Annotated in this window: 41 protein-coding genes and 1 tRNA gene (1 of these 42 only partly in view); 12 read left to right on the plus strand and 30 right to left on the minus strand. The window is 38.8% G+C overall.

Going from position 1 to position 57,671, the window contains the following annotated elements; genetic code table 11:
- The 4 genes from pyrC to AC2SLL_RS01945 all read left to right on the plus strand — a co-directional run.
- Window positions 1-296: the end of a dihydroorotase gene (pyrC, locus tag AC2SLL_RS01930; RefSeq protein WP_486529992.1), read on the plus strand. 814 nt of this gene lie to the left of the window's left edge; the window shows 296 of its 1,110 coding nt (coding positions 815-1,110); its start codon lies off the left edge, out of view; the stop codon is at window positions 294-296.
- Between the two features lie 323 nt (window positions 297-619).
- On the plus strand, window positions 620-1,258 hold the full coding sequence (gene rnt / locus AC2SLL_RS01935; RefSeq protein ID WP_486530174.1) for a ribonuclease T: 639 nt from the start codon (window positions 620-622) through the stop codon (window positions 1,256-1,258).
- A 269-nt stretch (window positions 1,259-1,527) separates the two neighbouring features.
- On the plus strand, window positions 1,528-1,734 hold the full coding sequence (locus tag AC2SLL_RS01940) for a hypothetical protein (RefSeq protein WP_486529993.1): 207 nt from the start codon (window positions 1,528-1,530) through the stop codon (window positions 1,732-1,734).
- 101 nt (window positions 1,735-1,835) lie between these two features.
- A tRNA-Glu gene (locus AC2SLL_RS01945) sits at window positions 1,836-1,911 on the plus strand.
- Window positions 1,912-2,212: 301 nt separating this feature from the next.
- Here the strand turns inward: AC2SLL_RS01945 and ispD are convergent.
- The 11 genes from ispD to AC2SLL_RS02000 all read right to left on the minus strand — a co-directional run bounded on the left by ispD (window position 2,213) and on the right by AC2SLL_RS02000 (window position 17,242).
- Entirely contained in the window at window positions 2,213-2,998 is a 786-nt protein-coding gene (ispD, locus tag AC2SLL_RS01950; protein ID WP_486529994.1) for a 2-C-methyl-D-erythritol 4-phosphate cytidylyltransferase, read from the minus strand.
- A 389-nt stretch (window positions 2,999-3,387) separates the two neighbouring features.
- The gene (locus tag AC2SLL_RS01955) at window positions 3,388-3,741 is read right to left on the minus strand and encodes an FtsB family cell division protein (protein WP_486529995.1); all 354 of its coding nucleotides are present in this window, start codon (window positions 3,739-3,741) and stop codon (window positions 3,388-3,390) included.
- 359 nt (window positions 3,742-4,100) lie between these two features.
- Window positions 4,101-5,417, minus strand: a complete 1,317-nt coding sequence (eno, locus tag AC2SLL_RS01960) for a phosphopyruvate hydratase (RefSeq protein WP_486529996.1) — start codon at window positions 5,415-5,417, stop codon at window positions 4,101-4,103.
- Window positions 5,418-5,702: 285 nt separating this feature from the next.
- Window positions 5,703-8,012 carry a heavy metal translocating P-type ATPase gene (locus tag AC2SLL_RS01965; protein WP_486529997.1) on the minus strand — a complete coding sequence of 770 codons (2,310 nt, stop codon included), beginning with the start codon at window positions 8,010-8,012 and terminating at the stop codon, window positions 5,703-5,705.
- A 346-nt stretch (window positions 8,013-8,358) separates the two neighbouring features.
- Window positions 8,359-8,583: a heavy-metal-associated domain-containing protein gene (locus AC2SLL_RS01970; RefSeq protein ID WP_486529998.1), complete on the minus strand. Its 225-nt coding sequence runs from the start codon at window positions 8,581-8,583 to the stop codon at window positions 8,359-8,361.
- 132 nt (window positions 8,584-8,715) lie between these two features.
- Window positions 8,716-8,967, minus strand: coding sequence for a heavy-metal-associated domain-containing protein (locus AC2SLL_RS01975; RefSeq protein WP_486529999.1), 252 nt, complete (start codon window positions 8,965-8,967; stop codon window positions 8,716-8,718).
- 141 nt (window positions 8,968-9,108) lie between these two features.
- Window positions 9,109-9,969 carry a 3-deoxy-8-phosphooctulonate synthase gene (gene kdsA / locus AC2SLL_RS01980; RefSeq protein WP_486530000.1) on the minus strand — a complete coding sequence of 287 codons (861 nt, stop codon included), beginning with the start codon at window positions 9,967-9,969 and terminating at the stop codon, window positions 9,109-9,111.
- 295 nt (window positions 9,970-10,264) lie between these two features.
- Window positions 10,265-11,896: a CTP synthase gene (pyrG, locus tag AC2SLL_RS01985; RefSeq protein ID WP_486530001.1), complete on the minus strand. Its 1,632-nt coding sequence runs from the start codon at window positions 11,894-11,896 to the stop codon at window positions 10,265-10,267.
- A 190-nt stretch (window positions 11,897-12,086) separates the two neighbouring features.
- Window positions 12,087-13,145: a porin gene (locus tag AC2SLL_RS01990; protein ID WP_486530002.1), complete on the minus strand. Its 1,059-nt coding sequence runs from the start codon at window positions 13,143-13,145 to the stop codon at window positions 12,087-12,089.
- A gap of 444 nt (window positions 13,146-13,589) precedes the next feature.
- Window positions 13,590-14,633, minus strand: coding sequence for a porin (locus AC2SLL_RS01995; protein ID WP_486530003.1), 1,044 nt, complete (start codon window positions 14,631-14,633; stop codon window positions 13,590-13,592).
- A 422-nt stretch (window positions 14,634-15,055) separates the two neighbouring features.
- Complete coding sequence (locus AC2SLL_RS02000) at window positions 15,056-17,242, minus strand: malate synthase G (protein WP_486530004.1); 2,187 nt, start codon at window positions 17,240-17,242, stop codon at window positions 15,056-15,058.
- 588 nt (window positions 17,243-17,830) lie between these two features.
- Here AC2SLL_RS02000 and AC2SLL_RS02005 point away from each other — a divergent pair.
- The gene (locus tag AC2SLL_RS02005) at window positions 17,831-18,586 is read left to right on the plus strand and encodes a MiaE family protein (RefSeq protein WP_486530175.1); all 756 of its coding nucleotides are present in this window, start codon (window positions 17,831-17,833) and stop codon (window positions 18,584-18,586) included.
- A gap of 160 nt (window positions 18,587-18,746) precedes the next feature.
- Here AC2SLL_RS02005 and AC2SLL_RS02010 read toward each other — a convergent pair whose 3' ends face one another.
- From AC2SLL_RS02010 to mtgA, 4 genes are all read right to left on the minus strand, one after another.
- Complete coding sequence (locus tag AC2SLL_RS02010) at window positions 18,747-19,103, minus strand: hypothetical protein (protein ID WP_486530005.1); 357 nt, start codon at window positions 19,101-19,103, stop codon at window positions 18,747-18,749.
- A gap of 195 nt (window positions 19,104-19,298) precedes the next feature.
- Window positions 19,299-19,523, minus strand: a complete 225-nt coding sequence (locus AC2SLL_RS02015; protein ID WP_486530006.1) for a hypothetical protein — start codon at window positions 19,521-19,523, stop codon at window positions 19,299-19,301.
- A 418-nt stretch (window positions 19,524-19,941) separates the two neighbouring features.
- Entirely contained in the window at window positions 19,942-22,131 is a 2,190-nt protein-coding gene (ppk1, locus tag AC2SLL_RS02020; RefSeq protein ID WP_486530007.1) for a polyphosphate kinase 1, read from the minus strand.
- A gap of 471 nt (window positions 22,132-22,602) precedes the next feature.
- The gene (mtgA, locus tag AC2SLL_RS02025; RefSeq protein WP_486530008.1) at window positions 22,603-23,280 is read right to left on the minus strand and encodes a monofunctional biosynthetic peptidoglycan transglycosylase; all 678 of its coding nucleotides are present in this window, start codon (window positions 23,278-23,280) and stop codon (window positions 22,603-22,605) included.
- A 366-nt stretch (window positions 23,281-23,646) separates the two neighbouring features.
- Here mtgA and AC2SLL_RS02030 point away from each other — a divergent pair, with 366 nt between their 5' ends.
- From AC2SLL_RS02030 to AC2SLL_RS02055, 6 genes are all read left to right on the plus strand, one after another.
- Window positions 23,647-23,970 carry a glutaredoxin family protein gene (locus AC2SLL_RS02030; RefSeq protein ID WP_486530009.1) on the plus strand — a complete coding sequence of 108 codons (324 nt, stop codon included), beginning with the start codon at window positions 23,647-23,649 and terminating at the stop codon, window positions 23,968-23,970.
- Window positions 23,971-24,258: 288 nt separating this feature from the next.
- Entirely contained in the window at window positions 24,259-26,037 is a 1,779-nt protein-coding gene (locus AC2SLL_RS02035; protein WP_486530010.1) for an L-lactate permease, read from the plus strand.
- Window positions 26,038-26,604: 567 nt separating this feature from the next.
- Entirely contained in the window at window positions 26,605-27,816 is a 1,212-nt protein-coding gene (locus tag AC2SLL_RS02040; RefSeq protein ID WP_486530011.1) for an alpha-hydroxy acid oxidase, read from the plus strand.
- Window positions 27,817-28,404: 588 nt separating this feature from the next.
- Entirely contained in the window at window positions 28,405-29,151 is a 747-nt protein-coding gene (locus AC2SLL_RS02045) for a rhomboid family intramembrane serine protease (RefSeq protein WP_486530012.1), read from the plus strand.
- 129 nt (window positions 29,152-29,280) lie between these two features.
- A complete protein-coding gene (locus AC2SLL_RS02050) occupies window positions 29,281-30,120 on the plus strand; it encodes a MipA/OmpV family protein (protein ID WP_486530013.1) in 840 nt (279 codons plus the stop codon).
- Window positions 30,121-30,388: 268 nt separating this feature from the next.
- Window positions 30,389-31,168, plus strand: coding sequence for a hypothetical protein (locus AC2SLL_RS02055; RefSeq protein WP_486530014.1), 780 nt, complete (start codon window positions 30,389-30,391; stop codon window positions 31,166-31,168).
- Window positions 31,169-31,412: 244 nt separating this feature from the next.
- Here AC2SLL_RS02055 and AC2SLL_RS02060 read toward each other — a convergent pair whose 3' ends face one another.
- The 5 genes from AC2SLL_RS02060 to gyrA form a co-directional block, all read right to left on the minus strand.
- Entirely contained in the window at window positions 31,413-33,041 is a 1,629-nt protein-coding gene (locus tag AC2SLL_RS02060) for a BCCT family transporter (protein ID WP_486530015.1), read from the minus strand.
- A 345-nt stretch (window positions 33,042-33,386) separates the two neighbouring features.
- Window positions 33,387-35,975, minus strand: coding sequence for an ATP-dependent chaperone ClpB (clpB, locus tag AC2SLL_RS02065; RefSeq protein WP_486530016.1), 2,589 nt, complete (start codon window positions 35,973-35,975; stop codon window positions 33,387-33,389).
- 647 nt (window positions 35,976-36,622) lie between these two features.
- Window positions 36,623-36,844, minus strand: coding sequence for a hypothetical protein (locus tag AC2SLL_RS02070; protein WP_486530017.1), 222 nt, complete (start codon window positions 36,842-36,844; stop codon window positions 36,623-36,625).
- Entirely contained in the window at window positions 36,834-37,532 is a 699-nt protein-coding gene (locus AC2SLL_RS02075) for a glutathione S-transferase (RefSeq protein ID WP_486530018.1), read from the minus strand. Before AC2SLL_RS02075 ends, AC2SLL_RS02070 begins: the two co-directional genes overlap by 11 nt.
- Window positions 37,533-37,676: 144 nt before the next feature.
- On the minus strand, window positions 37,677-40,451 hold the full coding sequence (gene gyrA / locus AC2SLL_RS02080) for a DNA gyrase subunit A (RefSeq protein ID WP_486530019.1): 2,775 nt from the start codon (window positions 40,449-40,451) through the stop codon (window positions 37,677-37,679).
- A 356-nt stretch (window positions 40,452-40,807) separates the two neighbouring features.
- On the opposite strand from gyrA, the gene AC2SLL_RS02085 reads away from it, so the two are divergent.
- Window positions 40,808-41,620: a methyltransferase domain-containing protein gene (locus tag AC2SLL_RS02085; protein WP_486530020.1), complete on the plus strand. Its 813-nt coding sequence runs from the start codon at window positions 40,808-40,810 to the stop codon at window positions 41,618-41,620.
- A 323-nt stretch (window positions 41,621-41,943) separates the two neighbouring features.
- Here the strand turns inward: AC2SLL_RS02085 and AC2SLL_RS02090 are convergent, their stop codons facing one another.
- The 10 genes from AC2SLL_RS02090 to AC2SLL_RS02135 form a co-directional block, all read right to left on the minus strand.
- Window positions 41,944-43,158 carry an ABC transporter ATP-binding protein gene (locus tag AC2SLL_RS02090; protein ID WP_486530021.1) on the minus strand — a complete coding sequence of 405 codons (1,215 nt, stop codon included), beginning with the start codon at window positions 43,156-43,158 and terminating at the stop codon, window positions 41,944-41,946.
- 274 nt (window positions 43,159-43,432) lie between these two features.
- On the minus strand, window positions 43,433-44,920 hold the full coding sequence (locus AC2SLL_RS02095; RefSeq protein ID WP_486530022.1) for an ABC transporter permease: 1,488 nt from the start codon (window positions 44,918-44,920) through the stop codon (window positions 43,433-43,435).
- Between the two features lie 231 nt (window positions 44,921-45,151).
- Window positions 45,152-46,315: an extracellular solute-binding protein gene (locus tag AC2SLL_RS02100; protein WP_486530023.1), complete on the minus strand. Its 1,164-nt coding sequence runs from the start codon at window positions 46,313-46,315 to the stop codon at window positions 45,152-45,154.
- A 257-nt stretch (window positions 46,316-46,572) separates the two neighbouring features.
- Window positions 46,573-47,886, minus strand: a complete 1,314-nt coding sequence (locus AC2SLL_RS02105) for an ABC transporter substrate-binding protein (protein WP_486530024.1) — start codon at window positions 47,884-47,886, stop codon at window positions 46,573-46,575.
- Window positions 47,887-48,048: 162 nt separating this feature from the next.
- Entirely contained in the window at window positions 48,049-48,801 is a 753-nt protein-coding gene (locus AC2SLL_RS02110; protein WP_486530025.1) for a 16S rRNA (uracil(1498)-N(3))-methyltransferase, read from the minus strand.
- The gene (locus AC2SLL_RS02115) at window positions 48,801-50,555 is read right to left on the minus strand and encodes a 3-deoxy-D-manno-octulosonic acid transferase (RefSeq protein WP_486530026.1); all 1,755 of its coding nucleotides are present in this window, start codon (window positions 50,553-50,555) and stop codon (window positions 48,801-48,803) included. Before AC2SLL_RS02115 ends, AC2SLL_RS02110 begins: the two co-directional genes overlap by 1 nt.
- Before the next feature lie 196 nt (window positions 50,556-50,751).
- On the minus strand, window positions 50,752-52,533 hold the full coding sequence (locus tag AC2SLL_RS02120) for a tetratricopeptide repeat protein (RefSeq protein WP_486530027.1): 1,782 nt from the start codon (window positions 52,531-52,533) through the stop codon (window positions 50,752-50,754).
- A 128-nt stretch (window positions 52,534-52,661) separates the two neighbouring features.
- Window positions 52,662-54,545, minus strand: coding sequence for a phospholipase D-like domain-containing protein (locus tag AC2SLL_RS02125; protein WP_486530028.1), 1,884 nt, complete (start codon window positions 54,543-54,545; stop codon window positions 52,662-52,664).
- Window positions 54,546-55,001: 456 nt separating this feature from the next.
- The gene (locus tag AC2SLL_RS02130; RefSeq protein WP_486530029.1) at window positions 55,002-55,778 is read right to left on the minus strand and encodes an SDR family NAD(P)-dependent oxidoreductase; all 777 of its coding nucleotides are present in this window, start codon (window positions 55,776-55,778) and stop codon (window positions 55,002-55,004) included.
- Between the two features lie 132 nt (window positions 55,779-55,910).
- On the minus strand, window positions 55,911-57,590 hold the full coding sequence (locus AC2SLL_RS02135) for an AMP-binding protein (RefSeq protein ID WP_486530030.1): 1,680 nt from the start codon (window positions 57,588-57,590) through the stop codon (window positions 55,911-55,913).
- Window positions 57,591-57,671: the final 81 nt, after the last annotated feature.

A 57,671-nucleotide genomic window follows, 5' to 3' on the forward strand; every position in this document is an offset into this window, starting at 1 on the left:
CACCCCATGCTACTCATGCCAAGGAAAATGCTTGTGGATGTGCAGGATGTTATTCTGCGTCTATTGCACTACCGCTCTATGCCACAGCGTTCGATAGTGTTGGTAAAATAGATAAGCTTGAAGGTTTCGCGAGTCGTTTTGGCGCACAATTTTATGGTTTACCCTTGAATGAAACGTTCATTACTCTCGTTAATCAACCTATAGACGTTCCGAAAAGCTATCCATACTTTGATGGAAGCTCTTTAACACCATTGTTAGCAGGTGAGAGCTTAGCGTGGTCCATTAAACACGCTTAACGAATAGTATTACCCTTCGTGATCGAACTATTTAATATAGCAAACCACTCGGTCATTTTGTTGAACTATAAAATATATACACCATAATTTGCGATTATTATTTTATGACTGAAGATCAAGCAAGCAACGAACACTCTAAGTTGGTAACAAATTCTACTAACACTTTGAATGACCCAAGACGCTGCACTAATGCATCCTCTCGAGCGAGTTCAGTTGAAGAAGATTCACTGCCACTGGATGTCGAACGCGAAATTCTGGATAGTAAATCTAGTAATTCAACTAATGTTGAAACCAACAATAACAGCTTGCGACTTGCAGATAGAATGCGTAAGTTTTTGCCTGTTGTAGTAGATGTCGAGACGGCCGGTTTTAATGCCGCTACAGATGCACTGCTAGAGATAGCATGTATCCCCATTATTATGGATGAAAATGGAAAATTTATTCAAGGGGAAGCTTTGAATGCCCATATTGAACCTTTTGAAGGGGCTAATCTGGAGCAAAGAGCACTTGATTTTACCGGCATTGATCCAAGTAACCCAATGCGTAAAGCCATTGCTGAGCAGGAAAAGCCAGCGTTACGACGTATCTTTAAAGAGCTCAAAACGGTAAGAAAAGAACATGGATGTCGCCAATGCATTTTAGTGGGTCATAATGCCCACTTCGATTTGGCATTTCTAAATGCTGCTATTGAGCGCACAAATAGTAAAAACCATACCGCATTTCACAAATTTTCAGTCCTCGATACGGTAAGCTTTTCTGCATTAGCTTTTGGGCAAACAGTCCTAGCTCGAGCATGTAAGGCTGCTGGTATTGAGTTTGATGGCAGTGAAGCCCATTCAGCGCTTTATGATACAAAGAAAACAGCAGAATTATTTTGTTTTATCCTTAATAATTACCCTATGCTGACCAACTCTTTACAGCCAGAGCAAACTGATGTATTGTTAAGCAATACTAGCGACTAATATCTTATTTTAATCTTTAATCGACATTAAAACTAAACACTAAAACTAGGCATTAAATTTAATCATATAACCCTTAGCATGGATGTCCCCACCGCCTATAAATATAAGACTTTGATAGTGTTATCTATATTCGTTTAAATGGATACGTTTTTCTAAGATTTATTCTTATAAAGTTCATTCTTTTAATGTCCAAGCCTATAAAGCCATTATATTAAACATGTGTAATACGGCTTTGTATTTTAGGAAATAAATTAGAAAAGGGAGGTTCTATGCAAACACAATACGCTATTTGGGCAACTATTGGTGGATATATACTGCTTGTTTTGACACTTAGTAGTATAACGACTCTTTGGATTCGTCATCACTTAAAAAAACCCAAACAATACCCACAATGTGAGCTAAAAAACTCTATATATACTCTTAGCCTATTCAAAGAGTTAGAGTTCCGACATTGTTTATATTTAAATAAGCAGTAGTCTTATAAAATATTTTATAAAACTTCTTGACAGACCTACTACTTACCTTTAGAATACGCACCACTTCGGCATTAATGGTGAAAGCAGTCGAGGTAGTCTGTGTCCCGTTCGTCTAGAGGCCTAGGACACTGCCCTTTCACGGCGGTAACAGGGGTTCGAATCCCCTACGGGATACCACATATTCTGTGTTATCTGAGTAACGATATAGCAGTTCTATATCGTTATCATATGTTTTTAAAATATATAGAAACCCGAGTTCTTTATTGAACTTGGGTTTTTTATTGCTTATTAAGTCATATATCACATTAAGTCTAGAAGTTTAAGCTATTGCTAACGAGAGACTTAAAAACCTTTATAGAAGAGAAGAATTAATAGCAAACAAATTTAATAAGTTAAATAGAATATAAAAAGGCTGCAAATCCTGCAAATAGTTATCTACTCAGTATACTGACGCTGATTTATTTTTTAGGATAGGGTATTATTTCGATGCCATAATCATTTTAATAAGGGCTAAATCTTCAGCGTATGTTAGCTTGATATTCTGTTGGCTACCTTTCACTATTTTGATGGCATAACCCATTGCTTCAAATGCGTTGGCTTCATCAGTAATAGTTAAGCCTCTTGCAGCCACTTGAGATAAGACTTTGTTTAAAACACCTAACCTGAAAACTTGTGGGGTTTGAGCCTGCCATAAATTACTACGATCAACCGTATTGATTATCGTTGGTAGCTCACTAGATTCACTTTCAGGCTTATCAGAATCTACCCGCTTAAGCGTATCAGAAACTGGTACACCTAAAATCGCACCATACTGTGTCCGGCTGGCCGCCTCTATTACGGCATCAATATGCTCTTTAACTACGCAAGGTCTAGCAGCATCATGAATTAATACTAAATCATCGGGTTGCCCCCCACCAGCAACTATAGCATCCACTCCAGATTGAACCGATTCCCACCGCTCAGTACCTCCCACAGCATACTGAGTTGGCAAACTAAACATTAACTTTGGGGCAACCTTATCCCCGTCAGCAATCACAATAACCACGTTGTTAATATGAGCGCTTAGAGATAAGGCATGTACACTATGCTGAAGAACTGTCTTACCATTAATAGTAGTGTACTGCTTCGCTATCTTAGAACCAAAACGACTGCCCTTGCCCGCAGCAACAATCAGGGCATGAATAGATGGCTGACTTTTAATGGATAAATCATTGGTATCAGTATAAGCATTCTTGAGCTGAGAGTCTTTTGATTTATAGGACATCTTAAGCAATCACTTATTAGTTAGGTTTTAGTCAGGCGATAAACACACTTATTGAAGGTCATTAAAAGAAGTAGTTAGGAGGTATAGTTAGAAAGGTCATTTAGGGAGCATGTATATAGTCATAGTATAAGAGTATAGCTATAGTCGGCAAACTTATAAATCACTACGCTACTGTGTAAACCTTGTTTAGCCTAAAATTATTGTATTTTCACTCGGTTACCTTATATCGAGATTACATTTCTTTGACTATTTGAAGCTTGGTTGAGGCAAAGTAGCATGAAATAAAAGTTTAGCATCTCATATCCCAAGGGAATAAAAGCTACCAAGTAGCTGTTAAACAAATATTCTTCAAAATCTATACTACTATTTATGGCACACTTATCTATTATCTATGGCACACTCTCGACAACATCTTCAAGATTAATAGGTGTGCTATTCAGCGAAGTGTGCGTAACAGGCGCAGTGGAAAGCTGTACAAAGGTCTCATTAGGTTTTATCAAACCTAAATCTAAACGAGCATGCTCTTCAACTGCTTCTAGTCCAGTTTTTAAATCATGTACATCTGCACGTAAAATTTTATTATAGTCTACTTGTTGCTCATTTTTTTGACGTTGAGCCTGTATTTCAGCATCTAATCTCTCAAGGCTAGAGCGCCCATTATTACCAAGCCAATACTGATATTGTAGGCCCAGTAAAACTGATACGGCAATCAAAAACAACATGAACTGACTAAAATATTTCATAAGATTACTTGTTAAGGTTCGCTTCACTCTAATGATATAGTTAAAGAAGTCTAAAATGGTTACAAGGCAACCGAGTGCAAGTACTACTGGAGTAGGCTTAACGAGGTTAACGCCGTAACCGTTTAGTAGTTCGCTGACTATACTAGAGTACTAAGTGATGTTATATATACCTTTACCCAAAATTAAACTTGCAGCACCTAATATTTGTAGTATTTCTACCCATTTTTGTGGCTAATCTAATGTTTGGGTATGGTATTAATTCAGTGATACTGAAATTAAATAACTCATAAATTGCCCTTAATTGAGCTAAGAAGTTATCGCGTACAAGCTTCAACGTCATTTATACTAATAGTAATGAATTAACCGCGTAAACCGATAAACTCTTCACTACCACGATAGCTCGCACGAACCTGCTGTTCGATACGAAGCAACTGATTATATTTAGCCACACGGTCAGAACGACAAAGTGAACCCGTCTTAATTTGACCTGCAGCTGTTCCAACCGCTAAATCAGCAATGGTGCTATCTTCTGTCTCACCAGAGCGGTGTGAGATAACTGTCGCATAGCCGTTTTTCTTAGCAAGATAAATGGCATCTAACGTTTCAGATAAAGTGCCAATCTGATTAAACTTAATCAAAATTGCATTTGCAATTTTCTTATCGATACCTTCTTGCAGAATAGCAGGGTTAGTCACAAATAAATCATCACCTACTAGCTGAACTTTATCGCCTATTTTACCGGTTAGATACGCCCATCCATCCCAGTCTGACTCATCTAAGCCATCTTCAATTGAGATAATTGGATACTGTTCGGTTAGTTTAACCAGATAGTCAGAGAAGCCTTGGCTATCAAACGACTTGTTACCTTCGCCAGCTAAAATGTATTGACCATTTTTGTAGAACTCACTAGCCGCGCAGTCTAAGGCTAAATGGATGTCTTTACCAGCTTGATAGCCAGTCTGCTCAATAGCTTGCAAAATAACGGTAATGGCTTCTTCATTACTGCGCAGGTTGGGTGCAAAACCACCTTCATCACCAACGGCGGTATTAAAGCCTTGAGACTTTAATACTGATTTTAAGCTATGGAAAATTTCAACACCTGCACGTAGCGCTTCAGAAAAGCTACTAAAACCGGTAGGCTCAATCATAAACTCTTGAATATCAACAGTATTGTCAGCATGCTCGCCGCCGTTTAAGATATTCATCATAGGCACAGGCATCGTCAATGAGGTTTGGTTGCGAAGCTTAGCAATATATTGATGTAATAAGGTATCTTGTGATATAGCGGCTGCCTTTGCAGTTGCTAAAGAAACAGCCAACATGGCATTGGCGCCTAATTTATCTTTGTTTTGGGTACCATCTAATTGGATTAACGCATCATCAATCGCTTGTTGATCGGTAGCATCTTTTTCAATTAAAGCAGATCTGATTTGACTATTAACATTAGCAACTGCTTTCTTTACTCCTTTACCCATATAACGTGACTTATCGCCATCACGTAATTCTAAAGCCTCACGAGAACCCGTAGAAGCACCACTAGGAGCTGCGGCACGACCCATTGAACCATCAGCCAGAAGAACATCCGCTTCAATAGTTGGGTTACCCCGAGAGTCTAGAATCTCGCGGGCACGAATATCTTTAATTTCAGTTGCGTTATTGGTTTCTTCTGCGTACATAGCGTCTACAAGCCTCTTTGTATAAATAATTATGTAAAATAAAGTTTAAGTGTTAAGCCGACTGTGTAATATCAATCACACACCTTTGTGCTAAATTAGCAATTATAATAAGCAAGTACCATAAAAACTGAGTCTCAGGAACGGATATAAGTATGTCAGTATTTTTAACATACCTTTTTGAATTGAATAAATGGGATAATCATAGCACAAAATTGCAAACTCTTGGATTGCTAAGCCGGTCAACAAGCAATTGTTACTGAACCCTAAGGGTTAAAACCTAAGTTATTATACTTTATATCGCGTTAAACGTAACGCATTCATTAATACTGAAATTGAACTTAATGCCATTGCCGCTGCTGCAATCATTGGGTTTAAAAAACCAAATGCTGCTAGAGGAATGCCGAGGCAATTATAAATAAAGGCGAAAAAAAGGTTTTGTTTAATGTTACGAACGGTAGCTTGGGCAATATCAATCCCCGAATTTACCTGCATGATTGAATGGCCCATTAATCGAGCAGAGGCGCTATGCTTGGCCACCTCCGTACCATCTAACATGGCGAAGCTTGCATACGCAGTTGCCATAGCAGGTGCATCATTAACCCCATCACCCACCATAGCAACTTTATGACCTACTGCTTGATGCGCTTCAATCCACTGCGCTTTATCACGCGGTTTCAAATGACCCTGTGCAGTCGAAAGATTTAATTCATCAGCCACATGAGCAACAACAGAAGATTTGTCACCACTGAGAAGTACGACTTCTAAGCCCTTTTTTTTCAATGCTTCCATTACCTGTGGACTTTCTTCTTTCAACTCATCTGCAAGCGCAAACATACCCAAGGGTAACCCATCAACGCTTACTGCAATAGTGCTAGCAACTTGCCATACCTTTGACAACTGCTTCGGTAGAGTCAAACCGACAAATTCGGCAGTACCAACTTTGACCTCTCCAAAGCCAACAATATTAGCTTTTACCCCCATACCTGCGACGACATCAACATCATTTGCCTGCAGCAGTTTAACACCTTTAGCTTGTGATGCATTCACAATTGCTGTAGCTAGAGGGTGGCTTACATGAGCTTCAACGCTAGCTGCTAGTTGTAATACATCATCACTCTTAATGGACTTATTAACCATCATCTTATCCACGATATGTGGTTTACCCTTGGTTAAAGTGCCAGTTTTGTCAAAAACCACAGTATCAACACTACCAGCAACTTCTAAGCTTTGAGCATCTTTAAACCACACTCCATGACGAGCGGCCACCCCCATACCACCCATAATGGCGGCTGGTGTCGCTAAACCGAGTGCGCAAGGACAAGCAATAACCAATACCGAAACTGCATGTAATATGGCTCTATCAATACTACCTGTTAACCACCACGTTAAGCCAAAGGTCATTAAAGCAATAGTTACGACCACTGGCACAAACACTGCGGCTACTTTATCGGCCAGTCTAGCTAAGTCCGCTTTACTCCCTTGAGCCTCACTTAAGGCTTTAACCATATCGCTTAGCTGGGTTTCACTACCAGTTGCAGTCACACGATAATTAAGGCTTCCATTCTCTACCATAGCACCTGCTAAAACCGCCTTACCAGGGTTTTTGCTAACGGCAACCGACTCCCCAGTTAAATGACTTTCATCACACCAGCCTTCCCCTGAAATGACAACGCCATCAGTAGCAATCCGTGACCCTTGTTTGGCACGTAAAATATCGCCTTTTTTGACCTCAGCTAAGTCTACAGTCTCAACCCTATTTTGCTCATGTTTAACGTTACTTGGGTCAGATGTGTCATTATTAGTCCCGATCCTTTCAACAATGGTCGGAGTTAATTCAAGCAACATATTAATGCTGTTCAAACTGTGCTTCTTGGTGCGATGCTCTAAAAACTTGCCCAGCTTAACAAACGCAATAATCATTACTCCCGCTTCAAAATATACTGGAGTATGTAAGCCTTGCTGCCTAACAATATCTGATAGGCTCAGCGCAAAAGTCCTAGAATCTGCTAAATTTACACCTAAACTTTGCAGCCAGATAAAAGTTGAGTAGGCCCAAATAGTAAACGTACCGATTACTACCAGTACATCCATATTGGCTAGCCCGCCTTTTATAGAAGCCCATGCACTACGATAAAAAGGGCCAGCCAAACCAAACTGTACTAAGGTTGCCAAAACAAACTGTAACCAAACAGGTGGCATCCAGTTCATACCTTGACCTACTAGCATGCCTATCATGCCAATCAATAAAGGTATTAAACATATCCAAATTAGAATTAAACGCCAATCTCTAGCCATCGGCTGTGATTTTGGCATATCATTCTTAAGTATGGGTAGGACTTTAAAACCTGTTTTATCTACCCACTCACTAATCTGGTCTACATTAGTTTTTACCGGATCATAAGATACATTTAATGTTTCGCCTGCAAAGCTCACACTTGCCGACTCAATAGCCGGCTTTTTGTTCAATACTTTTTCGATTCGAGTTGCGCAGGCTTGACAAGACATACCTTCAACTTGGAATTGCGTTTTCTCCAATTTAACCGGGGGGTTAGCCTCAGTATTTATACTACGATGAGTAGACTCTAGATTGGACATAGGATTACCAATTTTTACGATAAAATGAAAAAAATAGCAGTGATAAAAATGTTATGGGGATACGAGGCGGGATTTTCCATAGGACAATTAATGTCATTCGACACCTATTTAACTAAATAAACCAAAATTCTGGTTAATAAATAAGCCAATCAACAAGAAAACCAGCATAGAGCTGGCTTTTATAGGTCAACCTTAAAGTATACACCCTAAGGCAAAGATGCGAATAAGAATTGCTAAGACGACTAACTAAAACCCATCATGCAACCAAAACATACCTCTATTATTGAAAATTAAAATGAGTACCTAGCCTAGCCGCACATATTATTGGATCAGTTGCATGAAATACTTAGCTGTTTTGTACACTCGTATCAAATCCAGCATCTTTAATTGCTTGCGTAATAGTTTCTAAACTAACTCTAGCTTTGTCAAAAGTTACCGTTGCAAGATTATCATCAAGATTTACATCGATACTTTGTACCCCCTCTAAGGGAGTGACTGCACTGTGTACACTTTTGACACAGCCAGCGCAAGTCATACCAGATATGTCAATTATACGAGTTTCAAAAGCCATAGTTATCTCCTCGTTATATATGTAGTCTATAATATGAATATACTTGTCATTTTGTTTGCACTTTGATTAACCATCTAGAAGCTAGATTGCAACTGAATGAAATATAAAAAGAAATATTAGCCCTAACAAACTTTACAGGTTATTTGGGTTTTGAGGTGCATCTTCCGGAAATGGCTGAGTAATATAATCGACTGTATTCAAAGCCGCCTTGATGGCATAAAATGATGTTTTTGTGTCATCATAATGCACCACACCAAAATGGCTTGCTGAATTTAACTCTATCGAAGTCACACCATCGATATTTTTTAAAGCTGTTGTTAAGCTATCCAGACCGTTAGTATCATTTATATTATTTATGCAAAATTTAGCAATTTGAATTGACATACTCCCGCCCCTTGACTTTGTTTATTACTCAACCATTTAAATTAAGTTGATACAGTATGCCTGATTTACACCCTATTTAATTTTACACCCTATTTAATACTGCTTCTAATATGCAGACAAGCCCTTGATATAGATACAAAGCTAATGTGTGTCAAGGGCTTTGAACCCTTTAACTAATTCATCAATTTGTTTTAACTGTGATAGAAATGGTTCGAGTTGAGATAATCTTAATGCACATGGTCCATCGCATTTTGCCTTATCAGGATCTGGGTGCGCTTCTAAAAACAGTCCAGCGATGCCCGTTGCCATACCTGATCGAGCCAAAGTACTTATTTGCTCACGGCGCCCACCAGCACTATCACTACGTGCACCTGGTTGCTGCAAACTATGAGTAACGTCAAAAAACACAGGTACATCCATACTTTTCATGGTATCAAACCCAAGCATATCTACTATTAGGTTATTGTAACCAAAAGATGTCCCGCGCTCACACAAAATAAGCTTATCGTTACCAGCTTCTAAACACTTATTGATAATATGACGCATCTCATGCGGGGCCAGAAATTGTGCTTTTTTTATATTTATAATAGCGCCAGTTTTAGCCATTGCATTTACTAAGTCAGTTTGACGACTTAAGAAAGCAGGTAGCTGAATAATATCGGCAACCTCTGCGACAGGTTCAGCTTGATAAGGTTCATGTACGTCAGTAATAATGGGGACATTAAACTTCTCTTTTATTTGTCCAAGCCAATCTACACCCTTCTCAAGTCCAGGGCCACGGTATGAGTTTAAACTTGAGCGGTTTGCCTTATCAAAACTGGCTTTAAATACATAGCCAATACCTAAACGATCGCAAATATCGATATAGCTTTTCGCAATATCAAACGCCATCTCTTTTGATTCAAGAACGTTCATTCCACCAAATAATACGAATGGTTTATCATTACCAATTTGGATACCCTTTAATTCGATATGAGACTGCGCTTTAGTTAATTCGGTCATAAATCACTCTTTTTTATGAGTTTAAATATAGGGAAAACACGATATTCTTTAAGTTTTACAGTAGTAATATATTATTAGATATGGATCTTAACATCTAAGCTAATAAACAGAAACCTAACTTATAGAATAATATAGTTGAATAAGTTATAAATAAGGATTTAAATGCATCTGAGCTATACCCCTATATTATATAGGTATAAATATAAAATAAAAAAGAGATTGGAAATAATCCCAACCTCCTTCTAATTTATACATCTTAATTTAGGTATTGATGTATTAAAGTTATTTTAGCTACTCAGACTTTTGAATTATCAATCGCTGCCTTAACAAAGCTTGAAAATAGCGGATGCCCCTCACGAGGCGAACTGGTAAACTCTGGATGGAACTGAACTGCAATAAACCATGGATGCTCTGGAATTTCAACGGCTTCTACTAAGTGTTGTTTAGCAGAGTACCCTGATATTAGCATGCCACCTGACTCTAAATCGTCAATAAAACGATTATTGACTTCATAGCGATGACGATGACGCTCAGAAATGGTTTTTGATCCGTAGATGTGATTTAGCTTAGAGCCTTCAACTAATTCGGCTTTTTGACTCCCTAAGCGCATGGTCCCCCCTAAATCTGACTCATCGCTGCGTATTTGCAATTCGCCACGCTCATCTAACCATTCAGTAATTAAACCAACGATTGGATGAGCAACTTTGCGATTAAATTCCGTTGAATCAGCCTCTAAACCAATAACATTTTTTGCAAACTCAATAACGGCCAACTGCATACCCAAACAAATACCAAGGTACGGTACTTTGTTAAGACGAGCATAGGTAATCGCCTTCATTTTTCCAAGCTTACCACGTTCGCCAAACCCACCAGGAACAAGAATACCGTCCGCTTTTTTGAGTTGCTCAAGCAAAGTATCATCACTCTCTAACACCTCAGCATCGACATAATCAATTTTAACGTCAGTTTTATGAGCAATACCGGCATGAAGTAATGCCTCATTGATGGATTTATAGGCATCAGGCAACTCAACATATTTGCCAACTATTGCAATGGTCACTTCGCCTTCGCTATTTAATAAAGACTCAACAACTTCATCCCAGTCAGATAGATCAGCCTCAGGCACTTGTATAGCAAACCGTTCACAAATAATGTCATCCAAATCTTGTTCATAAAGTGCGCGTGGTATCTGATAGATGGTATCAGCATCCTGACACATAATGACCGCACGCTCTTCTACGTTAGTAAACAAGGCAATTTTACGACGGTTATCTTGACTAATAGTATGCTCAGATCGCAAAATTAATACATCTGGCTGCAAGCCAATGGAACGTAATTCTTTAACAGAATGCTGGGTTGGTTTTGTCTTAGTTTCACCAGCACTGGAGATATAGGGTACCAGAGTTAAATGCATTAGCATGGCTTTATTCCGCCCAAGTTCTACCTGCATCTGACGAACCGCTTCCATAAACGGGAGTGACTCGATATCACCAACCGTACCACCAATTTCAATAATAGCAATATCGTAGCCTATACCACTGGCACGGATTCGATGCTTAATTTCATCAGTAATATGCGGAATTACCTGAACGGTACCCCCTAAGTAATCACCACGCCGCTCTTTATTGAGAACTGTTTGATAGATACGACCACTGGTAAAGTTATTAGTTTTGCTCATTTTAGAATGACGTAAAAACCGCTCGTAATAGCCTAAATCTAAATCTGTTTCTGCCCCATCTTCGGTAACAAAGACTTCACCATGCTGGAAAGGACTCATGGTACCAGGATCAACATTAATATATGGATCCATTTTGGTCATGGTTATTTTAAGACCACGTGCTTCTAAAATAGCTGCAAGCGATGCAGCAGTAATACCTTTACCTAATGAGGACACAACCCCACCGGTCACAAATATAAATTTAGTCATAATTTTTTATCTTAATGTGGCAGTCGCCAGTTGGTAAAAATAGATTTTACTAAATTTAGGGCAAAATTTATAGGGTTTAGTGATAATAAGTAAAAGTTTGATAGCTTGTTAAAGATTTTAAAACTTTACTTCACACAAAAAAACCCACTCCGAAGAGTGGGTTTTTTGGAATCAAATTCTAATGTTTAATTTAGAATTTGTATTCTAGACCACCACCGATAGCGAATACATCAGCATCACCTGTTATATTATCGCCAAACGGTACATCATCAGCACTGTTCACACCAGCATACGCATGCATGATCATGTTTTTCTGATAGTAGTATTTACCACCCACAACGATTTGATCAGAATCTGCATCTTTAACACCATCTAAATTTGATGTGTTGTTGTACTGAGTATAGATAGAAGCAGGTTTTGTGAAGTTCTGTAGACCCATTTCAGCGCTTACTACAAAACCTTTTTCTTTTTCGTCTCGATCATCGATGTCAGCTTCTTGATATAAACCACCAAGTGTTAATGGCATGTTAGTACCAGATACTTTAGATAGGTCTACTGAAACGGTACCACGAATAATGTCACCATCGACATTCAAGTCATTATCATAAGCTAAGCCAGCAGTAAAGCCAGTACCTTGATCAAACATTAAAGCAGCACCAAAACCATTATTACGGTCATCGCTGTCTTCAACAAAGCTTTCATCTGCACCATACATAGCATAAAACTCGAGTGGAAGACCTTCATATTTTGGTGCTGTCCACAAAATAGAGTTTTTAATACGACCACTATCAGACATATTTAATGCAGATAATTCTTCGTTCTCTTCAAGTTTGTTGCCACCTAGGTTGTCCCAATAACCAGCGTTAACCACCACGTTATTAATTTTATCTAATGTAGATTGGTTATGACCCGCACGGAACTCACCGAAACTTTTGTTTTTCACACCAAGATAAGTATCACGGTTTTTAAATGCTGTACCAGAGTCATTATCGATGTCAATGCCATATTCTAACTGATAAATAACATCAGTATTAGCCGTCATGGGCTCAGAGCCTTTAAAACCAATACGTGAAGAGTTAGAGTTAATTTGAACTGAATTCGTATCTGATTCATAGTTGCTATTGTTGCTTTCAAACTCACCATTAACGTAATCAGCAGTCATAAACGCTTTACCATACACAGTTGGTGCAGCGTTAGCAGCAGATACAGATAGAGCAGCAATGGCTGATGCTAAAAGTAGTTTTTTCATGGGGTATATCTCCACTTTACAATTTTAGTTATGGGCTGCCCTAGCAAGCTAACGCCCATTTTTAATTATCTAAATATCAAGAACTTCATTACGAAACACTTAATTAATTTAGATACCAGATTTGATGTTAGTTTGACAACAAATTATTACAGAGTTGTGAAAAGATAGAAACTTTATAAATAAAAGCCCTATGCTTAATTAATAGCCTGTTATTTTGTAACATCATTTTTCTAACTCGCTCATCTTAATTGATTATGATATAAATATCAACTTACAAATATCTAAGAATACTTTTTAATTCATTTCTTTACACCAACATAAATTAACTATCAAAGGTCTACTGGCTCTTTGCATAATAGCCAAACTACTTTAAAACCACGCTGATAACCATAAAAAAACTCACTCTATTAGAGTGAGTTTTTTACACTAAATCTATTGTTTAAACTAAAATAAATATTCTAAACCACCACCAATTGTCGTCGTTTCATTAAGACCATCAATATCTTCGTTACCAGCATAAGCATGCATAATCATATTTGGCTGGTATTTATAAGTACCGCCTACAATTATCTGATTTCCATCAATGCCTTTTTGACCTTTAAAGTCTGTAGTACCAATATACTGAGCATATACAGTTGCAGGTTTTGCAAAGTTAGATAAACCCATTGTTGCACTAACAGAAAAAGCCTTTTCGTCTTCGTCAGTATGGTCATAATCCGCGACTTGATATAAGCCACCAAGTTTAAGAGGCATACCTGCCATTTGGCTCATGTCATAAGTTGCAGTACCACGAATGATTTCAGCACCTGAGAATTCAGTTAATGGCTCATTAGTGAGTGGGTCTACTCCCGTCGCAACTTCAGTATTAATGTTTAAATCCTTATCATATGCTAGACCTGCTGTAAACCCTGTTCCTTGGTCATACATAGCTGCTAAACCATAACCGTTATTACGGTCGCCACTATCATCTACAAAACTTTCATCTGCACCATACATAGCAAAAAACTGTACTGGTACATTATTATACTTAGGGGATAACCAAAGTACAGAGTTTCTAATACGGCGGCTATCTGCCATCATGGTAAAACCTCTATCCCAATAGCCCTTACCAATCAGGGCATTGTTAATGTGTTGTAACGTTGAATGCTGATGACCGAAGCGTAGCTGACCAAAACTGTCATTTTTTACACCCAGATAGGTATCACGATTTTTAAATGCAACGCCAGAACCACCGTCATCATTATCAATATCAACTTGATACTCTAATTGATAAATGACATCTGTATTCTCAGTCATAGCTTCAGAACCTTTAAAGCCTAGGCGAGAGTAATTAGAATTAATCTGTACAGAGTCAGAGTCTTGATCTGCATTATTTTCAGCGTCAACATAATCCATAGTAACAAAGGCTTTACCGTATACAGTTGGGGCAGCGTGTGCAGCTGAAACTGATAAAGCAGCAATTGTAGATGCTAAAAGTAATTTCTTCATTGTGTAAATCTCCATTTTACAATTTGAATGGTGGCTAATTTGGTAACTAGCAGCCTGACTTTAATTTCTTCTAAGAAACATACTAAAAATGTTTCTGCCAGAGGAACTGGGTTGAATATTAGTATGGAATTAATCTACAAATGCTCGGAATTATTCCATTGAAACCAAAAACCTATCAATAGCTTTACTCTTACATATTATATTAATAGAGTACCAAAACTATACGAAACGTAGTCATTAGAACCATACTCTAGAATTAGAATAACAAATTTGAAATATTTTGCAACAAATAATTATGATATTTTAACAAACATATGTTGACAAATAATTAATATTCAAAAAAAATCCTGCTAAATTAAATATTTAGCAGGATTTATCATACAATAGGAAAGTTATTATCTAGTTAAGCGAATAACTTATTGTTAGTGTTGTGACTTTAACTTCAAACGGGCTTCATGAAGTAAAGGTTCAGTATAACCACTTGGCTGTTGACGACCTTTAAAGATTAGATCTTTAGCCGCTTGGAAGGCAATAGAGTTGTCAAAGTTACCCGCCATTGGAATATAGTTTGAATCGCCTTTATTTTGCTCATCAACCACTTTAGCCATTTTTTCCAAGGCTTGTATAACTTGCTCTTCAGTTACCACACCGTGATGCAACCAGTTGGCAATATGTTGACTTGAGATACGCAGTGTCGCCCTATCTTCCATAAGTCCTACGTTATTGATATCTGGCACTTTAGAACAGCCTACCCCTTGATCAACCCAGCGGACTACATAACCTAAGATACCTTGCGCATTGTTCTCAAGCTCTTGACGCTTCTCTTCCTCCGTCCAGTTAGTGTCTTTGGCTAACGGTATCGTTAGAATATCATCAAGGCTTGCACGTTCGCGGCTTTTAAAGCTTTCTTGTACCTCTTGTACATTCACTTGATGATAATGAATGCTGTGTAAGGTTGCGCCAGTTGGTGAAGGTACCCATGCTGTGGTCGCACCTGCCTTCGGATGATTGGCTTTCGTCTCTACCATCTCTTTCATTTCATCAGGTTTTGCCCACATACCTTTACCAATTTGAGCACGACCAATAAGACCCGTTTCAATACCAATATCTACGTTCCATTGCTCGTAAGCAGGTTGCCATGCTTGAGACTTCATATCGCCTTTGCGTACAAATGGCCCAGCATTCATACTGGTATGAATTTCGTCACCCGTACGATCTAAGAAGCCCGTATTAATAAAGATAACACGCTCTTTGGCCTGACGAATAGATTCTTTCAGGTTAATAGTAGTACGACGCTCTTCATCCATAATACCAATTTTAAGCGTGTTTCTTGGTAAGCTCAGCGCATCTTCCACGGCTGCAAATAGATCATCTGCAAACTTGACTTCTTCAGGGCCATGCATCTTAGGCTTCACGATATACATAGAACCCGTACGTGAGTTTGAGCGTTCATTATTACCCTTGATATCGTTAAGGGTCAATAAAGGTGTGATAAGCGCATCCATTATGCCTTCAAAGATTTGCTCTTCACCATTGCCTAAGTCCACTAAAATAGCTGGATTCTGCATTAAATGACCCACGTTACGGGTTAATAGCAAGGCACGACCTGGCAATACAAGTTTACCGCCATCAGGCTTAGTATATTCACGATCTGGGTTCAGCTGACGGGTTAATTTTTTGTCGCCTTTATAAAAAGTCTCAGTTAGGTCGCCATTCATTAGACCGAACCAGTTACGATAGGCTTCTACTTTTTCTTCTGCATCTACAGCAGCTACCGAATCTTCATTATCCTGAATGGCGGTAATCGCTGATTCCATTAACACATCTTTGATATGGGCAGGATCATCTTGACCTACTGGATGACTGGCATCAATTTGAATTTCAACATGCAGGTTATTGTTCTTAAGCAAGATACCTGTTGGGCTTGACGCTTTACCTACATAACCTGCAAATTGTGAGTTATTTTTCAAAGATGTTGTACTATCACCTTGTGCCAATTTAAGGACACCATCTTCAACACTAAAACCGGTTACATCGGTATAACTACCCTGCTCTAAACCAAAATGCTCGTCTAAAAACCCTTTGGCATAGGCCACTACTTCAGCACCACGTTTAGGATTATAACTGCTACCTTTATCCTTACCATCAGCGGTATCAATCATATCCGTACCATAAAGGGCATCATACAAACTACCCCAACGGGCATTAGCTGCATTTAAGGCATAGCGTGCATTACGCACAGGTACTACCAGTTGAGGGCCTGGCGTAGAGGCAATTTCAGCATCCACATTCTCAGTAGATACTTCAAAGTCATCACCTTCTGGTAATAAATAGCCAATTTCCTGCAAAAATTGCTTATATTTTGGATAATCAATTTCACCATTCTTAGCAGGATTATCTAAATGCCATTGGTCAATCTTAGCTTGAAGTTCATCACGTTTAGCCAATAACTCTTTATTACGTGGCGTAAATTTCTTAACGATATCAGCAAAATTAGTCCAGTACGTTTCTGAATCCACACTAACACATGGCAATACTTCATTCTCGATGAAGGTATATAATTGGTTATCAATGGCTAATATGCCTTTTTGAATACGGTTGTTGTTCATACTATATGACCTTTGGTTAGTGAATAAATTTGTTAATAAACAAATTGAATGATGACTGTTATATTGACAAGAGATGTCCGTAGTAATAGTGGTAAAACTTATGACTTTTCAGTCTTATCAAAGATTGGTATGGTAGTTCTAAATAGTTATTTTAATAGTACTATCAATGAATTAAATATACAAGAATATGGTATTTTTTAAGAAAATGTTAGTCGTTTATTCAATTGATGTTTACTGTTTTTGACCGACTTGATAGCGGTTAGATTAAATTGGTAAATATAAATACTAAACACATAAAATAGGTATATATAAAATATTCATAGAGATATAAACCTAAATTCGCTATCAAGCAATAAGTCCAAAACAGTAAATTCAGATTTGTTAGAATAAACTCCAACTATAACTATTATTTATTCTCGTTTTTCATCCTCAATTTACTATTAGTCAGGGCTCTAAATGTCAAAACCATCCCCCCCAATCGGTCAACCGTTAGAATCTACTCAATTACCAGATGGCATATTCAATAAGCCTCATGTGCCTAAAAATATTGAGCATAGTACACCTGATAATCTAAGGCCCATAAATACGATGAGTCAATCAACTCAAACAGACATTTCTCACATTTACGATTTTTTGGGTGTGCAAACTCCTACAGCTTGGGTAGATAAGGCTCTGGAAAACATTCCTACGCTTATCCAAGACCATGCTAACTGTGAGAAAAAAGCAGCAGGTACTGCTATGAACTTAGTATTTAAATATGAGTTCGATCGTAATTTACAATTAAAATTAGCACAACTTATAAGAGAAGAGATGCTGCACTATGAACAGGTCATCGGCATTATGGAAGAACGGGGTCAACCTTGGAAGCACCTACCAGCTGGTCGCTATGCAAAGGGCTTGTTAAAGCATAAGCGTACCTATGAGCCCGCTGCTATGATTGACGTTCTGATTATTGGCGCCTTTATTGAAGCTCGATCATGTGAGAGATTTTATGTATTAAGCGAAGTCATTGAGGACGAACGCCTAGCAAAATATTATCGATATCTGTTGAAATCGGAGAGTCGTCATTTTGAGGATTACATCTCACTGGCTAAATCACTGACAGTAAATAATGCATCCAGAAATATACCTACTAGTTCTGCCAATAATGGTAATCAAGGTACTGGCCATAAAGCTTTAATAAATTATCACAACTTAAAGCAAACTACTAACGGAAGTATAAACACCTCTGCTGAAACGTTAAATGTCGATGAACGTATTAAATTTTTTCGGACAGTTGAAGCAGAGCTTATAACTAGCCCTGATAATGAATTCAGATTTCATAGTGGCGTACCAGTAAATTAAGTCTTAGCTTTATAGATATGTGAACGTTATAAATGATAGAATATTTTAAAGCCAGTGCTGTAACGCCTTTTAGATAGATACTATTCAGATAGATGCTATTCAGATAGATACTATCTTTAAAAAATAAGACAGTAACATTCTTGACCATTTATTCATGGAATTATTTATCAACCTGGGTGTTGTCAGTAGATAGCGCATTGGTCTGAGCGTTTTTAATTGAACTGTATTTGTTTTTATCATTAATTTTCGCACTTGCGATGTTTTCTACCTGTGATGAAGATTCATTTACACCCTCATCGAAGGCATTACCTTGTTGGTCTCGTCGGTCAGGCTGGCGTGCTGGATTATCGCCATCATTGACATGTTCACTATTGATAATACCCGCATCCACGGTTTTATTACCTTTAACATTTGAGTCAGTATTCAGATGCGTGCTGTCGTTATCTAATAAATTATCGGAGTGACTCATAGAGCTATCTTTTAAGGTTTTAGTAAGGTGGGGATCTTTGGTATCCATAATAATATCCTTTTGAATTAATCTACTAAAATAACTATTAAGTGTTGTCTGTATAATTTTTCCTATCCAGAGAATTATTCGAATAGGCTTATTGCTATATATTCATGGCTATATATACGTGATTGAGTGTTAAAATTTGTAAGAGTCATTGCCCTTACAAATTAGTTGAATAACAAGTTTATATGACATATGACATTACTTATCGGTACGCAGTGATTCATCTATAAATTGTGTTTTCTCTTCTTTAGATAAAGACTCAGGCTTAACCTTCGAATCACTATCATTTAAATCTTTATTCAAATTATTCTCAATTTTACTAGGTTCAATATCATTAATTGCTTTCTTAATATCTGACTCTATATCTGAGTCGCTTGATTGGTTTTCAGTGGCATCTTGTTTATTATCTATATCATTGTTCATTTTAATTCGCTCCTTTATTATTACAGACTCTATTATTTCCGCCTCAATTATTTGAGGAAAATGAATTGATGACCTTTAAGGTATGAAATCTCATTTTTAATTAAAACATCAAAGCATTAAATATTCTCGATGAGCATCTATAGATAATCTATAACCCTTAACCAGCTTTAGTATAGTCAATAAACGTCAAAGAGTAGGTCAAAGAGTAGATAGGTAGACAATCTTATATCGAATAATGAATTAACTTGATTTGCATTACCTTTATAAGCTTTGTACTTATTATTGATAGATTACATTCCAACTGAGTTTTCAACTATTGGTTTGACGTAGCATTGTGTGAATTTATGTTTATAAAAAAGCAACTTTGTAAAAGTTGCTTTTTTATAACTAAAGGTAGATCTGTTATTTTAACTAAATTTCACTGAGATACACCATTAATTTTATGCAGTAAATAACTTTGAGCAATAAAAGGCGTTTCATCTTTGGCTGGCTTTACTTGCTCCCAAGAGCCATTACCCTTGAGCTCCCATGCTTGGACATTATCTTTCAGGTAACTCAATAAACCATCCTCATATACTCTTTTAAATAACTTTTTATCTTCAACAGGAAATGCAACTTCCACACGATGAAATAAGTTACGACTCATCCAATCAGCACTCCCACAGTACAAGCGTTCATTACCATCGTTATAAAAGTAATAAACACGAGTATGTTCTAAGAAGCGATCAACTACCGATCGAACCGTGATATTTTCAGACAGGCCTTTTACCTGCGGACGCAAACAACACATAGAACGCATAATCAATTCGATTTTGACACCCGCTTGTGATGCATCATAAAGTTTATCTATTAACTTTCTCTCCGTTAGGGCATTACATTTAACAATAATGTGGGCTTTTTTACCTGCTTTAGCATGAGCAATTTCGTCGTCAATAAATGCCATGAATTTATCATGCATGGTAAACGGAGAGTGCAATAATTTATTAACTTTAGCGGGTTTACCCATGCCGGTTAACTCTTGGAATATTTTATGCACATCTTCAGTGATGTTTGGCTCAGCAGTAAACAGACCGTAGTCTGTATAAGCTTTGGCATTGCCTTCGTGATAATTTCCCGTACCTAAATGCACATAACGGCGAATCTTATTGTCCTCACGACGCACAATTAGCAACAGTTTCGCATGCGTTTTATAACCGACGATACCGTAAACAACCACAGCTCCTGCATCTTGCAATACATTGGCTACCTCAATGTTTGACGCTTCATCAAATCGAGCACGCAGCTCAATAACGGCAGTTACTTCTTTACCATTTCTGGCGGCATACGTTAACGCTTTAACCAATTCAGAATTATTTGCTGAGCGATAGAGCGTCTGTTTAATTGCCAATACTTTAGGATCTCTAGCCGCTTCACGCACCATATTAACCACTGGGTTAAACGATTCAAAAGGATGATGTAACAAAACATCCGTCTTGCGAACCACTGAGAACATGCTCTCGCCTTTTTCAAATGACTCACGTCTAAATGGTTTGGGTATAGCATGTGAGAAGGGCTGGTAGCGAAGTCCTGGTACATCAAAGTCAAATAATAAGCGGGTTAAATTAACTGGACCATTGACTCTATACAGCTGATTATCATGTAAGTCGAATTCTGCGAGTAAATAGTCACTAATATGTTTAGGGCAATTAGTAGTTACCTCTAGACGCACCTCTTCACCAAACCGGCGATTGTCCAACTCCCCTTCAAGTGCTTTAGCAATATCTTCTACATCATCAGACAACTCAAGGTCGGCATTGCGTGTTAGGCGGAATTGATGACAACCTGTTACTGATAATCCTGGGAATAATTTACCTACATGTTCATGAATCACAGCCGAAAGCATGATGTGATGCTCTTTGCCACCAGTTAGCTCATCAGGCAGCCGAATAACACGCGGCAAGCTGCGGGGTGCGGGAACAACAGCTAAATTAATATCTCGACCAAAGCCATCTTTACCCTCAAGGCTAACAATAAAATTTAAGCTTTTATTCACTAAACGTGGAAACGGATGGGCGGGATCAATACTAATAGGGGTAAGTACGGGCATCACTTGTTCAAGAAAATACTCTTTCATCCACGCAGATTGTTTAGCATTTAATTCGTCTCGCTTCAAATAACGAATATCTTCTTGAGCCAGTGCAGGTAGAATATCTTCATTTAAAATACGGTATTGCTCTTCAATGGCGGTATGGGCTTGTTCAGCAATATCTCGTAGCACCTCGCTAGGGCGCATGCCATCTGACCCTAAACCTATATTATCGTGATTTAAATTTTGCAATAAGCCCGCAACGCGAATTTCAAAAAACTCATCCATATTCGATGAAAAAATGATTAAAAAGAATAGACGTTCAAGTAAAGGATGGCGCGGATTCATAGCTTGAGATAAGACCCGTTTATGGAACTCTAACCAAGATAATTCACGATTAATATAACTGTTTGGCGAGTACGATCCATCTTCAAATTTCTGCCAATCTATTGTGGTTAGAGGAGTCAATGCTTGGTCTTCGGCTTTGATAGGTAACAATTTATTAGAATTCGATGCAGACTTTGATAATGATGTATTTGTCATAACTTCCTCAGTATTCTTATAAAATTTATTTACGGTTTTTCATTTAAAATCTAGGCTGTAAGGCTTTCTATAACGCTAATTAAGAGCAGTATGATGACTTTCATATATGAGAATTACTATGTCATTAAATTAATTAAGGCAAAATATATAAAAAAATTTCATAGCAACTTTTATAGTATCTACTTTTTGATGATATCTACTCAGCTAATATAAAATATATTAAGACGCATGGTCATTATTGACATAGTTTCAGTTTAACATCCACATATGACGATTTAATAACGCTCAACAAAATCCAATAAAATGGCAATACAAACAGTACTCTTATAAAAGTCACAACCTTCACACTCTAATATCTAAATTAAGAGCCAACTCAAGAGCCAACTCGCTCGTTGATGCTAAACTGTTAAGAGGGCCCTTCCCATCCTAAACTCTATCTTTACCGTAGCCTGCTTATATTCATTAAAGGTGTTATGGAATACTTGCTGCACTCATACGCCGCATTACGATACGCTGCTTGTTTCGTAATCGCTTAGCATTCATATGTTGTTGATAGTATTTTGGATTAGTCAACATACTAATCAGTAAAGCAGACTCATTGCGATTCAACTTACTAGCTGGCTTATTAAAGTAATGTTCTGCGGCGGCTTCTATACCATATATACCCTCGCCAAACTCTGCAACATTCAGATAAGCTTCTAAAATACGCCGCTTATCCCATATCATCTCTATCAATAAAGTAATACTCGCCTCAACCCCTTTGCGTACATAAGAACGGTGCGATGTTAAAAAAAGGTTTTTGGCAAGTTGTTGACTAATGGTAGAGCCACCAGCCGATAACTTACCTGAACGTTCATTCTTTGTCATCGCGGCCTCTATGCCTTCTATATCAAAGCCATCATGATTGAGAAACTTAGCATCTTCACTGGCGACTGCTGCCTGCTTGGCAGATTTTGCAATGCCTTCATAATCAACCCATGTTTGTGATACATTGCCGCCACTTAAACGATGAGAAATCATAAACATGCTATTGTTAATAGGCTGCGTTTTCCACACAACAAGAAGGCTACCTACTAATAAATAAAAAGCCAGTATCAATAATAGTAGTGCCCAAAATATACGTCTGAAAAAAGTAAATATGACCGTCATAAATTTTTGACTCAGCTAGCGGTTAAAAATTAATCAATGATAAACTAACACAGCAATAACTGGTAGTACGATCTAGATATTTAATGCAAGCGAAAAATAATGAAGACCAACCATCACTTATTCGCTCAGCCTATAATAATTTGGTGAACTATTACAAGCTACATAACTTAAAGCATAATATGTTAGATAGTAATACTTATTGAGTTTTGACCAAGAGTTTTACGACATCAGTTATTAAGTCAAAGCCACTGTAGAGCTTCAAGACGAGCAAATTTTGCACCTAAAAATTCTAATGTTAAACCTACAAAACTCAAAAGTTGAGACTATTTATACTCTTAACACCGTGTGAATTAAAGGATGAATATTTTGCAAAGTATTGTTAACAATATAGAAAAAACACGACAGCTAGTTGCACAGCAACTTAATTTACCCCATTTTGATAAAAACACATGGGTATTACTCGGCACTTTAGGCTGCCACTTATGTGATAATGCAGAAGAGACGTTGAACCAGTTTTCTACCGTATATCCTATTCAAGTTATTAAAGTGGATATTACTGATTTGCATGAAGATTTAATGAGCGATTTTACCGACATTATTCCAGTATTACTCCTCCCAAATTGTGTTGTTGGTTATCCATTTTCAGTGGCTGACTTAAGTCACTACATTTGCTACATTACAAAAAAATGAAATTAAATATTTACTTACACTATATTTATGAAATAAACTTGTTTCATGACGCTATGTAATTTAAAGAATCTATCCAAATTTTTTAGATCAAGTTGTCCTAAACTCCCAGTTTCTACTTAACCTTTTTATTTCTAATACTCGACTCATGTTGCTATATTCTTTTACTAATAAGTTGCTAAAAATTTTAGCAATTTCTTAGTGATTTTTTAAATGGTTAAGTATTGTAACTTTATGACCATTTTTTCGACGATTCTAAAAATTGTTTAAAAAATTAAACAAGGAAGTTATATGTATACATTTCTGGCATTAATGCCTATCTTAATTGTTTTTTTACTACTTGTTGTAATGAGGCTTCCCGCTAAATATTCTATGGGTGCTGCGTATATAGTTACTGCGGCATTATCTCTATTTGTATGGAATGTTAGTGGTGCTCAAGTTGCAGCAGCAACAACCAACGGAATTATTGTTGCTCTAACTATTTTATTTATTGTATTTACGGCTATTTTACTACTCAATACCTTAAAAGAAAGTGGAGCTGTTATCGCTATACGCAGGGGATTTATGGATATATCCCCTGACAGGCGTGTTCAAGCAATCATAGTCGCTTGGTTGTTTTGTTCTCTAGTTGAAGGCTCATCTGGATTTGGTACACCTTCCGCAGTTGGTGCACCTTTATTATTAGCCCTTGGCTTCCCGGCTATGGCTTCTGTAATGACAGTTCTTATCATCCAGTCTACACCAGTATCTTTTGGGGCTGTTGGAACGCCTTTATTAGTTGGCGTATGGTCTGGTATTGATAACAAAGAAGATTTAGCTCAAGCTATTGAGCCCTCTACTGTTGCTGATTACCTACTTTTAATTACTGGTAATGTTGGTTTATTCCATGCACTGATTGGTGTCTTAATCCCCCTAATTTTAAGTGCTTTTTTAACTCGTTTCTTCGGAGAGAAAAGGTCATTTGTTGAAGGGTTAAAAATTTGGCCGTTTGCGTTATTTGCAGGTATTTGTTTTACCGTACCTTATTTCTTAGTCGCTAAATATTTAGGGCCTGAATTCCCTTCTTTGGTGGGTGGTTTTATCGGTCTATTGATCGTTGTTCCAGCTGCAAAACGTGGGTTCTTAATGCCTAAAGAGATTTTTGACTTTGGTCCAAGAGCACATTGGGATAAAGAGTGGTTAGGATCATTACAAGAAGAGAAGTATGATGACACTGTTGCCCCTAGATTTTCTGTTGTAAGAGCCTTTGCTCCTTATGTCATTGTTATATTGTTACTTATCATTACCCGTGTCGTTGCACCATTAAAAGCCTTTTTAGTTGGCGATATGGCAACCATTAAATTTGCAAACTTATTTGGCACCACTATCTCAAGTAAGATTCAACTTTTATATTCGCCAGGCAGTATCCTGCTGATTACCTCATTGTTGTGCATCTGGATTTATAAGATGGACAAGCAGTCTATCAAGCGTAGCTGGTCAAACTCTGGCAAAACTATGATTGCAGCAGCGCCTGCCTTACTGCTATCTGTTCCTATGGTACAAGTATTTATCAACTCAGGTGCCACATCTGAGCTGTCAACTGCACTCCCTGCAATGCCACTAATGTTGGCTGAAAGTGCAAGTAATGCATTTGCAAACACTTGGCCATTGGTATCTCCTTGGATTGGGGCTATGGGTGCATTTATTGCCGGTTCAAACACGGTAAGTAACATGATGTTCTCATACTTCCAGTGGTCAACTGCGAGTCAAATTGGCTTAGGTTCTGATCTTGCTGCACAAGTAGTTGCCTTACAAGCCATTGGTGGTGCTGCCGGTAATATGATCTCAGTGCATAATGTGGTTGCAGCCTGTGCTGTAGTAGGTCTAATTAACAAAGAGGGCTACGTTATACGTAAAACCCTAGTTGCTATGATTTATTATGTCGTTCAAGCTGGTTTCTTAGGCATGGCTGTGATATTTGGTAATATAGTTTGGTGGACTCTGGCTATTGCATGGCCATTATCCTTCTTATTAATCATGTCATTATCTGGCAAGTTTACAAAAGCTAAAGCTCATAACGGAAGCTCATAACGGAAGCTTGATGAGTAACCCTGATGCAGTTTCGATTACGTATTTTATTAATAAACATCTAAATTTATTTATTAATCTATGAAACTGCATCATCATCCTTCGCCTTATTTTACATATATATTCATTTTAAAAGAGTTCAATACATTATCTAGAATAAATACATATGTATCTATAATTAATAACCTCTAGCTATAAAGCATTTGAACTAACTTAGCTGCATAGGCATCTTGGAAGTACATTTTTATTTTGATTACCTCTTATCATAGTTTAACTGGCTCTATTGCTAATATAGCTATAGCCATAGTGCATATAGAATTATAATTAAGGGATATCCTCATTTAGATTAGAAGTGTAAAAATAAGATTGATTATAGAGTGTCATTAAACACAAATGGTTTAGAAGCATGCATAAGCATATTGGCTAAAAAATCAGACCCTGTTTGACGGGAAGATAACCCGTTTTAAACCGTAAAATTCTAGTTCTTGTAAATTCTGACACGCCCTAACTCTACCAAAGGTTTATTATATAATTCGAACCCATTAAATAAGGTTAAAGTGAGAGAAAATCATGAAAGACTTATCTAAAATGACGGAAATTGAAGACTTACGCGTTGTTGCTGAGCGTAAAGTTCCCCGTATGTTCTATGACTATGTGGATTCTGGATCATGGACTCAAACAACGTATCGTAATAATGAGACTGATTTTGACCGTATTAAACTGCGTCAGCGTGTATTAGTTGATATGGAGAACAGAAGCTTAGAAACCACTATGATTGGTCACGATGTAAAAATGCCTGTGGCTATAGCACCAACTGGGTTTACAGGCATGATGTGGGCAAATGGTGAGATGCATGCTGCTCGTGCTGCTGAAAAATTTGGTGTGCCATTTTCACTTTCTACAATGAGTATTTGTTCAATCGAGCAGGTAGCTGAATATACTAATAATCCTTTTTGGTTTCAGTTATATGTGACTCGTGACAAAGAATATATGGCAAACCTTATCAAGCGTGCTAAGGATGCAAACTGTTCAGCCCTTATTCTAACAGTCGATTTACAAGTGTTGGGGCAGCGCCATAAGGATATTAAGAACGGATTAACCGCACCGCCAAAACCCACCATTAAGAACATTATAAACCTGATGACAAAGCCTGAATGGTGCTACAACATGTTAGGCGCTAAAAGTCGTACTTTTGGTAATATTGTTGGTCACGCAAAAGGGGTCACGGATGTTTCTTCCCTATCTGCTTGGACGGCAGAACAATTTGATCCCGGTTTAAACTGGGATCAAGTAGCAGAAATTAAAGAGATGTGGGGTGGTAAGCTTATCATCAAAGGCATCATGGAGCCGGAGGATGCTATTATGGCCGCTCGCAGTGGTGCAGATGCTATGGTAGTCTCCAACCACGGTGGCCGCCAACTAGACGGTGCTCCCTCCTCTATTTCAGCTTTAGCTGATATTGTACAAGCTGTGCAAGCTGAAGATAGTGATATCGAAATTTGGTTAGATAGTGGTATTCGCTCAGGTCAAGATGTACTCAAAGCAATAGCCTTAGGTGCTAAAGGTACATTAATTGGCCGATCATTTTTATACGGTCTAGGTGCTTACGGAGAGGATGGTGTTCGCCGTGCTCTTGAAATAATTTACAAAGAGTGCGATGTCACTATGGCATTCTGTGGCCATACAAACATACAAAATGTCACATCCGATATCTTAGTCAGAGGATCCTACGAAGGGCTTAAGTCTGCACCCCCTAAGATTGACACGATTCGGTGGGGTTAATGTATCTAAAAAAGAGGCTGAAAAGATGGGTAACTTCTACACATAACTTCTGACTTCTCGGTCTAGTTATATTGTATAAGTGTCGATATTTATATTAAGTGTCTATACTTATATTAAGTGTCTTTACTTATATTAAGTGTCTTTACTTATATTAAGTGTCTACACTTACTACGTTTGCTAACTGCTACACTACCCAAAACTAGCGTAGTGAGACAGACGAATCATACTAATCACTAGGGCGTGTCCTCATTTATAGGATTATAGGAATAGGATACAATGATATACGTTAGCGTCAAACAAGAATGATTTCGAAAAAACAGTATCATATTAGCTAGAAATTACCCTATGTTTGATGCAAATTTAGCCTTTTTTAACCTATAAAACGTAATTTCATGTAAATGGGCACACCCTAGTCTAATGTGGTTTTTTGCAGTTGTTACTTGTATTGCATTATTGCAGTTTTATATTAAAACTTCTATCGCCGCCCTATCAACTCTATATTTCCAAGCTTAATACACTCTACAACTGTTCATTATGTTGCATGATCCTATGCTAAAATGAGTACTTTATGTGCCACAAACATAACTTATGAATTTACAAATACTATTCCGCCGAGCTCCGATTACAACCCTTCTACTTATAATCTTTGTTGCTCTATTTATACTCCAAGTAGCTACAGGGGTTGATATAAATAGCCCTAGCAGTCTGTCTCTTATCACATGGGGAGCCAACGCCCTACCCTATACATTAGGATACGAGCCATGGCGCTTGGTAACCAGTGCATTTTTGCACATCGGCTTTATGCATTTATTATTCAACACTTTTGCCATGTATTACTTTGGTCAGGTTGCTGAAGTTACCTTTGGTTCAGTAAAATTTTTTCTATTATTTATATTATCTGCTGTTGGTGGCAATATACTAAATAGTTATGTCACTTGGTGGAAAATCATTAATACGGACGGTATTCCGGGTATCTCGGCTGGTGCATCCGGTGGGATTATGGGCATTGGCATGGCGTTACTCATAGTCGAGCTTCTCAAACACACGTTACTTAAATTACCTAAGACTGGGGACCGAAGCCAGTTGAAAAGCTTAGCATTTATTATGGGTATAAATCTTTTATATGGCTTTGCTGTTCCTGGCATTGATAACGCAGGTCATATTGGAGGCGCTTTGACCGGTGCTATTTTAACTATTTTCATTTTATTGGGTTACCGATTTTCTGTTACTAAAGCACATCCTTTACTCAAAGCGATGCCTTGGTTTGCCTTTTTATTAGTAACTTTAATTTTTTATTGGTTATGGCTGGACTTGCATCTACAGTTAGGGATATAGTTTAAATAATATCATCAACTTAATACGCACGCATTAGTAGTAATAACCTTCGTTTTAAAACAACTGGTTAAAACTAACCTTTAAATTAGCGACCCTAGTTATTTATTTTCAATTGGAATGAGCAATATTATGAACAAATTAAACAATTCGAGTATTACTGATATACCGTCATCTATATTAGCGAAAATGCCGATTCGCAAGTCTATTCGCCATACGTTGCTTACTACCAGTATAGCCTTATTATCTGTAGGAGCGGCTCAAGCAAATACACAGGAATCTTCGTCTAATGATAAAATAGGCTTGAATGCAGGTCTCAGTGTCATGGCACTTGGTAGCCCTTACGACCTTGATGATACAGCTGTCAAAGTCCTACCCAGTCTAATTTATGATAACGATAAAGTGTATGCACGAGGTAGCCAATTGGGCGGCTACTTGATCAATAACTCTGAAAATGAAGTTGCTGCCTATTTTCAACCTAATGGCTATGAATTTGATCCAGACGATGCAAAAGGTGCCTTTAGCGGTTTAGACGAACGTGAATGGTCTGGTATGGCTGGCATTAGCTATCAGCGCCGTATTCCCTATGGTGCGATTAAAGGGCAAATTGAGACCGATATTCTTGGAAATAGCGAGGGAACGCTTGCGAAATTGTCTTTAGCCACAAGGTATAAGACTGGGGATTTAACGTTATATCCTAGCGTAGGGGTAGAATGGGCGAATGATACTTACAATGACTATTATTTTGGAGTTTCTGAAAAAGAGTCTGTCAAAACGGGAATTAAGCAATATGAGGCGGATTCAAGCATCAGCCCATATATAAATCTTAATGCCACTTATGATATTAACAAAGATTGGATATTATCTTTGGGTCAAAGAGTTGGTTACCTTGCGGATGAACAAGCCGATAGCCCTATGGTAGATAACCGTACGACCTATCGTACTACAATAGGTGTGTTGTATAAGTTCTAAATAATAAAGAACGCTTGATTTAATCCAATGACACCTCTTTACATCCTCTAATTTTGCCAAGCCAGACTCTAAGTCTGGCTTGGCCTATTTATGCTCTAAATTTGTATTGATGGTCTCACTTTGTACTTTAAGAACCTATGCGGGCTTAACGGGTTGTCATTGCTAATTTATTTCTTGGAAAGGTAAGCTCTTTATTTAAAAAAAAGAGTCATTCTATATTATAATGAGTCCACTGCTATTAAATCTTTAATACTTAAGAAGGTGATTCGTGCCACACAGCCAGCAATCTAATAACGTCATGCCTAACCAAGCATATAACGACGACGATGATAATATGAAATTTAGTCTCACGGATGTTTGGTCATTAGTTAGTAGCAAGCTAACCTCAGTGTATGATAAAGCCACAAATGCGGTTGATGATGAGTTCCCCATTCCTGTTAGCCAAGAACAGTTAAATGCTGCACTAGATAAGTTTGTAACGCAAAACGTTAAACAAATCCTTGAGCTACGTATTGAACTTCACGATGATTGGTTTAGACTATATTGCACTATCGATGCTGCCGGTATATATGCAGAAGTAGCGGCAAATTTTGGACTGGTGCATGCCCAGATTGATAAAGAGGTACAACGTTTTGTCTTTGCTCAACAAACCAATACGGATGTTATAAAATTACGTTGTGAATCATTTATAAAGCTTACTGGTATCAAACTATTTATTTGGTTCTATCACAGCGTCTTGCATAAAGACCCGCTGGCTATGATATTAAATAAAATAAATATTACCCGCTCTAAAGATAACATATTGTATTTAGATATAAGCCGATGGCTAAAAAAGAATAAAAAAATCATGAGCACGCTGCATAAAGTACAGGTTAACTATGGAGTCACTGAAGAGCAGCAATTGACTTTAAAAACGCAAATCAATGTTCGTAATTTGCTCATGAATAAGAGCGGAGAAGAAATCATTACTCCAGATGATGAGCCTGAACTTATGAAAGGGCCGTTAAATCCTATTAGTGATGCAGTAACCCCTAGTCAAGAAGGGTAAATAGTCAAGAAGGGTAAATAGTCAAGAAGGATAAAACTTCATTAGTTATCACTAGTTGTGAATAGTATATAAGTTTATGAATAGTTAATTGGCGATTATACATAAAACTCAAAAAAGCCCCCATAATTAATTTATGAGGGCTTTTTATTAATCGGATTCTATTTATTAACTTTAATTTTAATAGGTTCGATTCATAGATTAAGGCGACTATCAATTAAATTTAATAGCGTATTCATAATTAAAATTAGTCCCCTTTGACAATTTTTGGAGGGCCTTTTAGAAGATCCTCATCCACAAACTCATTGGCTGAATTATGTTCAACAGACTCATCAGTAATAAAACGTATTTGATTCCTATATAAAATCAATTTATCCCGACCTAAGCCTCGCACTAACGCATACATCATTACCAATATGACCATCGCAAAGGGAAAGCCAGCCACAATCGCAGCAGCTTGAAGCGCTGATAAGCCTCCAGCTGCTAATAATATAGCAGCAATCAAGCCTTCCGTTGTTGCCCAAAATAAACGCTGAATTTTTGGAGGATTAATATCACCACCCGCAGTAAGCATATCTATAACAAAACTGGCTGAATCTGATGAGGTAACAAACCATAGCACAATCATGATAACGATTAGAAAAGTTATAGGTTTTGCTAATGGATAGCTCTCAACTAAACGGAAAATTGCACTACCTGAGTCTGCTTGAACAGCAGCGACTAAACCAGGATCGCCTAAAAGCTCCATGTTTATAGCCACACCACCAAATGTGGTAAACCAAAAGAATAAGATTGTCATCGGGATTAATAGGACACCCCAAATAAACTCGCGAATGGTACGGCCACGGCTGATACGAGCAATGAACACACCAACAAATGGCGACCAACTAACCCACCAAGCCCAATAGAAGATAGTCCAACTACTTTGCCAATCCGTACCACTATATGACTCACCCCAAAAGCCTAACGGAATAATCACTGATAGATAGTTACCGATATTCTCGATAAAGCTGTCAAAAATAAATAGAGTTGGCCCCAGTATTACCATAAAGGTCAAGAGAATAATCGTCAAACTCATATTCACATTACTTAAACGCTTAATCCCTTTATCAAGACCCATCATCACAGAGCCAGCAGCTAAAACGGTAATAAAAGCAATGATAGCGAACTGAATTGGTAAAGAATTTGGTACACCAAATAATTGTTCTAAACCTGAGTTAATTTGCATTACCCCTAAGCCTAGAGAGGTAACAACGCCAAACATAGTACCAAATACCGCTAAAATATCGACAAAATGCCCCCACGGGCCGTAAATTTTTTGACCTAAAAGAGGGTATAACGTTGAACGAATAGATAAGGGTAGACCACGCCTAAAATGGAAATAAGCCAATGACAATGCGACGATTGTATAGATAGCCCAAGCATGAAGGCCCCAATGCAAAAATGAGATATTCATAGCTTGCTTGGCTGCTTCTATAGTTTCCGGCTCGCCCAGTGGAGGTGCCATGAAATGATACAAGGGCTCCGCTGTACCCCAGTACACTAATCCAATACCGATACCTGCGGAAAACAGCATCCCAATCCAGGATAAAAGACTATATTGAGGTGTTTCAGTTTGATGACCCAAGCGAATATCACCATAGCGACTCATCGCCAAATAAATGCACACGACCAAGGCTAGATTGACTAAAATAATAAAAAACCAGCCAAATGTCGTTGTGATAAAGTTTTGCAAGGAACTAAATAAGGCACCAGCTTGTTCAGTAAAGAGGGAACCAAAGATGATAAAACCAATAATAAGAATACTTGAAATAATGAAAACAGGCTTACTAACCCGTGGAAATGGCCCTAAGCGGCCGACTTTGACGTGATTCATAAATACTCCTATTAATTTTGGAAACACGACCTTAACAATTTGTCACTTAATTATCAAATAAATATATGGAATTAGTTAAATTTATTAAACAATGTTAATTCTAATATTAGCTAAAATCTATCTAAATAGACCATATTTTAATTGAGCTATACCAAGAATCTGTATTGATATCAGGCTCGGATTTAATATATAAATCTTCCTATGAGTTATACACTAAAACTTAATAATTACTCTTTGGCCAAAGTTGTGGCGTGGTTGCTTCAGTAGAATTATTTTAATTTGATACTCATAAAAAATCCCCTTACATGCATTGGCATGTAAAGGGATTAAATTAAAAGTGAACTATTAAGCTTTGCTAAATGTCAAATCGTCATTATCATCTACATCAATAAAAATTGTGTCGCCCGCTACAAAATCGCCTGCTAACAGCTTTAATGACAACGGGTTTTCAATTTTCTGCTGAATTGCCCGTTTAAGTGGACGCGCACCATACACTGGGTCATAACCCACTGCAACAAGCTTATGCATAGCATCTGGAGACAATTTAATACTCATTTCACGTTCTTGCAAACGCTTACGTAGGCGATCGATTTGAATATCAGCAATACCCGCCATTTGTGACATACCTAATGGATGGAACACGACAATCTCATCAATACGATTGACAAACTCTGGCCTGAAGTGCTGACCGACAGACTCCATTACCGCCGCTTTAATCTCTTCGTATTCATCGCCTGCCATCTCTTGGATTTTGTGCGAACCTAAGTTACTGGTCATAATAATCACTGTATTCTTAAAGTCTACTACCCGACCTTGCGAATCTGTCAAACGACCATCATCAAGCACTTGAAGTAGTATATTAAACACATCTGGATGGGCTTTTTCGACCTCGTCAAATAAGATCACACTATATGGCTTACGACGAACCGCTTCTGTAAGCACCCCACCTTCCTCATAGCCAACATAACCTGGAGGCGCGCCTACTAAGCGACTGACGCTATGCTTCTCCATAAACTCACTCATATCGATACGCACCATCATATCTTCTGAGTCGAATAAAAAGTTTGCCAATGATTTAGTAAGCTCAGTTTTACCAACACCAGTTGGCCCTAAAAATAGGAACGAACCAGAGGGACGGTTTGGATCCGATAACCCTGCACGGCTACGACGTACCGCATTGGCTACTGACTGCACCGCTTCATCTTGACCGATAACACGCTCATGAAGCTTTTCCTCCATAGCTAGCATCTTATCGCGTTCACCTTGTAGCATTTTGCTTACAGGTATACCTGTGGCAGCCGCCACTACTTCGGCAATTTCATTATCGGTTACTTTATTGCGTAACAGCTTAATGCCACTGCCCTCGCCTGATTGTTCTTTTTGTTCTGCAAGGTCAGACTCAGTAATACGCTTCTCTAACTGCGGTATAGTTTCATACTGCAGCTTACTCATGGTCTCATAGTCGCTTTCACGGCTCGCCTTCTCATAAGCAATACGGGCTTTATCAAGCTCGTCTTTTAGCTGTTGACTGCCCTTAACAAGTGCTTTTTCAGCTTGCCAGATTTCGTTTAAGTCAGCATACTCTTTTTCAAGCTCTTCGATTTGTTCATCTAAAACTTTGCGTTCTGCTTGAGCACCAGCGTCTTCTTCATTTTTAAGCACCTCACGCTGCATTTTTAACTGAATAAGACGACTATCTAATTTACCTAAAGCTTCAGGCTTACTATCCATCTCCATGCGTAAACGGCTAGCTGCTTCATCGATTAAATCAATCGCTTTATCTGGCAATTTACGGTCTGTGATATAGCGATGGCTCATACGAGCTGCTGCAATGATGGCACTGTCTTGAATATCTACCCCATGATGCAACTCATAACGTTCTTTTAATCCCCGTAAAATAGCGATGGTATCTTCAACCGATGGCTCATCCACCAATACTTTTTGGAAACGACGCTCGAGTGCAGCATCTTTTTCAATATACTTACGATATTCATCAAGGGTCGTTGCCCCCACACAGTGTAGCTCACCACGAGCCAGTGCAGGTTTCAGCATATTACCTGCATCCATCGCTCCGTCAGTTTTACCTGCACCTACCATAGTATGCAGCTCATCGATAAATAAAATGACATTGCCTTCTTGCTTAGCGAGGTCGTTTAATACCCCTTTTAGACGCTCCTCGAACTCGCCACGGAACTTAGCGCCTGCAATTAACGCCCCTAAGTCAAGTGACAATACTTCTTTATTACGCAGACCTTCTGGCACATCGCCATTAATAATTTTTTGCGCCAAACCTTCAACAATGGCTGTTTTACCGACACCCGGCTCACCAATTAACACGGGGTTATTTTTGGTACGACGCGATAAAACTTGTATGGTACGGCGAATCTCTTCATCACGGCCAATTACCGGATCAAGCTTACCCATCTCAGCACGTTCAGTCAGATTGATCGTGTATTTATTTAAAGCATCACGCTGCTCTTCTGCATTTTGATCATTCACTGTTTGGCTACCTCTAAGCTGCTCAATAACCGCTTTTAATTTTTCAGGTGTGACACCTGCCTCAGCGAATATCTTTTTAGTTTCGCCCTGCTCAGACAATACCAATAACACCCATTCAGTGGCAATAAAGTCATCACCCGCTTTTTGCGCTTGACGATCTGCTAAGTTCAAAACCTTAACTGCATCTGCATTAAGGTTAACTTCACCGGTAGGGTTATTGAGTGTTGCTTGGTTATCGAGTGCTTTAGCCACACCATTTTTGAGAGCAGGTACACTAGCGCCCGCTTGTTGGCAGATCGATATATTAGATTCATCTTCAAGAAGCGCTGCCATTAAATGTACTGGGCTAATACCTGTGTGGTCTCGTCCAATCGCTAAACTTTGGGCTTGCTGTATTGCGGCTTGAAGCTTTTGGGTAAATTTATCAAATCTCATGGATTTATCCTTTTAATAATTAGTATTATGTTCAAATATGAGACAACTTATCTAGTAAGTAGTGATTAGGCACAATCATCTAACGTAAAATATTGCTTAACTTTCTAGGTAAACTTTTACAAAAACATACTCATTAGTTTGCTACCTGCTTTTGCAATAAGTTGCTCTGTTCTGTTATATATATGTGGCTTAACTCTTAAAATTTCAAGTGAGATTCAAAATTTATTTATTTTGTCAAGAATTTAATGTAACTATATAGTCATTCGCCTAATTACTATTTGACTCTATTTAAATATTCAGAATTTAGATACCTTAGCCTAAATAGTTGCTAGTTTAATAATGGTTATCTATTGTTCAATTTCAAGCTTAGCCTTAGCAGATGAAAACCCTATAGCTAAATTTCTTTACCAAACCTCTCTCTAACCCATAACGGAGTGAGAATAGTGAAATATTAGCCAAAAACTTAATAGGCTTTGAACGTCATATAGCCATTTTTAGCCGATCGAATTTTTATGACTTCAATGACAGAAATAAACAGCCTCCTATTTTTTAATGTATAACATGGCACTGCGTAAATATTATTCAAAAAAAAATGAACCCCCATGGGGTTCACTATATAAAAACTTTTAACAAATTAAGTTTACGCTCTACGGCAACTGACAAATAACTAAAGAGTTTTTGACACTTGCTTGTCCACCAGCACCATAACATTCTTTAACCAAATAGGAACGACTGGCCTGCCATCCTGCATAGAAACTAACTCCACAAAGCAATAGTACCAATAGCTTAGGTCTCCAAGACTTAAGTATCTCAGGCTTTTCTTGTGGCTTGAAAGATAAAGGTGCGGCATTAGAATTTTTAGAACTCAAGCCCGCCCCCTTTTGTTACAGCAGCTTGATAGGCTGGCCGTGCTTCAATAAGCTTTAACCAGTTTAGCGTATTGGTATAGGTTACCCTGTCTAGGCTATGACCCGCATTTGCCGCTTTGACCACAATAGCCATCTGGATATCAGCAGCACTGAACTCACTGCCAGCAAACCATTTAGTATCACTCAATTGTTGCTCAACCAACGTCATGGACTTATCTAAATTTTTAGAGATCATGGACGCTTCAATTTGTTTGCGAATACTTTTGGTAATTGGCTTTGCTAAGGTCGGCGAACGTTCAACAATTTTTGCAAAAACCAATCGCATAACCAAAGAAGGCATGATTGAACCTTCGGCGTAGTGCATCCAAAAATCATAGTCACGCCATGTCTTACTAATCGGATCTGTTTTAGGATGAAGTTTATAGTCTGTATCGTAGGCAGCCATCAAATAATCAATAATATGCCCTGACTCAACCAGTGATTGCACTTCCCCATCATCCCCTAACCCCTCAACTTGTAGAATAGGTGCTTTACCGTTTAGATGAACTTGTTCAAGGCATCTTGGAGCAAAACCAGACTTGGTACGCTCGTAAGTGGTTAACTTATAATCGAGTCCCAACTCTTCTAACAGCCATAGAATTCGGAAAGACCGTGAGTTTTCTAAATGATGAAAGTGTAGCTTTGACATTTGCATACCTCAACTTTAAGTTTGAAAATAAAGTGCTATACATCCAGTTAGAATGCAATCACGAACATAGCAGAGACATATTAGCACTCTAATAACAACCTGTTACCTATCACATCTTAACAAGCGCAGATTAACAAGCGTCTATTAATGGGAGCTACTATCGCTATCATCAGAGAGCTCATCTTCGATCTTCTCGTTAATATCAGCTTCTATTTTTTGATCAGCACTTTGCAGTAAACCATCTTCAGCTAAGGCTTCAATTAGCTCATTTTCTTGACCAGTATCTTCTACACGAGCCATCGCAACCAACACTTCATCATTTGCTAAACGAATAAGGGTAACACCTTGCGTATTTCGTCCTGACATCGCCACTTGCGCGACCGGTGTACGAACCAAAGTACCTTTATTAGAGATGAGAATAATATCATCTTCTGGATCTACCTTAGTTGCCCGTACTAAACATCCATTACGCTCACTGGTTTTAATGGCGATAACACCACCACCACCACGATTTTGAGCATTAAATTCCTCAATTGGTGTACGTTTACCATAACCTTTTTCGCAGGCGATAAGGATCTCTTTAACATCGTCCTCAATAACCACTAACGATTTAATAATATCTTGTTTGCTGATGCGCATACCGCGAACACCTTTGGCAGTACGACCCATTACCCTAGCATCATTTTCATCAAAACGAATGGCCTTACCGCTTGAGGCAAATAACATCACTTGTTGAGTACCATCAGTAATGCGAGCAGACACTAACTTATCGCCATCTTCAAGCCCAATTGCAATTAGACCATTTGAGCGTATATTAGCAAAATGCTTTAATTCAACCCGTTTTACTGTCCCATTAGCTGTGGCAAAGAAGACAAAAGGACCGTTTGCTACTTTTCCTTCTTCATCAATATCATCTGATAACGGTTCGCTATCTTTTGGTAGCTCTTCAACCACTTTTGGAATTGGTAAAATAGTCGTGACAACTTCATCAGCATCTAAGCCAATAATATTGACTAGAGGGCGACCTCGAGCGCCACGGCTTGCAATAGGTACTTCAAAACCACGCAGGCTAAATACCCGACCATTATCGGTAAAACATAGAACCGTTGCATGCGTAGAAGTTACCACCAGATGATCAATCACATCATCTTCTTTCATCGCTGTAGCAGACTTACCTTTACCACCACGTTTTTGCGCGACGTATTCATCAACTGGCTGAGTTTTAGCATAACCTGTACGAGATACTGTTAATACAACTGTTTGCTCAGGAATTAAATCCTCACGGCTAAAATCGGTACGCGAATCAACAATATCAGTACGACGCTCATCACCAAAATTATCACGAATCTCGATCATTTCATTTTTGATAACCGTCATCAACTTATCAAAATCTGCAAGGATGGATTCAAGCTCTGCAATCTGGCGTAAAATATCTTGATACTCTTCCGTTAACTTATCTTGTTCAAGACCTGTTAAACGATGCAATTGCATCTCTAAAATGGCGTTAACTTGCTCGAGTGATAGACGGTAGTTATTACCATTATCAATTAAGCCAAAAGGATTACGTAAATCCTCACCTTCAATGAAATCAGGGCGTACAGAACGAATGTCTCCAGACTCTAAAGTACCTCGACCAGCCGCCGCTAACATAGCTACTACTGTGCCTGAATCCCATATTTCAGCCAATAGCTTTTCACGGGCTTCACCGCGGTTTGCAGACTCTTTGATGGTTTGAATAATGTCATCAATATTAGCTAGGGCAACTGTCAGACCTTCTAACAAATGACCCCTTGCCTTCGCTTTATTTAAATCATAAATAGTTCGGCGAGTAACCACTTCTTGACGATGGCGCACAAAGGCAGCAATAAGCTGACGTAAGGTCATAAGCTTGGGCTGACCATTATCTAACGCCACCATATTAATACTAAAACTTGACTCTAGTGGGGTCTGTAAAAATAAGTTATTAACGATGACTTCAGCAACTTCGCCACGGCGTAAGTCAATAGCAATACGCATACCATCTTTATCAGACTCATCACGAATCTCAGAGATTCCTTCAATCTTTTTGTCACGTACCAGTTCAGCAATACGCTCAATCAACTTGGCTTTATTTGACTGGTAAGGAATTTCGGTAAACACAATGCGTTCACGTTCACGGTTAACACCCGTATCCGACATAGGTTCAATGTGATAGCGCCCACGAATATGAAGACGACCTTTACCGGTACGATACGCATCAACAATACCCGCACGGCCATAGATGATGCCGCCCGTAGGAAAGTCAGGACCTGATATAAAATTCGTTAACTCTTCGCCAGAAATATTTGGATTTTCAGCATAGGCTAAACAGGCATTCACAACTTCTGTTAAATTATGGGGTGCCATGTTTGTTGCCATACCGACAGCAATACCAGTTGCTCCGTTGACTAATAAATTGGGCACTCGAGCTGGCAATACGCTTGGCATACGCTCAGAACCATCATAGTTATCTTCCCAATCTACCGTGTCTTTATCTAGATCAGCCAGCATTTGATGGGTCAGCTTAGTCATACGAACTTCGGTATAACGCATGGCAGCGGCTGGATCATCATCAATAGAACCAAAGTTACCTTGTCCATCTACCATTGGATAACGTAAACTAAAGTCCTGAGCCATACGTACAATAGCATCATAAACGGCAGTATCGCCATGTGGGTGGTATTTACCAATGACATCACCGACCACACGAGCAGACTTCTTATAGGGTTTATTGTAGTCGTTTGACAGTTGGTGCATGGCATACATAATACGGCGATGCACTGGTTTCAGCCCGTCTCGTACATCAGGTAGCGCTCGAGATACAATAACGCTCATCGCATAATCAAGGTAGGATTGCTTCATCTCATCTACGATGGCAATAGGACTGACCGAATCACTCATACATATCTCTCCATGTGAACAGGTTAGCCAAAAAACTTGAAACACTTCAAGATTATAGAGCGGCTAACTGCAAACGATTTTTTTAAATTTTTATAGCAGAATTAACACGATTATTAAGAAGGACATTTTACCATAATTTCATCTTTTGCGGGACTTTGACTGGGGTTTACTTATAGGGTATTGCTGAAAAGCCAAATAAGACAATCTAAAAAATATCCATCCTTATCTTCAAATTAATATCAAGTGGTCTATACTCAGAGTTTATAACTTTAGCATTAGCGCTATTTATAGTCAGCTCTGGCTATTCATAGTCAACATAAGATGCGACTTATCTTAGCCTTTATGAGTGAAACGCCATGGATTTAAATGAAGATCGGAATTTTGACCCCATTACCGAACACTTTGCCAAGAAGGTATATGGCGGGTTAAAAGGAGAGATACGATTAGCTGTTCTAAAAAGAGATCTTAAACAGGTAGTGGATGACTTATCTCAAAAGCTTGATCGACCACTTAGAATATTAGATATTGGTGCTGGATTAGCGCAGATATCGCTGGGCCTAGCGACACAAGGTCATGACGTTACGATAAATGATATCTCAATAAATATGCTCGCCCAAGCCAAAATGACAGCGGATAGATTAAGTATTAAAGATAAAATACATTGGATAAGCGGCCCTTATCAAACACTAGATAGCACACTCGTTAGTAGTGATAATAAGGATAGTAAATATGATCTCATTTTATGCCATGCCTTATTAGAATGGCTAGGACACCCTAAAGATATCATGTCTTTTTTTAGCCAATGGTTGGCTCAGCACGGGGTGCTGTCTTTATGTTTTTATAACCCTGCCAGCTTTGTCTATCGCAACTTGATTATGGGCAATTTTAACCTGCTAAATAATCCTCAATTTAAATCTGATAATATAAAGAGCTTAACGCCTAATAATCCCGTCAGTTATGAAGATGCTCGGGAGTGGCTCATAGATGAAGGATTTGAGATAAATCAGGTCACTGGGCTTCGCGTGTTTCATGACTATGCTACGCTCAAACGAGGGGGTCACACCAATCCAGAAGCAGTCATTGAGATGGAGCTTAAATATTCAACACAAGCCCCTTATAAATGGCTAGGACGCTACTTACATATATTAGCAGCAAGTAATCCGAGCTGATCTGATACTTTTTGCTAGAATTAATCTAATAGCAAATAAACATCTAAGAACCTGTAGTCATAAGCTAAAGTCATAAGCTAAAGTTAGGAGGTTTTTAGAATAAATTGAGTCAATACAAGGCAAAATTAAGTGAAAAGTTCGGGTTGAATAGTATTCTATTTAATCTTAACTCTAACCAAGTAGTTAGCTTATTTTAGGCGCAAAAAGCAACTATAGGTTGTGAATGCAGGTTATAAAAAACCAGAAATTTAGCTCAGCCCTCAACGCAACCCTTTTTGTATCCGTTTTATTGACACCCAGGCTTACTTTTATCATTAACTGATTTAAATACGATTCCAAGTTGTTATATCCACACCATCGCCTTGAAATAACACCACATGCGCTAAAAGTGGCTGAAAACCAATTGAGGAGCCAACCGGATGGTCATGATGGCTTGAAACAAGTGAGAGCACCTCTTCACCATTATCTAACTGTAAACGATACAGAAAGTTGGCCCCTCGGAATACACGACCTGTCACTATGGCTCTATTATCACTATCATCATCATGCACGATATCATCGGGTCGTATCAATACTTTAATTCTAGTGCCATTGGGATAATCGTATTCGCACACCTCGCCTTGATGAAAATAGGTAGCATAATCCTGCGCTTGAAGGTTGGCATGAATAGGCTCAGGATAGCGCTTTATATCTCCAAGTGCAGTTTTGATTACTCCTTGTTCAATAATGCCATCAATCATCGCGCCTTCGCCTACAAACTCAGCAATAAAAGGGCTATTTGGCTCGTGATATAACTCATCTGGTGTTGCCCATTGCGCCATTTTTCCCTGATGCATTACCCCGACTTTATCGGCGATTGCAAAAGCCTCTTGCTGATCATGAGTAACCAAAATAGCAGTGGTATCGGTTTGCTTTAAAATCTCTCTTACCTTAGCCGCTAAAGATTCTCTCAACATCATATCTAGGTTTGAGAATGGCTCATCTAAGAGTAACAACTCAGGCTTGGGGGCAAGCGCCCGTGCCAATGCAATACGCTGCTGTTGCCCCCCTGATAGCTCATTAATACGCTTATTGGCATGTTCTTTCAATTCAACTAGTTCAAGCATTTCACTGATTCGATCTTGCCGATCCGACTTACGCCAACGATGCAATCCAAACCCAATATTTTCACTAACGTTTAGATGGCTAAATAGTGCATAGTCTTGAAATACCATACCCATCCCACGTTTAGCAGGCACAATTTGCGTAAGCACTTTATTATTTTGAACCTTTGTCAAGGTTTTACTATTTAGCTCAACAACACCTTGTGTAGGAGTTTCAAGCCCAGCAATTGCCCTAAGTGCTGTGGTTTTACCGCAGCCACTAAACCCAAGTAAGCAGCCAATCTCTCCCTTTTGCAATGTCATAGACAGCGATTTCACAACATCCGTAGAGCCAAAGCTTACGCTTATATCCTCTAAACTAAAATAGGGCTGGCTAGTCGGGGGGTTCGCCATGCCACTTGCGTTATCACTATTTAAAGTTGAGCTTGCTTGCATAGAGATTTCACCATTCATCTTTTTTTAGCTATTATGAAACGTTTTGTGACAGCAACATTGACTTTAAAAGTCTATTGACAATCGTATTAAGGATTATATGCATCCAATAACTAAGTACATTAAAATAACTAAATGCATTAAAGAGTGCGTTTTAAAGAGTGCGTTTTAAGAAATGTTAAATACCCTATACTGACATATTTTACAAAAACTTGAGTAGAAAAATTAATTTAATGATCCTCTTATGCAACATGATAGCGGTAAATCATTAAATAAATTAGATTTTATCAGATTGCCGAATAAGCAATATAACCGGAAGCAACCCCACCAATACAATGGTTAAACTGGGAAGTGCTGCCCTTTCATACATACCTTCCGAGGTCATTTCAAATATTCGTACAGCTAGAGTATCCCACCCTTGCCGCCTAGTCATTAAAGTAATGGGCATCTCTTTTGTTACTTCAACAAATACCATTATTAGAGCCGTAAAGGCACCTGGACTAATAACAGGTAAGTAAACATGTCGCCAGCGCTGCCAACGGTTTGGGGTTAGTAGACGAGCGGCTTGTTCCTGAGAAGGGGTCAAACGGTTAAGTTGACGATCAATTGGCTGGAAGCCAACAGCCATAAAACGTGTTGCCAGTGCCAATAGCATTACAATGATACTGCCACTTAGCACTTGCGATTTAACCACGCCATTAGCAATCAGCGTATTATCTAACCAAGCGATTGGGATAAACACACCTACTGCCAATACTGTACCCGGTACGGCATAACCTAGATTTGCCAAAGACACCAAGAGTTGGTTGCTACGGCCGGGAAATTGTCTAAGCAACCATGCAACCAATAACGCTAAGACAGCGATTACAGTGGCCGTAGATATAGCAATCAAAACCGTATTAACGACGAAACCAAAATATCGTGCATTCAAATCAATATGGTAGTTTTTTATAACCCATATTATGAGCTGAATCATGGGCAAAGCAAATGCTACAAAAAATACACAGCCACAGAAAACCAACGCCCAAATATTTCTAAAACCTGTCAAAGTTTCACGTTGGCGTTGTCCATTACTGGGTAAATAGCTGCGTCTTTTTTGCCAATACCGTTCTAACAATAAAACAATAAAAACAGTGGTAATCAATAAAGCAGCAAGTTGAGCGGCAGTAGTTAAGCTAAAGAAGCCAAACCAAGCTTTGTAAATTACTGTTGTAAAGGTATCCAAGTTGAAAACTGACACTGCCCCAAAGTCTGCAAGGGTTTCCATCCAAGTTAAGAGTAATCCACCAACTATCCATGGCATAGCTTGCGGCAAAGCTACCTTAAAAAAAGCACCGCGGCGCGATAGTCCAAGCATTTGCCCTGCCTCTAACGCTCTCTGACCTTGTGATAAGAATGCCTGCCGCGCCAGTAAGTAAACATAAGGATAAAATACCAGAGATAAAATAACTCCTGCTCCCCACACACTTCTAATGTGTGTGAATGACCCACTAACCCCCATATCTCTTAGGGTCGTCTGAACAATGCCACTGTAATCAAACATACCCATGCTAACAAATGCTAATACATAAGCTGGGATAGCAAATGGCAGCATGAGCGCCCACACAAAAAACTTTTGCCCCGTGAAACGGTACATGCTTGTTAGCCATGCTAAATAAGTCCCCAGGCTACCTGCAATAACAGTAACTAAGCCTAATATTAATGCGGTGTTCTTTAATACCTGTGGTAATACATAACTTAACAAGTGATCCCATATATCTGCCATGGGCTCAAACCATGAGCGCATTACAATAAAAATTGGTATCAACATAAAAAGCGAAATCAGTCCAAGGACCGATTTCGCTACTAATTCACGATTAGATACGTTTAATCTCATAAATGCGCTTGCAGTTTAGGGAGTAATCAAATAATACATAATGATAAAACAAGCGGTAAACCGCTTGTTTTATCTAAATCAAAGTGACTATATAAATAATATTACTTACTTATATATTATTTACTCATAACCAGCACGATCCATTAATTGAACCGCTTCGGATTGACGTTTACCAAATACAGTCACATTAATGTCATCTTGTTTAAAATCGCCCCATGAGTTAAGCATTTCAGACTTATCAACACCTTGTTTTACAGGGAATTCTTTATCACTACTTGCATATTCGCCCTGAGCAGTATCCGAAGATAACCACTCGATTAACTGACGGGCCCCTTCGACATTATCAGAGTTTTTAACAATACCAGCACCTGATACGTTTACATGAGTACCCGTTGCTTCACTGCCTGTACCTTGATTGGCCCAGAAAATTTTAACTGGGAAATCAGGGTTTTCTTCCAAAATACGCCCATAATAATAGCTGTTTGCAACCCCTACTTCGCACTGACCAGAAGCAATAGCTTCTAACATTTTTGTATCATTACTAAATACAGGTGCCGCTAGGTTAGCAACCCAACCTTTAACGATCTCTTCTGTCTTCTCTGCGCCGTAGTGCTCAATCATACTAGCAACTAATGATTGATTATATACTTTTTTAGAAGTGCGAAGACAAAGCTTACCTTTCCACTTTGGATCGGCCAAATCTGCATAAGTTGACAAATCACTTTCATTTACTTTAGCTGGGTCATAAAAAATAGTACGTGCACGCAGCGATAAGCCCGTCCACAAATCATCAGATGAGCGGTATTTATTAGGTACGTTTTTATTGACTAATTCTGACTTTAGTGGCTGAAGCAAACCTTGTTCGCCAGCTTGCCATAAGTTACCTGCATCAACAGTTAACAGTATATCAGCAGGTGTATTTTTACTTTCTGCTTCTAAACGTGCCATTAATGGGCCAGTTTTATCTGTAACTAATTCAACTGGTGTGCCGGTTTCTGCGGTAAACTTATCCAGTAACGGCTGTATTAACTGCTCATTACGAGAAGAATAGATTGTTACTACGTCAGTTGAGGCAGGTGAGGCAGTAGTATCATGATCGGGTGAATGCACTTCAGCTTCATGGGCGCTTTGTTCTTCAGTGGTAATCTCTGAATGTTCCACTGGGTCTTCTGTTTTGCTACAACCACTTAAAACGGTAAAGCCACTTAAAATACCAACACTTAATAAGGTGCGTGCACTCATAATGTGTGTTGATCGGCTTACTGAACGTTGCAAAATACCCATAAATTCCTCTTAAAACTGTCGACTTAATTAATAAAATTAGATGGTTTAAATACTAATATTGATATGATAGAAGGATATTAATACAAATAGTAATAATTATCAATAACAATTGATAACAAACTTAGTACCTCCCTTATATGAGTCAGTAAAATACCCAAGCGTTATTGATAATAAATGATATGTGATACAGGCTAAATATGATTCAATTAAGTCACTGGTTCAGCTCAATTTATGTTTCTTTAAAAAAAATTTCCTATCTAGTCCATTAATCCCTCTAAATCTATTTCAGCTTGAGGTAGCACAATATTATTATCTGCCATAATATCTGCAAGGCTTCGAGCATCTTCATCAAACTCAGTCCAATCGGGACGTATCGCATCCATATTGACTGTGGCATCTTTTATAGCAACTACTGGGAATGTACTGGTGTGAAATGCAAGAAGTGCTTGACCTTTATCACTCATTAACCACTCGATAAACTTAAGTGCCAAGCCTACATCATTCCCTTCTTTTGTTAAGCCTACCGTTATTGTATTTGTCATCGCACCACGATTAATTTGATTCGTCCACATCAATCTTATCGGTGTAGATGGATTTGTTTTTGCATGCCGCCAAAATACATCACTATCAATGACACCCACATCGCATCTCCCCTGCTCGATTTCACGGATAATCTGTTCATCATTCGCTATTGGTTTACCCATGTTCAACTGCCATGCAGTAACAAATTTTTCGGCATTCTCCCTGCCTCTAAATAACATCATCATTTTTGCAATAGCCTGATTCTCTGGATTTTCTAGGGCGGTCATACACAATCTACCTGCCCATTTAGATGCACTAAGTCCTGCATAGTTATGAAGTTCAGGTTCATTAACCTTATTTTTATTAAACACCAAAGTGCGTGCATACTTAGTTAACCCAAACCACTGTCCATTTGGATCCTGATATTGACTTGGAACAGACTGAATTAAGACCTCCGAACCAATAGGCTGTAGTCGCTTCAATTTACTCGCCGCACCCATGCTATAAGCACTGTGCATCAGCAGCATATCGATATCTTTAGGCAAATCGGCAGGTCGGTTATCAAGATTATTGTTGGTGCTGTCCTTTGTATTAACTTTGGTTGGGCTTTTAGTACTGGCGTTAATATTGTCTTTAATAGGGGTAGCGCTATCGTTATTTAAGGGGCTATTATCCGTATTTTCAGGTAAACGACTCTCGGTATCCCCTATTCCAGGAGCATCTGGCCTGTTAGAGTTATTAGGGGGTTGCCTGCCTGAGACGTCAGTTTGAAAGAGGTAAGTTTGAGTAATATCTGATGCATTAATCGGTACCCACTCTATATTAACACCGGTAAGCTCCGTGTAGGCCTTACTAACAGGGCTTAATAATGTTACATCCATATCAGTACCAATTTTTACATCAGGTTGCACCTTATGGCTTACCAAATCAGCAGTATCCACCACGTCTTCATGGGAGCGGCGCTCTACGCTATCACATCCCACTACAAGAAAACTGATGATAGTGGCATAGGCGATTGGCTTTATGAAAGTATTAAGAGAGTGACCCATGAGAAAACCTAGAGATAATGAGTTTTATACGTAAAGAAAACTGGATTAAGAGACACTATAAATCATCCATTGAGTTGTTTATATATTTCTATCGCTGTCAGTATATTTATACCGTTGCTTGCACCTGTATATTTTGCGCCTGTATACCAGTAAATGAAACGGTTACAAATAACGGCCACATAAGGCATTAACTACTGCTTCGGTGCGCAAGATACGATTGCCCATATTAACGGCCTCGCAACTATTTCTGCAAAGTAAATCAACCTCAAAGTTTATCCACCCTCCCTCAGCACCAATACAAAGTATTTGTGGTAAGCCATTTTCGGTCTGATAAGCATTAAGAGTATTTTGCGCATAGGGGTGTGCAACAACCGCTCGTTTGTGCTGAGCTAACATTCTCAATTCATCTTCCACAAATGGCCTAAATCGCTTTCGTAGAGAGAGTTTGGGAGGGATAGTATCCACCCCTTGTTGCAGCCCTTCAACTACAAACTCATCAAGCCGGGCAAGTAACGGGCTTTGCCAGTAGCTTTTGTCAGTCCGATAGCTGTTGACCAGTATAATATGAGCCACACCAACAGCTGTCATGTCCATAATAAGACGGCGCAGTACTTTTGGTCTGGGCAGTGCAAGCACAATTGTCAAATCAAGCTTTGCCGGTGGCGCCCTATCACACTGAATATCAACCAATGCAATCTGATCTATTTTATTTTTATGCTTTTGCGGGCATGAAGAAACATTGGTAGTCATATTAGCAATACGTGCTGTGCCGATATTACCTGACATAATCCCGACTTTTAACGTGTCGCCAATGGTTAGATTCAAAACCTGTGTTATGTGCTCAATTTGATTTTGATTGTCTAAAATATACTCAGTACAATGAGTGGCTAGTGAAGGCAGTAGAATACAGTTCATTAACTTTTTTCTGCCTGATTATGTTTATTGTTAAATACCTCGGTAGGGCTCGATGCACTTGATCGGTTTGATGAGTCTAATAAGCTAGACGAGTTTGATGACTTTGAAAATTTGGCTAAAAGTACAGTTTCAACGAGCTGGAGTTGCTTTTGCATTGCTGTACTTTTATGAAACACCAACGCTTGGCCTTTTTCGCCTGCTTTATAAGCTTTTTTGGGATTTAACAGCCAATCACTTACCAATGCGGCTAATTCAGAAACGACCGTATCAACATTGTTTCCTGATTCAACCACTCTTAAGGCGCCGACATCACTTAACGCCTCTACAACCTCATCACAAGACTGGGTGTATTTACCCATAATAATTGGTTTGGCTAAGCTTGCTGCTTCAACAGGGTTATGCCCCCCTATATTGACCAAAGAACCCCCAATAAAAGTCACATCAGATAATGCATAGCATGACTTAAGCTCCCCCATTGTGTCCGCTAAATATACTTGGGTTTCATCGCTGATCAGCTCATGATAGCTGCGTCTATGATAGGTCAAACCTGAGCTTTTAATTAGCTCTGCCACAGCGTCAAAGCGTTCTGGATGACGAGGCACTATGATTAATAACGCATTGTTTAGTTTACCTTGTTGTAATAACTGTTGATGCGCTTTGATCACTCTATCTTCTTCGCCCTCATGTGTACTCCCAGCTACCCATATAGGTCTGGAAAATATGTGCTTATTATCAACAAATTCAGCCAATGACGAGTCCATATCTGTCAGATTGTCATTTTCAGACGGTTGAGTTTGTCCAAGTAGTTCATGTGGTATAGGAGCCCCTGTTGACCATTTTAACGAATCGGCAATTTTAACTTTTTTAGCGTCAGCACCCAGTTCTATAAAGCGCTTAGCAGACAACATGTCTTGTGCAATAATCATGCTAAGATTTTGCATCATACTATGACTCACTGCCGCAAACTGCTGATAACGTTCAAATGACTTCTGCGATAATCTACCATTCACTAATACAGAAGGAATAGACAATCGAGTTAATAACTCTAAAGTCGTCGCCCACAGCTCTGTTTCCACAAACATCGCTAGATCGGGCTGAGCAACTTTCAAAAACTTGTTAACCACAGTGACGTCATCAACTGGTACAAAAGTATGTACCAACTGTTTCGATGCTATAGCCTCAGAAAATAACGTTTGAGCACGTTTAAAGCCTGTTTGGGTAGTATTGGTTAACCAAACAGCCGCCCCTTTTTGTAAAAATACTTTAAGCATGGGTGCAATGGTATTTGTTTCGCCAAGTGATACCGCATGACACCAAATGCAAGGGGCATTTGCATAGATTGCATCCTCCAAACTCGTTTTCTCAGATCGCATATTACCTATTTGAATACCATAAGGGCTTGTGTCAAGCGTCGTCTCAAGCCTAGTGCTCGTGTCATATGTAGACGGTGTGACCGGATTGTAGGGCAAGTTTTTTGGAGGATTTGGATAACCATGACCAAAGCGAGCATCTATCTCTTCGGAATAGTTTGCCATAGGTAAACCTTGCTTAGCTGCGTTTTTATAACGACGCCATAAAGCAACATGATAAACAGGCTTTAGCAGTTTAATCAGCACCTTATAATACCAAGGCACAGGCTTAACGTGCTCAAACCCTAATTCAAACACCTGATTCACATCAAGTACGTCTGTTAGTGCTCCTGTCACTGGGGCTTCAGTAGGTTTTAATCGGTTATTATTAGGTTGGTCAGGCATATATGACCCAAATAGATAGCTGTAGAGAATGAAACGTTAAAAGAAAATTGTGATTGGCTATTTTAACCTATTAACCCTATTTAAAGTAGCAAGCTATTCGTACTTTCATTGGTTATAAATCAACAAACTGCTTAAATTAAGTTTAAATAAACAGACAGCTTATCGGGTTATGTATAGCGTCTGCTGATAGCCAAACCTACAGCAGCAAAGCAATAACCAAACAAACTATAACCGAACCCACAACCATTATAAGATAACGTTTATCCATTTTTTCGGTATTGTTTTTCTCTGCAATCAACAGTTGTGTTGTCTGTAAATCTTCCAACAGCTTAGTAGCCTCAGGATGTCCATTTTCTGCCGCCAGCTCTAACCACTGCTTGCCCATTGCAATATTTTGCATACAACCTAAACCTTGATAATAAAGACGGCTTAACTGTCTCTGAGCACGTATGTCTCCAGCATTTGCTGCCCGTTGTACCAATTCAAATCCTTTTTGCTCATCTTTATCTACCCCCTCGCCTTGAAAATACTGGATAGCCAAACTAAGCATAGCACTGGTATGCCCAGCATTAGCCGCACTTTGTAATGCCGCAACTGCATCTAGCAGCGTCGGCATAACGTTTGTTTTGCTTGTATTATCTTGAGTCTTAATCGCAGCTAAAGCCCTTATCGCCTCGCAGTACATGACCGTGTATTTTGCCTCGACATTATTTTGTGAGGCTTCGATTACCTCAAGCTCGTATTTTAGGGCTTTGAAATCATCTTGCGTAGCATGTGCAGGAGGTATGGAGCGTGTGGCAGTTGACGGTCGCAAATCAGCAGTATGGCGTTTCTCAGCAATTTTATTCAAGCTATCGCTACCTAAAGCCTCATAAGCTGCCTCTGTTTGATCAGCAGCAACAGCACCGTCTTGTTTTAACGTTAAAGTCTCGCTAGGTAGCTGTGCATTATGCCCTTCAGACTTGAGCGTTTGCTCATTAGAATAATGTGGCTTGCCAGTTACAAATTTGGGATGCTGACCCCTTATATGCTGGCTTTGTATACTGCCTTCTAAACTGTTGTTTATAGTTAGTTGTGATGATTGGGTGACAGACTGATGCGTCGTGTGATTAGTAGTCTGATTAGTCTTGATATTAGTCTTGTGATTAGTAGTCTGATTAATAGTGTCATTGGTCAACGATTCGTTTACTTGAAGGTTTACAAAATTGTCTTGTTGAGTTGAAGTTTGCATTGCTGACTCAGAAATGATGCCATGCTCTGTTGTCGTTAATACTTCAGCAGAAATGTTATTATTATTTTTCTCTTTACTGATTTCTCTAAGTGAAGCTGGCAGCCGTGTATTTACCGCCTCATAAAGACTTAATGCAATGGATTGGCCTAGCACAGGGGGCATTTTTAATTTTTTACCAAACAGTTTAACCGCTATAGGTTCCAATACAAAAAACAGCTGTTCAAGATTTGTGTCAGTGCTATAACTGAGTGCCATGAAATGAAATGGATTATTGGGATGGATATTAAGTGATGGATATCGACTCAGCAACTCTGCTTGACCTACCCACCTGCCCGTTGTCTGCCAAGCTTCTGTGAGTATTCTACCCATGTAAAAACCAATAAATAGAACCAAGTTGTGACTGCGTGACTCTTGCATAAAAAAGTCAGGACGTTTTTTATTATGAAGCTGAATCTCCTCTAGTAAAGCATCAATACGCTTTAGACTGTCCATACTGCCATCAAGGTTACATGACCTCAATTCATATTCAAATGCCACGCCACTATCTATCGGATGCTCATTGATGAAATCTTGCCAATAAGCGTCAGCGATATAATCCAGTGGACTTTTTTGCAAGCTTTGACCTGACTCTCTTTGACCTGACTCTCTTTGCATTGATTGACCTTGCACTAAGACGCCTTCACCAAACTCATTGTCGAATGAGTTTGAAACGCCTGTCTTTGAGCCATCGATAAATTTGTTATGCATAATCAACTCTTGAACATCTGGTATTGGTAATTACTATAAATAATAATCGTCTATAAATAATAACCATCTATAAATAATAACCTTCTATAAACAATATAATGCGCGTACGATATAGCCCAATGGCATAGTTATAATAATGGACTAAAGAGTCGAATACTATTATCAAAAAGTTTTAAATATCCTGAACGCTTACTCCATTCTTCAGCATCAATCCATTCACATTCAGCGATATAGGCATCATGACAAGCCAAAACTTGCGCCACTACCTCAGGGGTGTAAATCGCCAAACTAATTTCCATATTAAGATAAAAACTGCGCATATCCATATTGACGGTGCCAAATAAACAATAGTCTTCATCTATTACGACCGTTTTAGCATGCAACAAACCACCGGTAAATAGCCCGATTTTGACCCCAGATTCCATCAATATCGAATAAGAGGCCTGTGAGGCATGCTGCACGAGAAAAGAGTCCACTTTTTTAGGGATAATAAGTGTGACTTCAACCCCTCGCTTAGCTGCTGTAGTCAAGGCAGATAGTAAAGCCTCATCAGGAACAAAATAAGGTGTGGTAATTTGAATTCGCCAATTAGCACGGTGCAATACCGTGAGCAAGGTATTATATATAACGTGTCCAGTTAGGCGCGGTGCTGACGGAATCAACTGTGCGATAACGTCATTCACTTTTGGCAAGTTATCTATCTCAAAAGTATGTATTGCCGATGCACAACGTATGTGATTATCTGGATTAGTAATAGGATGACCTATAGATTGGGTACTTTTTATACTTGTCTTGAGTGCCGATTTAAACGCGTCTTGACTTACCTCACCCATAAGCGTATTGCTATGCTCAGAGCTTCCTAAAGACTCATGCTGGCGTAACTTTCGACCATATTCATCGCTAATATAAACATTCGATATTTTTTGCTTCAAAGCAACAGGTGCTCTATCGTTTAGATCGTTAATGGTCGGTTTTGAACGGAACAATAACTTACGAGTGTAATTATTAATGCGCTCATCAATACGTTGGCCCAGTACAATGAGATTACTGCTGCTTTCAGCACTGATATCGGTCACACAAACTGCCGTTAACGCACTTACCACGCTAAAAGGTTGATCGGTTTTTATACGCATAACAAGATCAATCCATTGCCCTACACCTTGATCCTGCTTAAAAAATTGCGAATCCACTAAATTAAAACTTCCGGTATAACCAATATATTCATCAATAACCACGATTTTTCGATGATTACGTAAATCACTACGTTTAAATAAAGTTTTAAAAAGCCCTACAGGTAGCGATTGATGAATAACCACACCTGCTTCGGTTAGCACTTCAAACCAATCATCTGTAAAAAAACTGAAGCTACCCACGCTATCCGCTAATATTTGACATTCAACACCACGATTAGCGGCATTTAATAAAGCCGTAAAGACGTCTTGAACTCTCCCTTTAGGAAAGATGATATAAAACTCCATCAAGATTAATGACTGCGCATTATTAATATCTTGAATTAAATAATCAAAGGTACATTCAGCAGAGGTTAACAGCTGCATTGTATGGTTATTATATACTTTGAAGCCCGTATCTAGAGTACCAATCCGGCTAACACCTTGATATCTTTCTGGTAGCATTTCACTAATTTTATTGGCTTGCGACTCATCTTGATTGTTCATTTTACTGAGCAGATGTTGTGCTTGTATATTACGTGCTTTATAACTTCTACCTAGGTAGGGCTCGCCCACCAACAAATAGGCAATGATACTGGCAACTGGGATAACAAACAGTAATACAATCCACGCAATAGCCACACCTGTATTGCGCTGCGTACTTATAATACGCACGATAATAAAGAGGGTCAGGGTAAAGTGAATCAATACGCCTACCCATGCCCAGTCTTGCAATGAGATGTCCTGTATCCAGTGCCCAGCACTCTCTGCATAGTGGATGACGTCTATATCATTTAACAAGCTTACAGATAGATATGGAGGATTGTTTAGAGTAAATAACATATGCTCATTCAAATCGTGACATTCAATGCTAGGTTACTTGTTTGTCAGCCAAAATACTATTACTGACTGTATAAATGTATTAATAGGATGGATATCCTAAGAACTTGCATCGAAGATATTAGAAAAATATTAGAAAGAAATTAAAAATATATTAGAATATGTCCTTATTTACAGTAACTTACCACTTATGGATCACATAGACTTTGCAATATATCATGATGTTAGAGTAAGTAATTGAAAGGATTATCGAATCGGCAAACTTATCAATCACTACGGCCTTAACCTCGCTTAGCCTATCGTACTATCCGTTGATTGCCTTGTATCGATGTTAAAATTCTTTGACTAAAGCACTGAACTCAAATAATTTTGGCTTCAATAAAAAAGCGTTATACACATTAAGTACAACGCTTTTAAAATTAGTTTTTATGATAAATATTTAAGCAAAATACTCAATCTTTAAATCATTCTGATGGCACCATCGATGCGAATAACTTCACCATTTAGATAGGCATTCTCAATAATATGACCAACTAGCTTAGCGTACTCTTTAGGTTGACCCAAACGTTTGGGATACGGTACGCTGGCCTCAAGCTCGACACGCGCTTTTTCAGGAATACTTTTCATCATTGGCGTACCAAACACCCCTGGGGCAATGGTCATAACCCGAATACCATGACGGGTTAACTCTCTGGCAAGTGGTAGCGTTAACCCAACCACGCCTGCTTTAGAGGACGCATAGCTGCCTTGCCCAACCTGACCATCATAGGCAGCAATTGAAGCTGTATTAATGATAATACCTTGATCTTCATTGTTTGGGCCGCCAGCCGCAGCAACACGCTTTGCAATACTAGCGGCAACCAAACGTGCCACATTAAAACTGCCAACCAAGTTAACTTGAATACCTTTATTAAAGTCATCAAGATCCGCAGGATTGTTATCACGGTCTAATAGCTTCTGTACCAAAGCAATACCTGCACAGTTAACACAACCATCCAGACTTTCAAACTCAGTCTCTGCTAACGCTACGGCTGACTGAACGTCATCACCACTGGTCACATCACAACGTACAAATCGGGCGCTACTGCCTAACTCTTCAACCAGTGCCTCTCCTGCCTCATTATTTAAATCCGCAATAATAACATTGGCACCATTTTCCACTAAATGGCGTGTCGTTGCTTCACCCAAGCCTGATGCGCCACCCGTTACTAAAAAAGTTTTTGATTTGATTTGCATGGTAAGTCCTTATATTTTAAAGTTTTTGATTGGTCTGGTTAGATATCAGTCTATAAGTTATATTCATTAATTTAACAAAAAAGTAGCTAAAGTATGATTATCACCGTTTATTAGCGCTATCTTATCAAAGTACTAATGATGTCGACGTAACAAAAAGCGTTGGGTTTTACCACTTGGGGTTTTGGGTAGGGACTCAACAAACTCAATTTGGCGTGGAAATGCATGTGCTGACAGGCGTTGATGAACCAGCGTTTTTATTTCTTTCGCAAGTTCATCCGTACCGTCATACCCTGCTTTTAGCACGACAAATGACTTGATAATATTGCCACGTTCTTCATCCGGTATGCCAATAGCTGCGGATTCTGCAACTGCCTCATGTTCCATAACGCAATTTTCAACATCGGTTGGTCCAACACGATAACCTGCAGTAATAATAATATCATCATCACGTCCTGAGAACCAGAATGTACCATCCTCGTGTCTCTCTACGATATCGCCCGTTAAATAGTAATCCTCATGGAAGGCATTTTTTTCATTCCAGCTATAGCCTTTAAAATAAAAAGCGGGTGATTGACTGACCACAATGGCAAGTTGACCTTGAATACCATCATCGACTTCTTTCATATCATCATTAAGTACAACTAAAGTGTGACCCGGTAAAGGTTTACCCATAGACCCTGTCGGCACTTCGTGTTTTAACGCATGATGCGCACAGCACGTCATGCCTGTTTCGGTTTGTCCATATTGATCACAAACTTTACAACCCAGATGATCTGTGACCCAGCCAACGACCTCTGTATTCAAAGTTTCCCCAGCAGAGTTAGCCACTCGTAAGGACAACTTTTCCGCCACGCCTTCAAACACACCACTGGACTTCATCATTCTAAACGCTGTTGGCGATGACGCTAGGTTAGTAATGTTATGACGCAGCATAAAATCTAGCGTATTTTGGGCATCGAAACCTGCCTCATTAAAATAAGTTGTCATACCCATCAACAACGGGCCAGTCACTCCATAATATAGCCCATAAGCCCAGCCAGGATCTGCCATGTTCCAATAGTTATCAGAATCACGTAAATCAATGGCATAACGCATATATAAATAGAAAGCAGGCAATGCAGATAAGGGGACGCTAACCCCTTTGGACTTACCTACTGTCCCAGATGTGAACATTTGCAAAAAGGCGTCATCCGGGGTTAATTTAACAGGGTCAAAGTCAGTCGGCTGACTAAATGCAGCATTAAAGTCATCGTCATTATAACGATGTTCTGTATCAGATTCTGTGACAGCATCACTCTCTTTGGTAACCAATACCATTTTTGGTAAATTGGCAATTTCTTCAAATTTATGACGATTATCTGGGTTAGTGAACACAACTTTGGTATGGGCTTTCTCTAAACGATATTCAATGGACTCCACACCAAATGCGGTAAATAAAGGCTGATAAATCGCGCCAATACGCCATGTAGCAAGCACGACAATTAACAACTCAGGGGTGCGTGGCAGCATTGTCGCTACTCTATCGCCACGACCAACGCCATATGCCTTAAGCTGATTGGCAACTTGACCACTTTTTTCTGCCAGCTCTTTGAAGGTTAGCCGCGTTTGAACGCCCTTAGTATCTTCATGTACTAAAGCAGTTTTATCGCCAAGACCATGACGTACATGACGACCACAACAGGCAACATAAGCATTGCTCATATCATCAAGATGGTCATTAAATATCTCTTTTAATAAAGACTGCTGATTAAAATCATTGTAATACTGAGCATAAGGCAGAACTGGCTCAGTGGATAAAACAGGGTTAGTCATATTAGCTATTCCTTTAGCTTGTTTGGATCATTAGATTTATGAGAGTCTAAGGGCTGTATAGAAAACATATATGACACTGAC

It is taken from the genome of Psychrobacter sp. CX97 (assembly GCF_057396285.1).

Coding starts and splice junctions, on each gene's coding strand:
- ppk1 (WP_486530007.1), bottom strand. CDS start 22,131: ATGACAAATACATCATTATCAAAGTCTGCATCGAATTCTAATAAATTG.
- mtgA (WP_486530008.1), bottom strand. CDS start 23,280: ATGACGGTCATATTTACTTTTTTCAGACGTATATTTTGGGCACTACTA.
- clpB (WP_486530016.1), bottom strand. CDS start 35,975: ATGAGATTTGATAAATTTACCCAAAAGCTTCAAGCCGCAATACAGCAA.
- rnt (WP_486530174.1), top strand. CDS start 620: ATGCGTAAGTTTTTGCCTGTTGTAGTAGATGTCGAGACGGCCGGTTTT.
- AC2SLL_RS02000 (WP_486530004.1), bottom strand. CDS start 17,242: ATGAACAACAACCGTATTCAAAAAGGCATATTAGCCATTGATAACCAA.
- gyrA (WP_486530019.1), bottom strand. CDS start 40,451: ATGAGTGATTCGGTCAGTCCTATTGCCATCGTAGATGAGATGAAGCAA.
- AC2SLL_RS02100 (WP_486530023.1), bottom strand. CDS start 46,315: ATGGGTATTTTGCAACGTTCAGTAAGCCGATCAACACACATTATGAGT.
- eno (WP_486529996.1), bottom strand. CDS start 5,417: ATGTACGCAGAAGAAACCAATAACGCAACTGAAATTAAAGATATTCGT.
- kdsA (WP_486530000.1), bottom strand. CDS start 9,969: ATGACCGAATTAACTAAAGCGCAGTCTCATATCGAATTAAAGGGTATC.
- AC2SLL_RS02010 (WP_486530005.1), bottom strand. CDS start 19,103: ATGGATACCAAAGATCCCCACCTTACTAAAACCTTAAAAGATAGCTCT.
- AC2SLL_RS01940 (WP_486529993.1), top strand. CDS start 1,528: ATGCAAACACAATACGCTATTTGGGCAACTATTGGTGGATATATACTG.
- AC2SLL_RS02005 (WP_486530175.1), top strand. CDS start 17,831: ATGAGTCAATCAACTCAAACAGACATTTCTCACATTTACGATTTTTTG.
- AC2SLL_RS02060 (WP_486530015.1), bottom strand. CDS start 33,041: ATGAATCACGTCAAAGTCGGCCGCTTAGGGCCATTTCCACGGGTTAGT.
- AC2SLL_RS01955 (WP_486529995.1), bottom strand. CDS start 3,741: ATGAAATATTTTAGTCAGTTCATGTTGTTTTTGATTGCCGTATCAGTT.
- AC2SLL_RS01970 (WP_486529998.1), bottom strand. CDS start 8,583: ATGGCTTTTGAAACTCGTATAATTGACATATCTGGTATGACTTGCGCT.
- AC2SLL_RS01965 (WP_486529997.1), bottom strand. CDS start 8,012: ATGTCCAATCTAGAGTCTACTCATCGTAGTATAAATACTGAGGCTAAC.
- AC2SLL_RS02120 (WP_486530027.1), bottom strand. CDS start 52,533: ATGCATAACAAATTTATCGATGGCTCAAAGACAGGCGTTTCAAACTCA.
- AC2SLL_RS01990 (WP_486530002.1), bottom strand. CDS start 13,145: ATGAAAAAACTACTTTTAGCATCAGCCATTGCTGCTCTATCTGTATCT.
- AC2SLL_RS01995 (WP_486530003.1), bottom strand. CDS start 14,633: ATGAAGAAATTACTTTTAGCATCTACAATTGCTGCTTTATCAGTTTCA.
- AC2SLL_RS02095 (WP_486530022.1), bottom strand. CDS start 44,920: ATGGCAGATATATGGGATCACTTGTTAAGTTATGTATTACCACAGGTA.
- AC2SLL_RS01975 (WP_486529999.1), bottom strand. CDS start 8,967: ATGTCAATTCAAATTGCTAAATTTTGCATAAATAATATAAATGATACT.
- AC2SLL_RS02015 (WP_486530006.1), bottom strand. CDS start 19,523: ATGAACAATGATATAGATAATAAACAAGATGCCACTGAAAACCAATCA.
- pyrG (WP_486530001.1), bottom strand. CDS start 11,896: ATGACTAAATTTATATTTGTGACCGGTGGGGTTGTGTCCTCATTAGGT.
- AC2SLL_RS02035 (WP_486530010.1), top strand. CDS start 24,259: ATGTATACATTTCTGGCATTAATGCCTATCTTAATTGTTTTTTTACTA.
- AC2SLL_RS02115 (WP_486530026.1), bottom strand. CDS start 50,555: ATGCCTGACCAACCTAATAATAACCGATTAAAACCTACTGAAGCCCCA.
- AC2SLL_RS02130 (WP_486530029.1), bottom strand. CDS start 55,778: ATGCAAATCAAATCAAAAACTTTTTTAGTAACGGGTGGCGCATCAGGC.
- AC2SLL_RS02135 (WP_486530030.1), bottom strand. CDS start 57,590: ATGACTAACCCTGTTTTATCCACTGAGCCAGTTCTGCCTTATGCTCAG.
- AC2SLL_RS02110 (WP_486530025.1), bottom strand. CDS start 48,801: ATGAACTGTATTCTACTGCCTTCACTAGCCACTCATTGTACTGAGTAT.
- AC2SLL_RS02125 (WP_486530028.1), bottom strand. CDS start 54,545: ATGTTATTTACTCTAAACAATCCTCCATATCTATCTGTAAGCTTGTTA.
- AC2SLL_RS02075 (WP_486530018.1), bottom strand. CDS start 37,532: ATGTCAAAGCTACACTTTCATCATTTAGAAAACTCACGGTCTTTCCGA.
- AC2SLL_RS02045 (WP_486530012.1), top strand. CDS start 28,405: ATGAATTTACAAATACTATTCCGCCGAGCTCCGATTACAACCCTTCTA.
- AC2SLL_RS02085 (WP_486530020.1), top strand. CDS start 40,808: ATGGATTTAAATGAAGATCGGAATTTTGACCCCATTACCGAACACTTT.
- ispD (WP_486529994.1), bottom strand. CDS start 2,998: ATGTCCTATAAATCAAAAGACTCTCAGCTCAAGAATGCTTATACTGAT.
- AC2SLL_RS02040 (WP_486530011.1), top strand. CDS start 26,605: ATGAAAGACTTATCTAAAATGACGGAAATTGAAGACTTACGCGTTGTT.
- AC2SLL_RS02050 (WP_486530013.1), top strand. CDS start 29,281: ATGAACAAATTAAACAATTCGAGTATTACTGATATACCGTCATCTATA.
- AC2SLL_RS02090 (WP_486530021.1), bottom strand. CDS start 43,158: ATGCAAGCAAGCTCAACTTTAAATAGTGATAACGCAAGTGGCATGGCG.
- AC2SLL_RS02105 (WP_486530024.1), bottom strand. CDS start 47,886: ATGGGTCACTCTCTTAATACTTTCATAAAGCCAATCGCCTATGCCACT.